This is a genomic window from Candidatus Margulisiibacteriota bacterium, assembly GCA_041661965.1.
GTDB lineage: Bacteria > Margulisbacteria > WOR-1 > O2-12-FULL-45-9 > XYB2-FULL-48-7 > XYB2-FULL-45-9.
On sequence record JBAZTH010000002.1, the window covers coordinates 515,997 to 573,667 of the forward strand.

Genomic DNA, 57,671 nt, shown 5'->3' on the forward strand with positions numbered 1-57,671 from the left:
AAGAAGGGTCAGGGCTGGCTGGGAGGCTTCGATCTCCGGTTCAATGGCTAATTCTTTGTAGGCGACGAACAGTCCGCCGACCTTGACGAAGGGGAGGCAGTATTCGGCCAGGGTATTTAGCTCGGCCACGGCCCGGGCGATCGCCAGATCAAAGCGCTCGCGGCGGCCGGCCGTTATTTCTTCCGCCCGCCCCCAGACCACTTCGACCCCCTTGAGCCCGAGGCGGGCGACCAGCTGTTCCATAAACTCAACTTTTTTCTTGGTCGCCTCAACTAAGGTTAACCGAATATCGGGGCGGACGATCTTGAGCGGTATCCCGGGGAAACCGGCGCCGGCGCCGATATCAATGACCGATTCGTGTTTCAGATCGAGGGAATTAAGGAGGAGGAGCGAGTCGTCGAAATGCTTTTTTCGTATTTCCTCGGGCTCGATTATTGCAGTCAGGTTGAACTTATTGTTCCACTTGATCAATTCATTCAGGTAAATATTAAATTTACCGTCATTTGTCATTTGCTCATTTGACATTGGTCATTTCGCGAAGCGGCTAGAACGCTTGGCCGATTGAGAAATGCATGATCCCTTCGCTGAAAGTGCGGCCGCCGGGTACGCCGTAATCCAGTCGGATCGGGCCGAGCGGCGTGTTGATCCTTATTCCCGGGCCCCAGCCGGAAAGGAAGTCGTTGGTGTTGGGGGGGTCGTTGCTCCAGGCATTTCCCCAGTCGTAGAAGAAGACCCCCTGGAACATTTCGGAGAAGTTCAGCCGGTACTCGCCGTTCAAAATGATCTTTAACGTCCCTTTATGGGCTTCGGAAGGATAATAACCGCGAATGGTGTTGGCGCCGCCGGCCCAGTAAAGTTCGCCGATCGGCACGTCGCCTGTTCCGACGCCGAAGCCGGTGTGGAAAGCGGCGACCTGGTTTTCAAAGATCGAATAATAATGGTTGAGATCGAGACTGATCTTGGAGAAGGTCGTGTTGTTTCCGGTTTGCTTGAACCCTTCTTTGAGTTCCAAGGTGTAGTAGCGTCCCTCTTTCGGATTAAGCCAAAAATCTCTGGTGTCGAAGGCGAGAGTGACCGCCAGCGTGTTGGAAATATAGGCCTCAAAGGTCGAGCCGCCGTAGGGATCGACGTTTTCCCGGCCGAGGGTGAAGGCGATATTGTAGTTCCCGGAGAGCGGTTTGCCGAATGAAACGTCCGCTCCGTTATACTGGGCTTGCTGGTCGGCCTGGAAGACGTCGCGGCCGACGGTCAGCCAGCGCCGAAAAGTGAAGGATGTTTTGTCGCCAAGTTTTTCCGGCCAGAACCAGGGGTTGGTGTATTTGAACTGATAGGAGGAGAGTTGCTGGCCGAGCTGTCCGCGGATCAAAAGGCCCTGGGCGGTCCCCATCAGATTGTTGATCGAAAGGTCGACAAAACCGAAGCCCCCTTCGCGCTCACCCCAGCCGCCGCCGAAGTTGATCGTGCTGGTCCGGGTCTCTTTGACCTTTAACCGGAGAATGATGTTGTCCTTGGCGGTCCCTGGCTCGAAGTTCGGGGTCAATTCCGAGAAAAAGCCAAGGTTGAAAACATTGCGCAGATCTTTCTTGAGCTGGTCTTCGTTCAGCACCGCGCCCGGCCTGGTCTTGAATTCACGGAGAATAACGTAATCTTTGGTGGTGTCGTTCCCTTCCAGGACGATCGATTCCATCCGCCCTTCGATGATCTTAAAAGTCAGGGTCCCGGTCTCCTTGTTGGTGTCGACGTCGGCGATCCGCGAGAGCATGTAGCCCCCTTTTTTGTAGAGAGTATTGATTGCCTCGATATCGTCCTGGAGCTTTTTGAAGTTCAAGAGGTTGCCCGGCTTGGTTTGGACCAGCGCCTGAAGCTCGGCCGAGGAATAAACCGAGTTGCCGTCGAAAACAACGGCGTTGATCTGCGGGTTTTCCACGACGTTGAAAATGATTTTAGTGCCGCCGGCTTTGGCTTCGAACGAGGAAGAGACGTCGGCGAAATAACCGAGCGCGTAGATCGCTTTCAGGTCGTTCCGGACTTTGTCGTCGGTCAGCGTGCTGCCGGCGCGGCTGAAGATCACGTCGATAATATCTTTTTCCGGGATGGCCTTGTTGCCCCGGACCTCAATGGCGGAGATCAGCGGGACCAGTTCCACGGCGGCCAGGACGCCGCCGCAGTGCAGGATCATTAAGCCCAAAATAATACCGGTGAAAACATTTTTCATTGAAAACCTCTTTACCAAAAATAGAATCCAGCTTTTAGGGTGATCTTCTGATATCCGGTGGCCGGTTCGTTCAGGTTCAACGGCTCCCGATAATATATTATAGCCCAAATAGGATTGATTTTGAAGGTTAATTGATAGTTGAAGGAATTTTGCGCCGCGCCGGAGATCGTCGGCTCTTTGATTTGAGCGTAACGGACGTCGATAAAAAGGCGGTCGAAAAAGCCTTTGACGAAGCCGACGCTCCAGGCCGGCGTCCCTTCCTGCTGCAGGCCGACCGGGTCTTTGACTCCCATTGCCTCCCTGACCTTGGGCCCAAGATTATATTCCAAAGTTAGGCTTTCCAATCCGAGTTTTTGTTCGACTTCCCGTTCCACTCCCCGGAAGAGAATGGTTTGGATCCGGCTGCTGACGAAGTCGGCCACGACCACGTTGGTTTCGACGGCGTCCTGCCCCTTTTCGCCGCCCGTTTTAACGCCGGTCAGGCCTCTGATAAAATCGGGCAGGAGTAAGACCCTTAGATCCGATTCCGAATAATTGGCCGGGACCATCTCCGACGGGGTCTTGCTCTTGTCCTCGACAAAACCGGATAAATTTACCTTGAGTCCGCGGGTCTTGTCTTGAGAGCCGATCAACCCGTTGAGCTTGGCGACAATGGCGACCTTTTTCTTTTTCGGGGCGCCGTCGGCGCCGATTTCCTGGTCTTCGACGTTGACCAGGGAAGTGATAGCGATCTGGGGCAAAAAGCCTTCCGTTCCTTTTCCCCCGGTGAAGATGGCGAGGTTTTCCTCGGACTGCTCGGAATAAGGGAAATATTTTTGCTGTTGGTCGGGAGTGAGAAGTCTAAATTCGCGGCTCAAGAGATTGATCGTTCCCCGTTTGACCTGAACTCGTCCGAGGAGGGTCGGCGCCCGCATATCGCCGGTTATCTTGAGCCCGCGGCTTTCGATTTCCAGGTTCATGAAGATATTGCTTAAGTCGAGCGTCCCGATATCGCCCATGACGGCGTAAACGTTTTTGTTCAAGTTGACTTCCAGATCGAATTGAAAGGGAACTTGCTTAGAATTACCGCCTGATTTTGACAAAGTAACGACCGAGTTGTCGATATTGATCTTGCCGCTTAAGGTCGGGCCGGCGCTTAGGTCGAAAGCGAGCGGCCCATGGAGGGTGAGCCGGTCGATTTGAAGGGAGCCGATGTAAAGGTTGGGGAAAGCGGCGAAGATTGAGGTCGGGCTGATCGTCAGATTTAGGCCGACCCTGGGCTGGTCGCCGAGCGCTTGGGCCAGATCGACGTAGCCGGCCGCTCCGAGCGGGTTTAGATAATTCCTGGTCCGCTCGCCGGTCCAAAGGGCGGTCAGCGCTTCGAGACTGACCAGACTGTCGATTATTAGTGCTTGGCCGTTCAGGCTTTTCAGACTGGAGGCCAGGGAATTAAGCCTAACTTCCGCGTCTTCCAGGAAGATCGTGCCGTTGAGCCTCGGCTGGTTTAAAGAGCCGTTCGCCCGCAGCGTCAAACCGGCCTTCCCTTGGACCCAGGTAACCTGGTCGTTAAAAAGATTGATGATCCCGAACCCGTCGCCGTTTAAGTCGGCCCGCAGATTGATTTTAGTCGGCGCGCCGAAAAGCACTTCGCCCTCGACGGTGGAAAGGTCTTTATCGGTTTGCAATTGCAAGCGGCCGATGGTCAGCCGGCCGGCATTATAATTAATCACGGCCGTCCAGGAATCAAAGCGGGCGCCGGCGGCGCTGTTATCCTTCCCCCCGGCGGACAAGGCGACGATCGGCGCGTTAAGCGAGCCGCCGATCGTTGAATCAAGAATAAAAGAGCCCTTGAAATTTTTGCCGGGAAAGACGACGCTTAAAATATCGAGCGGCATTTCCCGGGCTTTGACCTCCAGGCCGAGTTTGCCGGCCAGGCTGAATTCGCCCGCGGCATTGAGGCTCCCCCGTTCTTTGGCCATGATCGCCTTGTCGACCGCCACCCGTCCGTTATTAAGCGAGGCGGAAAGGAACAAGGAATCGAAAAGAAAGCCGCTGAACCCTCCTTTTTTAACCTGGACTTGTAAGTTGCCGGAGGGATTGCCCGCCTTCCCTTGGACCGAAAGCCGTCCGTCCGCTTCTCCGGTCAGGCTTTCGGTCGGAGTGATCGCCGCTTTTTTTTCGAATTCCCGGCGGATCGTTTCCCAGCCGCGCAAAAAATTCGGTTTTGTCGGATCGGCGCTGTACCAGATCGTTTTCCCTTGTTGGTGTTTTTGCGCGCTGTAAGCGAGGCCGGTCAACGAAAATATTTGCGGCGCCGCTTTTTTCTTGGCGGTGATTCCCCAGCGGTAAGCTTCGCTTCTGATCCCTTCGATCAGTTTGTAGACCGTCGCGACCTCGGCTTTCTCGGTTTCCAGGTCGAAGTCGAGATCGGATTCGCTTGGCTGGTTAAAATTAAGATTGGCGCTTCCCTTGAGCGCTAGAGCGGTCCGGCCGCGGCGGAAAATGATCGGCGCCAGGGTTTGCAGCTTATTTTGACTGAAGTACAAGCTCCCTTCGATCCGATCAAGGAACAGATCGTTGTACTCCAGCTGGTCGGCCCAAAAAGTCGCGGCGACATTCGGTTTATCGGGGTGTCCCTCCAGCTTTACGGTCGTGCCGAGCTCTCCTTCCAGCCGGCCGTAGCGATAAGTAAACTCGCGCCAAAGCCCAAGATCGGTGACTCCGGCGATCGTTGCTTTGAGGTTTTTGCCGGGGACGAGCTCAATATTCAGATTAAGACGAAGCTTGGGCCCTTCCAGCCGGCCGTCGGCAAGATAAAAAGCGCGATTGCGCCAGGCGAGACCGGCTGTTCCCCGGCTGACCGGCGCCCGCGCGATCTTTCCGTCAGTCAGGGCCAGGCGGCCGTTGAAATTGAGGGCCTGCAAACTGTCGATCGAGGTGATCTTGGTCTCCGGCGGCAGATAGCCGAAAACCTCAAAGCTGGCGGTAAAACGGCCGACCGGATTTTTCAGCTCTTCCGGCAGGAAGTAATTAAGCAGGCGGTAATCATCCAGGTTTGAGCCGTTGGTCCAGACGGCGAGGTTTGTTTCCGTCCCGATCCCGGTCTGTCCGGCGATATTGAGCCGGGAGTCGCCTTTTTGCAGAACGGCATTTTCAACCTTGATCTTACCGTGATCGATTTCGATCAACCCTTCCGCCAGGTCAAAGCGCTGGTCCCCGATCCGCCCGCCGCTTAATCTGGCTTCTCCGACGGCGGTCATATTGCGCAGGGGGGAAGCGAGGAACGCCGGCGTCAGCTTCCAGCCGATCCGACCTTTGAAATGATTGAGGTTCGCTTTCATCGGGCCGAAAATTCCCCGGCCGGAAAGCTGAAGTCCGTCAGCTTCGGCCTGAAGATCGAAAAGCAGTTCTTTGACCCGGCCGCTGGCGGTAAAAGACGCCTGCTCGCCTTCGCCGGCTAATCGGTCGAGAATAAAGTCCCCATCCTTGATCTGGACGTCGGCTTTTAGCGACTCCATCGGCTGGCCGAAAACCGAGCCCCTGTTTAATTTGACGGCCAAATTTCCTTTAAGCCGTGGAAAGGGACCGGTCAGCTCCAATTGTCCGGACGCTAATCCTTCAATCCCCGGTGTTTTTTGGGAGAGGGCCGAAAGATCGAGCGCGTTGATGGCGAGTTTTAGATCGAGCCCGGGTTCGCCGTTTAAAATAATGATCACCGAACCGCTGACTTGTCCCCGGTAGTAAAGGGCGTTTTGCAGGTCGGCCCGGAAAACTTTATCGGCCAAGGCGATGGCGGCGGAGCCGGAAAACGGCTGTTGGTAGGCGCGGCCGTTAGGCACGGTAAGCGAGCCGGTGAGGAGCGGGGCGGCGACCGTGCCGGAAAGAAAGAGCCTGGCGTTAAATCTTCCTTTGAGCTCTTTTAGTTCAGGGAAGAGGCCGGTCAGGCTTTCAAGTTTGCCGTCTTTAACGGTAACGGTCAGATCCAATTTTTGCCTGGAAAAATCAGTGAAGCGCCCGCTGACCGTCGCCGGCAGGCCGTTCAGGCGCCCGCTGATCCCCTGGAAGGCGAGGCTTTCGTCGGCCAGAAAAAGTTTTCCGTTAACGCCGGTCAGCTCGTAGTTGTTGAATTTGGCCGAAGAATTATAAAAGAAAGCTTTACCGCTTAGAGAGGCGGCCCACCCTTTTGTTTTAGGCGGCGTGATCCGCAGAGCCAGGTCGACTTGTCCCCCCTGGGGGGCTAAACCAGGGAGGGGGACCGTGTAGCTCCCCCATTTTAAAAGCGGCAGTTTTTGCGCGTCGACGTTCAGTTCATAATAACCGTTCTTTGAGTTGACGTAGCCAACCGCCTTGACCGTTTCCGGAACATTGGCGCCGACGGAAAAAGAGATCCGCGCTTTGTTGCCCAGATCGATTTTGCCGTTGACGCCGCGGGCGACGGTTTGGAATTCTTCCGGGTTCCTATTAAAACCGAGCTGGTCGTGATAATCGACTTCGCAGTTATCGAGGACGATCTGGCCGTTGAAAGGCGGTGGCGGGGCGGAATTTTTAGCTTTCGGCAGAAGCGCGTCGATGTTCCAGCGCCCGGCCCGGTTGCGGGAGAGAGAGAGTTTGCCGTTGCTGACGCTGATTTTGATCAAGGAAGGGATAATGTCACCTTTGGAGATGGCGTACTGGACCGGGTTAAAAGTTAAAACGACCTTTTCGACCTCGCCGATATCTTCGATCGTGACCTTTTTCAGGACGATCTGGCCGACGACGATCCCGCCGGCCTCCTTGATCGTGACTTTCTTCTTGAAAAGGTCGGAGAAGCTTTGTTCCGCCTGACTGCGGATGGACATGTCGAGCGAGTTTTTCCAGTCTTGGAGCGAGAACCCGTACAGCGGGCCGCAAAACAGGGCGAAGATGATTAAAATAAGTAAGTATTTGCGCATAGTTGCTGGTTGTGCCTTTGCGGTGGGAGCGCCTCAAAGACGCTTATAAAATATAGCTTATCGTCAATAAAAAAGCAAGGCAGGCTTTCGTGGGCAGCCCTCACCCAAGTTGTTTCCGTGACCGCGACTGAACGTCGCGGTTATCTCCGTTGCCGTTTGGAGATTATCCGGCAATACGGAAACCTGCGGCAGTATCGCCGCGGTTTCCGGGTTTTATTTTTGAATTGGAAGCCGAGACGATATTGTCTCAGGCTTCCAATTCATACTAGTTGCAACCTAGTCCCTCTCCCTCTGGGACCTGCCTACCGGCAGGCAGGGAGAGCTGCAAAGTAAAACTTAGCGGGGTCCTCATACTTGGGTGAGGGTGATAGAGATATAAAAAAGCAAGGCGACCTTTCGGCCGCCTTGCTTAAGTGAACTTAGGAACGACAGGGACTAATCAACCATCGCGGCTACGACCCCGCTGTCCAGGTTGATCGTGTAGGTCCCGCTCCCGCCGCTGGTGAAAGCGAGGGTCGCGCTGCTGGTCCCGTCATAGGTGATCGTCCCGGCATAGGCTACTCCGCCGCTGACATTAAAGGAGAAATCAACCGTTCCCGAAGGATAACCGGAGGCGTTAAGCGTTAGGCTGTTGTAGGTCATACTGATGTTGAAACTTTCTCCGCCATAAGCGCCGCTGTATTTTAACAATCCGTCAATTGTTGGCGAGGCGCTCCCGATCCCTTCGAATTTCAGCGGCTTGTCGGTGCTTTCGCCCAATTGGTAAGTGATTGTCACGGCGCCGGAAGTCGTGGTCAAGGTGGTGTCAAAAGTGGTATAGGTCCAGAGCTTGCTGATATTGTCATGGTCGGCGGCATCAAGTTCGGCCGCGGTCGTAATTTCACTGCCGGTCGATTTCCAGATCCTGAACTTATAATTATAAGTGTAAGTATAGGATGACGAAGTCCAGGTATTGGTCGAAGTCCACCAATTGTCACTGCCATAAGCCGGAGCGGTCGGGGCGGCCATTCTGACCCTGGCGCCGTTTGCCGCCATGGCGTAGGGGGCGACATCCAAAATGCTGTTGTCAATGGCTAAACCGGTGGAAGCCAAAGCGCCGATGCTGCTTGCGGCATAGGAAGTCGGGACGCTGGTAGTCGGGCTGCTGGTTGAACTGCACCCCGCCATTAACATCGCGCCGAGACCGAGAACCAGAGCCAAACTTAACAATTTCTTCATACCTTTTCCCCCTTATTTAGTCTTAATCTAAGAATATCAGAACGCGAAACCGGTGTCAAAGACTGCGGAATTGTTTTTGCTGTCTTTGCCGTCCATGATCATGGCGAGGTTGAGATTGCCAAAGAAATTAAAGCCGGCGCCGATGGTAGTCATAGAAATATTACCGTTATTCCCGGTGACATAGCCGGCGCGGAGAGCGACGACAGTTAGCGGATACTCAATCCCAAGATGGGTGACCGAATAAGAGGCGCCGGAACCGGAAACAGAGTCGATATCGGCCGCGATTTTCAACCCGATCCCGGGGATGGTGGTCGAAGCGCCGATGACGATCGTGGTCGGCGAAGTGGCGCTGGCATCGGTTTCAACGTCGGCCGAGTTGCTGGTCGTGCCGGTGATCGGGTCATAAGTGGTGGTGTTTGATTTGGTCTTGCCGCTAAGCGATTCCCCGATATCTTTGATCACGATCGCGGCGGAAAAAGGGATCGCGAAAGTGTCGATCTTGGCTTTGGCGCCGAGATCGAAACCCATCCCCGAAAGACTGGTGATGGAATTGGCGGCGCTGTTGGCCGCGGCGTTACTGCCCGCTAAGACCGAACCGACGTATTTAACGTTCAAGCCAAGGTCGAGGGCCGCGACCGGCAGAACCGGGGTTGATAAACCATAGCCGATGGTTAAAATTCCTTCGTAGGCTAAACGGGCGCTGGCCGCTCCGTTAAAGCCGGGGACCTTAACCAGCGAAAGGTTCCCCAGCGGCAGGATGGTTACCCCGATCTTGGCGATATTCAACCCGATCAAACCGTTGACCCCGCCATTGATGTTAATGGTATTATTAATATTGTCGGCAATGAATTTGGCCGGATCGGAGGCGTTGCCGGCCACTTTCAGAATATCGGCCAGACCGTCGGTCGCGGCCCCCGCGCCGAGTTTCAGTTCCACCCGGCCGGATTTGACGATCCCGGCTGGATTGTAATAAGCGGAGGTGATGTCATCAACGATCGCGGAGGCGGCTCCTCCCATTCCGGCATACCTGGCGCCAACCCCGTAAGGCAGGAGACCGGACTGGATAGCAAAAGAACTGGAAACAAAGAGTCCCAGGAGCGAAAAGGCCACGATAATTCTTTTCATTATTATTACCTCCCCTTTAAGGTGGGGTAATAATAGAACGCACCCCCGGCTTTGTCAACCCGGCCAGTTGAAATCTTACATAATACATGCTAAAATACATATATTAATGGCCAAAAAAGCGCGGCACAAACGTGGCTTACTGGTAGTCATTTCCGGCCCATCGGGGGTTGGAAAATCAACTGTGGTGCGTCGGCTGATGAAAACCAATCCGGATCTTGCTTTGTCGGTTTCAATGACGACCAGACTGGCCAGACCGGGCGAAGTAAGCGGAGAGCACTATTACTTTGTGACCCAGGAAGAGTTTGACAGGCGGGTCAAAGAAGGCGATCTGCTGGAGTGGGCCAAAGTTCACGGCAGTTATTACGGGACCCCGAGGTCCTATGTTGAAAAGGAATTGAGCAAAGGGGGCGTGGTCGTCCTGGAAGTTGATGTCCAGGGGGCGGCCTCGATCAAGCAGGCGGTCGAAAAGGCGATGAAAGCGGCGGTCGTTTTCATTTTCCTGATCCCCCCCTCGGTCGATATTCTGGCTTTTCGGCTCAAAAAGCGGAAAACGGAAGACGAAGCGGTCATGAACTATCGATTGCGGGCGGCGATTGCCGAACTGCAGGTCATGGAAAAATACGATTATATAGTGGTAAATGATAAGGTCGAATCGGCCGCGGACAAGATCCGGGCCATTATTAATGTTGAAAAAGAAAGGACGTTGCTAAATTGACAGAACTATCAGTTGATAATTTATTGACCAAGGCCAAGAACAAATTTTTGCTGGTGAATGCCGCCTCGGCCAGAGCTAAACAAGTGGCCGACGGGTCACTCCCGTACATCGACAACTTCGATCCGACCAATCCGGTGATCACTTCCTTGCGGGAGATTGCCGCCGATAAGTTCCGGATCAAGGTTGCCAGCGCCGACAGCAAAAAGCCGCAGGAAATTTTAGTGGCCGATGATGATGAGTCGGCGCCTTCCCAGCTCGAGCGGTTAGCTAAGGGGGCCAAAGAGAAACCCGAAAAACCGAAGAAGAAGAAGAAATAACGGCGGAAATTATGCTACAAGGCAAGACAATCATTCTCGGGGTTACCGGTTGTATTGCCGCTTACAAAGCCGCGACGATTGTTTCCCGCTTAAAAGACCTGGGGGCTGATATCTGGGTCGTCATGACCAAAGAAGGGGCCCAGCTAGTTGGTCCGCTGACCTTCCGTACTTTATCCGGCAACCCGGTGGTTCTCGACCTTTACTCCCAAGAAATTGCCAACACGCCTGTTCCACACATCGCTCTTTCCCAAAAGGCTGACCTAATTGTCATTGCTCCGGCGACCGCCAACGTGATCGGCAAGCTCGCCGGTGGTTTGGCCGACGATGCCTTATCGACCATGGCCCTTTCGACCACCGCTAAAAAACTGCTTGCCCCGGCGATGAACTGCGAAATGTGGCGTAATCCGGCGGTCGTCGCCAACGTGGAAAAGGCCCGCCTCTTTGGCTGGGAAACGATCGGCCCGGTCGAAGGGAAACTGGCTTGCGGTGATAACGGTATTGGAAGAATGAGCGAACCGGAAGAAATTGTTGCCAGGATAGTCGAGTTGCTGGTCCCGCGCCAGGACCTTAAAGGGAAAAAGTTTTTAATAACCGCCGGGGGGACAAGGGAACCGCTTGACCCGGTCCGTTATTTGTCCAACCGCTCATCGGGGAAGATGGGTTACGCTCTGGCCGAAGCGGCCAGGCGGCGCGGCGCGACGGTTACCTTGATCTCCGCGAATGTTAACTTGCCTGTTCCTTTGGATCTTAGGCCGATCAAAGTTGAAACCGCCAAGGATTTGCTGGCCGCGGTCCTCGAACACCTAAACGAGGCCGACGCGGTGATCATGGCCGCGGCGGTCGCCGACTTTAAGGTTAAGAACCAAAAAGCAAAGATCAAAAAAGAGACTGGGCTGACCTTAGAACTTGAAGAAAACCCTGATATTCTGAAGGCCGTCGCCCGGCAAAAGGGGAACAAAAAGGTGGTCGGCTTCGCCCTGGAGACAGAGGACTTGATCGGGAACGCCAAAAAGAAGCTGGCCGAAAAAAACCTGGACCTGATCGTTGCCAATGGACCGGAAAATTTCGACAATGACCTGGCCAAGGTCGTCTTAATTGGGAAAAGTGGAGAAGCGCTAGCCCTGCCATCCGCCGCCAAATTGATCGTTGCCGATCAGATTCTAGACGCCGTTTTTTAGCAGTTGCTCGAAGGCGGCTACCAGCGGCCGATCGTACCGAAAACCATCTCTTTCTCTTTCCTTTATAAAAGTCAAAGCCTGTTTAGTCGTGTAATGTTCCGTCCGATATTTGCGGGGCTCGGTTATCGCGTCGAAATAATCGACCAGGGAAAGGATTTGGCCTTCGACCGTGATATTCGCGAAAGAAAAACCTTCGGGCGTATTACCGTCAAAGATATGGTTGAAACCGATGATCTTGGCCGCTTCCCGGGAAGCCGTGAACTGGGTCAGCAGATAATAGCCGAAGATAAGGTGTCCGCGCCTGATCAGGTCGCTTTCGTTCGGGTCAAGCGAACCGGCTCTGTCGAGGTTGGCGGCAGGAACGATGATCTTGCCGACATCGTGCAGATAACCGGCTTGAAAGAGGCGGGTTCGGCTGTTGGCCGGCAAGCCGATCGCCGCGCCCAGCCACCGGCAGAGTTTGGCGACCCGTAGTTCATGTTGAGCGGTCGCTGAATGGTGTCCGGCGATGCTGGCGTGTAAAACTTTCAATAATATTTCCCGTTCCTGGACGGGAAGGTGTTGTTCAAGCTCGATCAGCGAAGCGGCGCTGTTCCTGGCGCTGGCCGCGAATTCGGCGTCGGTTGCCTGGCAAAGGCGGTAACCGAACTCGGCGGGTATTTTGGCCAGATCCAGACCAAGCCTTCGAAGCACTTCATTCCGGGCGGGGATTTCCCCGTGGATCCGGTATTGCCGGGCAAGTTGTTGCAGCGGAGCCCGATCAAAATGGGCGATAAAGACATATCTTGGTAAGATTTTATCTGTTCTCATTCTTTTCTATCGTTCGCTTTAGCGAGGGATTTCAGCTATAATTTTTGCATGTACGCGGAAGTGATTCTCTCCAAGGCGGCGGAACGGATCGACAAGATCTACCATTACGCCATTCCAGAAAACCTAAAGCAGACAATTAAGATTGGCCAACCGGTTGTTTTCCCTTTTGGCAAGCGTCGGGAGATTGGCTATGTTGTCGGCTTTGTTGAAAAAGCGGACGTCCCCCAGGTTAAGGAGATCGCGGAAATCATTACCGAAAAACCGCTGTTTAACGAAAACCAGGTTAAATTGGCCAATTGGATATCTGAATACTATTGCTCCTTCCGGCTCTCCGCCCTGCGACTGGTGATGCCCCCCGGGAAAAAGGACGTTAAAAGTTTAAAGACGAAGCCAAGGAGTCAGAAAGCCGAGGCTAAGGCAGAGGGCGCAACTTCCGGTCCAGAGTTGACTGCCGACCAAGCCAAAGCGGTTGTCGCGATTACCGCTTCGTTAGCGGCCGGCGATGGCGCTCATTTCCTTTTATTCGGGGTGACCGGGTCGGGGAAGACCGAAGTTTACATGAAGAGCGTGGAACAAGCACTTGCCCAGGGTAAAAGTTCGATCGTGATGGTCCCGGAAATTGCCCTGACTCCGCAATTGGTCCAGCGTTTTAAGGCCAGGTTTGGGGATGGGATCGCCCTGGTCCATAGCGATCTGACCGGCGCGAAAAGACGGCAGGAATGGGACCGGATCGCCAGCGGTGAGGCGAAGATCATTCTTGGGGCGCGTTCGGCGCTCTTCGCGCCGGCAACCGATCTTGGCTTGATAGTGATCGATGAAGAATATGAACGCTCCTATAAACAGGACAATGCCCCCCGCTATCACGTCCGGGAAACGGCCGCTTACTTGGCTTCATTGACAAAGGCGACGATCGTTCTTGGTTCGGCGACGCCAGCGGTTGAAACTTATTACGAAGCGGAGCAGGGAAACCTGCGGATCTTGGCGCTTCCCGACCGGATCGATGCCCGGCCGCTCCCCCCGGTCGAGATCATTGATATGCGCCGGGAGCGGGGGGGCTTGCTGTCGAAGAAATTACGTGATGAGCTTCGCCTAACTTTAGAGCGGGGCGAGCAAGCGATCCTTTTTATCAACCGGCGCGGTTATTTTACCTATGTTCAGTGCCGGGATTGCGGTTTCGCGCTCCAGTGCCCGCACTGTTCGATTTCGCTGACCTACCACAGCAGTGATCAGCTGCTTCGTTGCAACCGTTGCGGGTATTCGGTCGCGCCGCCAAAGGGTTGTCCGCAATGCAACAGTTCGAGCCTTGGCTATTTCGGGACCGGGACCCAGCGGATCGAAAACGAAGTGGCGGAGGTTTTTCCCGCCGCCCGGATCCTCCGCTATGACCGGGACTCGGTCAGCAAGCGGGGTTCGCACGAGGCGTTCTTCTCGGTCTTTGCCGAAGGGAAAGCCGATGTGCTGATCGGGACGCAGATGGTCGCCAAAGGGTTGGATGTCGCCAAGGTCACGCTGGTCGGCGTGGTTTCGGCCGATACCGCTATTAACTTGCCTGATTTTAGGTCGGCCGAATATACCTTTCAGCTTCTGACCCAGGTTGCTGGGCGGGCCGGTCGTCATAAGTTACCGGGTAAAGTGATTGTCCAGACCCATGCTCCGGACCATTACGCGATCCTGGCGGCCGCCAAACAGGACTACGAATTATTTTATCGCCAGGAGATCGTTCATCGTCAGGAACTTGGCTACCCTCCGTTCTCTCGACTGATCAGCCTGCTTTTTACCGGAGTGGAGGCGGCGCGGACTTTAAAAGCGGCGGAAGAGGTCGGCCGGATGATCCTGGCGGTCAAAAAGGCTGGGGTCTTAGGCCCGGCCCCGGCGGTGATCAGTAAGCTGCATGGCGAGTGGCGCTATCGTTTGCTCATCAAAGGGGAGTTGGAAGAAAGCCGGTCGATTATTAAAAAAGTATTAAATAATTTTAAGCCGGAAGGGGTTTCGCTGACGATTGACATTGATCCGATGAATTTACTCTAAGAACGGTTTTCTTCTTATATAATGTAATATATAATATGAATATGAAGCTGAAAATTGTTAAATTCCCAAGCCCGGTCCTGCGGAAAAAGGCCAAAGCGGTCAAAAAAGTCACCCCGGAAATAGTCCGGTTAATCGATGAGATGATCGAGACAATGCATGCCGCTCCCGGGGTCGGATTAGCCGCCCCCCAAGTCGGCAAATCATTGCAGGTGATCGTTGTCGATATCGGCGCCGGACCAATCGCGTTCGTTAATCCCAAGGTCATAAAACGGAGCGGCTGTCAGGTCTACGTTGAAGGCTGTCTTTCGCTTCCCGGGGTTGAGGCTCCGGTCGAACGGTCGAATCATGTTCTGGTGAAAGGGTTGTCGCGCGACGGCCAGCCGCTTTCGGTCGATGCCGCCGGCTTTCTGGCGACCGTTTTTCAGCACGAGATCGACCATCTCGACGGCAAGGTTTTGATCGACCGGGTAAGCGATCCCAGTCTGATAAAATTCGTGACCAAGAAAGAGCCTAAGGAAGAACTACTATGAAGCTGGTCTACTTTGGTACCCCTGAACCAGCTGCCGATGTCTTGGCTGGATTGCTAAAAGCTGGCTTGACTCCTGCTCTGGTCGTTACCCAGCCCGATCGGCCGAAAGGCCGAGGACAAATAGTCGGGCATTCGCCGGTTAAAGAGATCGCGCTTGATCATAACTTACCGTTGGAACAACCGGAGCGGGTAAGAAACAACCCGGTTTTTAAGGCGCTATTGGAATCAATCAAGCCGGATCTTTGTATCGTTGTCGCTTATGGTCAGATCCTGCCGGCCGACATCTTGGCTATTCCCAGGCTAGGTTTTATTAATCTCCATGCCTCTCTCTTGCCAAAGTACCGGGGGGCCGCTCCGGTCCAATGGGCGTTGATCAATGGGGAGAAAGAAAGCGGTGTAACTGTAATTAGGCTAACCGAAGAGCTGGATGCCGGTCCGATCCTGGCGCGACAGGCGGTGCTTATCACGCCGGAGGACAATGCCGAAACCTACCTGCGTAAAGCTTTTGTCGCCGGGCAGGAGCTACTGCTTAATTTATTGCCGAAGCTGGAAGCCGGGGAAGTCCGGTCGATCGAACAGAATGAGGCCGAAGTGACCTATGCGCCGACCCTGAAAAAGGAAAGCGGCGCCATTGATTGGCGAAAATCAGCCGTCGAGATCGCTAATCTGGTGCGGGGAACCCTTCCATGGCCGGTTGCCCACACCATATATAGGGGTAGGCAATTGAAGTTGTTTAATGTTCAGACCGTTGACCTGCCGGAAATCGCTCCCCACCGGACAGTCGGTGAAATAGTCGCTATAATTAAGGGAGAAGGACTGGTTATTGCCACCGGACTTGGGCATCTCTTGATCAAAGAAGTACAGCTAGATGGCGGCAAACGCATGTCCTGCGCCAGTTTCCTCGCTGGCCACGACGTAGAAATCGGCGAAACCCTTCCCAATTAAGGGGAAAATCGACTATTGACACCCCCACAGGTAGCGTGATAAAGTTCGCAGCACCCTAAATCTATGACCCATTGAACTAAGGCTAAGTAGGGTGACAAGGAGTCGAGGGATGAAATGCCCATTTTGCGATAGCCTAGAAGACAAGGTCCTGGAATCCAGGGAAGTTGACGACGCCGTAACGATTCGGAGGCGCCGGGAATGCCTTTCCTGCCGGGGGCGGTTTACCTCTTACGAACGGATCGAGGAGCGGCCAGTTTTGGTCATTAAGCGAGATGGCCGCCGCGAGCAATTCAGCCGTCAGAAAGTTATGACCGGGATCCTTCGGGCTTGTGAAAAACGTCCGGTTTCTTTGGCTACAATTGAAACGATCGTTGATGAAGTGGAAAAAGCTTTACATCGAGAGGCAGGGAGGGAGGTAATGAGCTCCAAGATCGGGGAAATGGTGATGGAAAAAATGCACCAGATCGACAAAGTCGCTTATATTAGGTTCGCGTCGGTTTATCGCAAGTTTGAACATGTTTCCGAATTCCAAAGAGAAGTCGAAGAATTAACGGGGAGGTACTTAGATGTCCACTGATTTGATGGCAGAAAAAATGGGAAAGGTGAATGATTCGACCGATCTGGCGTTGTTCGTGAGAACCTCGGAAGAGGATATCGTTGGCTGGGACCGGGCGAAGATCGTCGCGGCTCTTGTCCGCGAAACCGGGATCGACCAAAACGTCGCTGAAATGATCGGTAAAGAAGTTGAGGTCCAGATCAAAAATTTGAATTTGAAAAATGTCACCTCGCCGCTTATCCGCGAGCTGGTTGACGTGAAACTGTTGGAGTTCGGGCTCGAAGACGCCCGCCGGAAACACACCCGGCTTGGGTCGCCGCTTTACGATGTCAAAAACATAATCTTCAATCCGAACAAGGAGAACGCCAACGTTCCCCACGGACCGGAAGCGACCAATCTGACCCTGGCGGAAAACATCAAGAAGGAATTCGCCCTCCTTTCGGTCTTCTCGGCCGATATCGCCGATGCCCACATGCGCGGCGACCTTCATTTGCACGACCTTGGCTTCATTGACCGGCCGTATTGCAGCGGCCAGTCGGTCGAATACGTGAAAAAGTTCGGGCTGGACCTGCCGAACGCCCTTTCGATCGCCAAACCGGCCAAACACGCCGAAGTTCTCCTGGCCCAAATGGTAAAATTCTCGGCCGCCCTCCAGGGCGTTTTTGCCGGCGCCATCGGCTGGGACGCGGTCAACCTCTTTTTCGCCCCCTTCCTGGTTGGGATGTCCGACGCCGAAGTGCGGCAGATCGCCCAGATGATGATCTACGAATACAGCCAGCAGGCGGTCGCTCGCGGCGGCCAGGCGATCTTCTCCGATATCAATCTTTATTGGGAAGTGCCGAAACATTTTGAAAAGGTGCCGGCGATGGGCCCGGGCGGGGAATATACCGGCAAAGTCTACGGCGATTATATTAAAGAAGCCCAGCGCTTTGTTTGGGCCCTGTTCGACGTTTACAAAGAAGGGGACGGTTCCGGCCGGCCGTTCTTCTTTCCCAAACCGCTCGTTCACATGACCGAGAAATTCTTTGTGACCGAAGGGCACGAAAAGTTCCTGCGGCACATTTCCGACGTCGCGACCACCATGGGGAACACCTATTTCGTTTTCGACCGCGGCGAGACCGCCAAGATCTCGGAATGCTGCCGGCTTTCCTTCAAGCTCGAGCAGTCCGATCTTGACGATGCCAAAGAGCCGTGGCGGATGCGCTATTCGGCCCTGCAGAACGTGACGGTCAACCTGCCGCGCTTAGCTTTCAAGGCGGGCGGTTCCGATGAAAAACTCTTTGAATTGATCGATCAGCATTTGGAGCTCGCGGCCAAAGCCCATGTTCAGAAGAAGTCCTTTATTACCGAGATCCTGGAAGCCGGTCAGCGCGGCCCGCTTTCCATGCTGGCGATGAACCGGGACGGCCAGCCCTATCTGCGGATGTTCCGCGTCAGCTACCTGATGGGGATCCTGGGGCTTAACGAAGTGGTCCAGGCCCACAAAGGCCAGCAAATGCACGAGTCGCAGGACGCGGTCAAATTCGGGTTGAAGGTTATTTCTCACATGAAGATCAAATGCGAAGAGATGACCAAAAAGTACGGGATGCATTTTGTCCTGGAGCAGACCCCGGCCGAATCGACCGCTTACCGCTTTGCCAAACTCGACCTCGAGCATTTTCCGGAAGCGGCCGCCCGGGTCGTCAAAGGGAAGATCGGGACGAGCGAGATCTACTATACCAACTCGACCTATTTCAACGTTTCGATCCCGATGAGCTCGATCGACCGGGTCAAGCAGGAAGGGCTGTTCCATCCGCTGATCGACGCGGGTGCCTTGACCCACGTCTGGCTCGGAGAGAGCAAACCGTCGCCGGAATCGATCGCTAATTTCGTGACCAAAACCTTCCACAACACCCAGAACGCCCAGGTCGCGTTCTCGCCGGAATTCACCTCCTGCAACCAGTGCGGCAAGATCACCCGCGGCTTGCGCGACAAATGCCCTTATTGCCAGTCCGAGAATATCGAGGGGATCACCCGGATCACCGGTTATTTCTCCCGCGTTTCCGGTTGGAACAAAGGGAAGCTCGCCGAACTAAAAGAGAGGTATCGCAATGGAAACGTTAACAGCTAAAGCGCCGCTTGAGCAGCGCCAGGAAGAAGCGACCGATCTTTCGGTCTTCGTTCGGACCTCGACCGACGACATCGTTGCCTGGGACCGGGACCGGATCATCGACGCCCTGATCAGGGAAACGGAACTGAAGCCGGAAGTCGCGCTGATCATCGCCATTGAAGTGGAAAAGCAGATCAAGGCGATGGCGGTCAAGACGATTACCGCTCCCCTGATCCGCGAACTGGTCGACGTCAAACTTTTGGAATACGGGCTGGAAGAGGCGCGGCGTAAACATACCCGCCTTGGGGTCCCGGTTTATGACGTTAGGAAGATCATTTTCCATAAGAACAAGGAGAACGCCAATACCCCGCACTCTCCGGAAGCGACCAACCTGACCCTGGCGGAGAACATTAAGAAAGAATTCGCCCTGCTCAATGTTTTTTCCCTGCCGGTCGCCGATGCCCACATGCGCGGCGATATCCATTTGCACGACCTTGGCTTTGCCGACCGCCCGTACTGCAGCGGCCAGTCGATCGAATTCGTGAAGAAATTCGGTCTCGACCTGCCGGACGCCCGGGGGATGGAGAAGCCGGCTTTTGAACCGGAAGAACTGATCTCGCAGATCGTGAAGTTTTCCATCGCGCTCCACGGCTATTTTGCCGGCGCCATCGGCTGGGACGCGGTCAATATTTTCATCGCCCCCTTCATCGTCGGTTATAACAAAGACCAGATTCGCAAGCTTGCCCGTCAGCTGATCCTGGAATTTTCGACCGCGGCGGTGGCGCGCGGCGGCCAGGGATTATTTTCCGACCTGAACGTTTACTGGGAGATCCCCAAACATTTTGAAACCGTCCAGGCGATGGGGCCGGGCGGCCAATACACCGGCAAGACTTACGGCGACTACCAGGCCGAAGCCCAGGCTTTTGCCACGGCGATGTTCGAGGTCTACCTGGAAGGGGATGGGGCGGGCCGTCCGTTCTTCTTTCCCAAGCCGCTGGTCCACATGACCGAAAAGTTCTTTGCCACTCCGGGTCACGAGACTTTCCTGGAGCTGATCTCCCAGGTCGCGGCCGAAAAAGGGACGACCTATTTCGTTTTTGACCGGGGGGAGACCGCCAAGATCTCGGAATGCTGCCGCCTTTCGTTCAAGCTTGATTATTCCGATCTGCAGGACGCCAAAGAGCCGTGGCGGATGCGCTATTCGGCGATCCAAAACGTGACCGTCAATCTCCCGCGGATCGCCTACCTGGCGAACCGGGACGAGAAAAAGTTGTTTGAAGAGATCGACAAGAAACTGGAGCTCGTCGCCCAGGCCCACCGGGAAAAACGGCGCTTTATCGAAGCGTTGCTCAAGGAAGGGGCCAATGGCCCGCTTTCGCTGCTGGCGATGAAACGGGACGGCGAAGCTTATCTGCGCCTGCGCCGGGTCACCCAACTGGTCGGGATCCTGGGGCTTAACGAGCTGGTCCAGTTCCACACCGGCAAAGAACTGCATCAGGACCCCCAGGCGGTCCGTTTTGGTTTGAAGGTCATTTCCTACATGAGATTCAAGTGCCAGCAGTTGTCGGAAAAGTACGACCTGCACTTTGTCCTGGAACAGACCCCGGCCGAATCGACCGCTTACCGCTTTGCCCGGCTCGACCTCCAGCAATTCCCGACCCAGTCGACGACCGTCATTAAGGGAAACTATGAAGGGTCGGAGATATATTATACGAACTCGACCTACATCAATGTCGCTCACAAGATGAGCCCGATCGACCGGGTCAAGCAGGAAGGGCTTTTCCATCCGTTGATCGACGCGGGAGCCTTGACCCATATCTGGCTGGGTGAATCGCGGCCCGACGCCAAGTCGATTGCCAGCTTCGTCATTAAGACCTTCAAGAACACCGATAACGCCCAGATCGCTTTCTCGCCGGAATTCACCGCTTGCGATGACTGCGGCAAAGTGACGAGAGGGCTGGTCGATCGCTGCCCGCACTGCAGCTCGGCTAATATCGAAGGGATCACTAGGATCACCGGTTATTTCTCCCGGGTCCCCGGCTGGAACAAAGGGAAAATGGGAGAGTTAAAAGACCGCTACCGTTCTGCCGATCTGTGATTAGTGTATAATTAGAAAACAACAGGAACCTGCGAATAAACTTCGCGGTTCCTGTTGAAGATTAGTTGAGTGCATAACCGCGGCGTTTAGCCGCGGGTGTTAATTTAGAAAGGGGATAGAAAGATGGAAAAGCAATTGGAAGTAAAAGTATTCGGGAAACCGGGCTGTGAGTTTTGCAAGACGACGGTGAAGAAGTTTGAGACCTTTTTCGGCCGCTGGAATATTAACGACAGCCAGGTAAAACTATCATTTTTTGACATGGAAACGGTGGATGGTTTGGCGGAAGGGGCTTTTTACAGCGTGACCAAAATCCCGGCGACCGTGATCGAACATCAGGCCGATATCGTTAAACGCTGGGACGGCAAAGTTCCGCTGTCGGAAGAGTTCAAGGAAATATTTGTCACCGAAACGGTGGTTAGTCCTAAAGAAATCAATTAACCGCGCAATTAATTGCGCGGTTAATAATAAGGCCTAAAAAGGAAACCTGCGGCCTGCCTACCGGTAGGCAGGCAATATCGCCGCGGTTTCCTTTTTTGTTGATTATAATTTTGGCCTGATAACGATCGCGTTGCTGACTGGTGAGGAATAGCCGTTGACCGGTCGGTTAACGATCTTACCGTCGATCCACATGGTGGTCGAACTGCCGCCGTCCAGGTTCATCGCTTCGATCGCGCCGAGGTTGATCATTAATTCCGCCAGCTCTTCCAGGGTCATGCCGATACTGCTCTTTTCGTTCCGGTTTTTCTTTTGCCGTGGCAGGCCGTCGACGGTCACGAGCAGTATCTTGTTGTCTTTGGTGATCCCGACGGCGGTCCGGGCCGCCCGGCTTTTGGCGATGTCGGCCTTAAAATTTTCCTCATTTTTTGAAACATAGACCTGATTGTTCTTGACCAGCCGGGGGCCGCCGGAGATCATGTGCAGGATCGTGCTGGGCGAGCTGATGTAAGGAATGACCCTGATATGGAGATCGACCGGATCGCCGATCTTAAATTTTTCGGTGATAACCTGGCTGACCGTTCCGGTCGTTGAGAGGACGTACCCGTCTTGCGGGATGGTCGAGTTGGCCAGCCCGATGCCGGCGACTTTGGAATTAACGACCGATAATTCCACGCCGCCGCGTCCGGCCCCGGTTTTTTCTCCCCAGGCCGGGGTGTACATGATAACGGAATTATCCTTGATCCCCTGATTGACCCCGGTAATATCGAAGCGTTCGTTGGCCGGGGAATTGAAATAACATTCGATCATGATATTGTCGATGTAGGCGTTGCCGTCGTCGGAGATGATCAGCGCCGTCCGGTCGTAGATGGGGGTCGAGACCAGTTCTTTGTCGACAAGAAGGGTCCCCAGTGGCTTGCCGTTGTAAGCGAAATAGGTCCCGTTGATCGCGGCGACCGCTCCCTGTTCCTCGGCAATACTGCCGACCGTGGCGCGGAAGAAGTGCTGGTCCCCCTTGTCGTTGTCTTTTTCGTCCCAGGGGGTGACCGCGCCGGCGAACGATTCCAGAACGTTCGGTTTGTGCTTGCGGGCCAGAGCGGGAGAGATCTCGGCCTTGGTGGGATCGATCTTCAGGACCTGGGCGATGACCCGTCCATTCTGGGTCCCTTTGTTGACCGTCAGCGATTCAACGCCGTCGATGATGGTGCCGCCGGAAGTCAGATTGGTGAATTCCCGGTCGAAATCGACGATCAGGCGGTAGGGTTCGGTCAAGGCGAAAATATTGTAGGGGATCGGTTCGCCCAAAGGAATGCTGATCTTCAGGCCGTTCTCTTCTTTTTCGACCTCAAAAAAGCGGATAATGACGTCGTTGACTTCAACGTAGCTTGGAATGTCGCGGCTCGCTTCGGCGTTTGGAAAATGGAGGACGATCTTTTCCTTGCTTTCTTCCGGCGCGTAACTGAAGATCGAGTTGAAGTCAAAGACCGCTCTGATCCTGTCCGGGTAGTAACCCAGCCGGATCTTTTCCAGGCGTTCGGCTTGCGCGAGGGAGAGGGCGGCGCAAGCGACGAAAGCAATTATAAAAGATAAAATTCTCTTCATTGCTTATTTTTTTACTCGGATAGTATTATAACACAATTAAAGGGAACGCAAGAAGCCGAGCACTTCATTGGTGACCCATTCCGGAGTGGAAGCGCCGGCGGTTACGCCGATCTTGACTTTGTTTTTCAGCCACTCTTTGTTCATTTCCTGAAGGGTCTCGATCTGGTGGGTTTCCGTGCCGGTTTGAGCGCAAAGCTCCGTCAGCCGGGTGGTGTTGGCGCTCATCTTGTCGCCGATGACCAGCATTAGCTCGACTTGTTTGGCCAGCTGGGCGGCGGCATTTTGCCGTTGCGAGGTCGCGCCGCAGATCGTATTGTGGACTTCAACCGCGGCCTGCCTTTGTTTTAATTCCGCGGTCAGGCGTTGGAAGCGTTCTTCCGCCTGGGTCGTTTGGGCGAGCACTCCCAGGCAGGTTTCTTTGTCGATCGAAAGTTTTTCCAGATCGGAAAGATTTTGGATCACGATCCCGTGTCCCCGGCTCCAACCGAGCAGTCCCTTGACTTCCGCGTGCCCCCGGTCGCCGACGATGATTACCTGACAGCCTCTCCTCCCCAGGTCAAAGGCGATTTTTTGGGCTTTTTTGACCCAAGGGCAGGTCGTGTCGACGATCTTCAAGGAGAGCTTTTCCGCTTCGGCGTAGATCTCCGGCGAAACTCCATGGGCTGAAATAAGAAGGGTTCCGGACGTTCCCGGCGGGATCTCGCTTAGCGCGGAGACGCTGATAACGCCTTGCGCTTTAAGCCGGTCGACGACCTGTTTGTTGTGGACCAGGTTGCCGAGCATGAAAAGGGGCTTATTCCCGGCCTCTTGCAGGGCTATTTTAAAGGCGCGTTCCACCCCGATGCAGAAGCCGGCGTGTTTGGCGACGAGGACCTTCATTTTAGAATCTTGGCGTTTCTTAGCCGTTCGATCGCCGCTTCGATCCGTTCTTTCGGCAAGGTGACGGCAAAGCGGACGTACCCTTCGCCGGAAGTCCCGTACCCGCTGCCGGGGACGACCAGGATGCCGCATTTTTCCAGGAGTTTTTCGGTGAACGAGGAAGAAGTTTCGCCTTTGGGGACCGGGACCCAGGCGTAGAAGGTCGCTTTCAGGTCGGCCATCTGCCAGCCGAGCGAATTGAGCCCTTTGACCAGGGCGATTGCCCGTTCTTCAAAGATCGCGTTGTTGTCGGCGACGCATTTTTGGTCGGCCGATAATGCCTCGATCGCGGCGAATTGGATCGCCTTAAAAGCGCCGCTGTCAATGTTGGACTTGATCGTTGCCAGAGATTGGACCGCCTCGGGGTTGCCGACCGCCATCCCAATCCGCCAGCCGGTCATGTTGTAGGTTTTGGATAACGAATGGAACTCGATCGTTACATCCTTGGCTCCCGGAACTTCCAGGACGCTGTTAGGCTTGAACCCGTAACCCATCTCGGAGTAGGCGAGATCGGAGACTAATAGGAGCTTGTGCAGTTTAGCAAAGGCGACTGCTTTAGCAAAGAAAGTTAGGTCCGCCACGGCGCCGGTCGGATTGTTGGGATAATTGATATAAAGGAGCTTGGCTTTTTTTAGGATCGGGGCGGGGATCGCTTCAAGGTCCGGCAAAAAACCATTGGCCGCAGTCAGCGGCAGATCATAAGCTTCCCCGCCGGCTAGCGTTGTGGCGATCTTATAAACCGGATAAGCCGGGTCGGGAACCAGGGCGATGTCGCCCGGATCGATATAAGCGAAAGAGAGGTGGGCGATCCCTTCTTTGGAGCCGATCAGACTGCAGACCTCGCTAACCGGGTCTAATTGGACGCCGAACCGCTTGTTGTACCAGTCGGCGACCGCCCGGCGAAAAGTTAGTTCTCCCTTTGTGGAAGGATAATTCCCCGCTTCTTTGGTTTCCAGGACTTCGTGCATCTTCTTAAAGATATGCGGGGGGGTCGGTAGGTCCGGGTCGCCGATCCCGAAGTCGATGACGTCGACTCCCGACTTGATCAGTTCGGCCTTTTTCTCTTCGATCTTAACAAAGAGATAGGGCGGGATCTTCTCGAGCCTTTTTGCTTTATTCATGTTCGTATTTTCCTTCAAAGACGGTTTCGGCCGGGCCGCGCATTAAAACATGTCCGTCCTCGCCCAATTCGATATCGAGGTTGCCGCCGGGGAGCCGGACCAGGGCGCGCCGTCCGGTCTTGCCGGCCAGGTTGGCGGCGACCAGTGCCGCGCAGGCGCCGGTTCCGCAGGCGAGCGTTTCGCCCGCTCCGCGTTCCCAGACCAGGACCTCGAGCTCTTTGTCACTTATAACTTTAACAAATTCAACGTTGGTCCGGTTGGGGAAGTGAGGATCATTTTCAATCTCCGGTCCGATCGATCCAAGATCGATCTCTTCCAGGTCATCAACAAAAATTACCGCGTGCGGGTTCCCCATCGAAACTTCAGTTATCTCGAAAATGTCATTTTTAATTTTTAATTTTTCATTTTTAATTTCTTTCGGTTCTCCCATATCGACTTCCACGCCGCTGATCCGGCCGTTCTCTTTAATGATCGCCGGCAGAAGGGTGCCGGCGGCGGTTTCCACGGAGATGACTTCTTCGGTCAACTGGTCGGTTTCGTAAGCGTAGCGGGCGAGACAGCGGATTCCATTGCCGCACATCTCCGCCTCCGAACCGTCGGAATTAATGACCTGCATCCGGTAATGGGCCTTGGTCGACGGCCAAAGCAGCAGCAGCCCGTCGGCGCCGACGCCGAAATGACGGTCGCACAGATCGATCGCCAGTTGTTTGAGGTCGAGGCCGTCAAGTTTAACTTTTCGGGCGTCGATCAGGATAAAATCGTTTCCCAGGCCCTGCATTTTAGTAAAGTTAATAGTAAGCGGCATAGGTTCTTTCACTCTCCCAGACGATGATTTTATTAATGTTCTTAAAACGTTTCTTCAGCATTTCAAAAAGATATTTCGCCAGATTTTCCGAGGTTGGGTTGATCTTATCGAACGGGGCTGTTTCGTTGATGTATTTATGGTCGAACTGGTCCAGCGCGGCCGCCAGGCCTTTTTTGATCACTTTGAAATCTTCCAAGAGGCCGAGCTTGTTTAGTTTGGTCCCGCCTAAAAAGAGCTGGATCCGCCAGGTGTGGCCATGGAGGTTTTCGCAGGGGCCTTCGTAACCCCGGAGGGCGTGGGCGGCGTCAAAAGTGTCTTCGACCATTAGTTCAAACATGCCTATATTTTACACTATTTCAGAGGTAAATTCACCATGATCGCTTTGGCGATGGTTTTTCCCAGCAGCTTGGTCCCCAGTTCCTGAAACGGGCGAGGCTGACCGGTAGTTAGGTAAGTGTAATTTGGTTGATCGGCCGTTTGTTTGATCGTCTTGAACTTCTTAAGCAGGGCTTTGGCTTCCGCGACCGCTTCGCCGGCCGGATCGATCAGGGTAATTTCCGGGCCGGCCACTTCCCGGATCACTTTGGCCAGATGGGGATAATGGGTGCAACCGAGGATCAAAGTATCGATCTTTTGGGTAAGCACTGGAGTTAGGCATTCCTTGACGGCCCGGCGGACTTCTTCCCCCTCCAGGTGTCCTCCCTCGATCAGCGGGACGAAGAGCGGGCAAGCCTGGGAGGTCACTATGATGTCGCTGTTGATCGAGCGCAGCGTTTTCTCATAAGCGCCGGAATTGACCGTTCCGGCGGTCGCGATCACGCCGATTCGTCCTCGCCTGGTCGCGGAGAGAGCGGCGCGGGCTCCCGGCTCAATTAGGCTGACCAAATATACCGGGAATTCATCTTTAACGACCGGGTAAGCGATCGAAGAAGAAGTGCCGCAAGCCATAATGATCAGTTTTGCTCCCCGTTTGATCAAAAAAGGAATGATTTCCCGGTTAAAGGCCAGGATCTCTTCCGGCGGGCGGTTGCCGTAAGGGACGCGCGCGGTGTCGGCAAAATAAATGACATCCTCATGCGGCAATTGGCGCATGAGCTCTTTTAGAACGGTCAGGCCGCCGACCCCGGAATCAAACACGCCGATTGGAGAGGAAGGGGTGACCTTTCCTTCTTCCGCGGAGCTTGGTTTTCCAAGGATCCTTTCAGTGGCGACCCGGCTAACGTGGGCTATTTCGGAAATAAAGCTCGACCCCTTTCTTAATTGATTTTGCGATCCGCTCTTCAAATTCAGCGGAACGGGCCAGATCGGCCTCCTCATTATTGGAGAGGAAGGCCGGTTCCAGCAGGACCGCCGGCATTGTCGCGTGTTTGACGGTGAAAAAACGGACCCGGCGCAAGCCCCGGTCTTTGCGGCCAACGCCCCTGATTAACGATTCATGCATGATCTCGGCGAAGCGGCGGCTGACCGGATTGTAGTAATAGGTCTCGGTCCCGGCAATTTCACGGCTGTAAGTAGAATTATAGTGAATTGAAATGAAAATGTCAGCCCTTGTTTTGTTGGCGAAATTAGTCACGTCGCTAAGGCTGGAGCGCCGATCTTCATTGCGCGTCATATAAACGGTCGCGCCGGCTTCGCGCAAGAGAGCCGCGACCCGTCTGGCCGTGGCAAGCGTTAAATATTTTTCTTGGATCCCATTGCAGGCGGTCGCCCCCGGGTCGTCACCGCCGTGTCCGGGATCAATAATTATCGACTTGCCACGTAATAATCCATGAACATCTGATTTAGGCTTAATCGCGGCTATTTTAGGCGATAATTTGACCGGCTTGAGCGGCGCGAATTTTGGCTTAGTATTTTTTGCTTCCCAAGCGTATTGGTCTTTATATGAGCTGGCGGAGCGGGCGTAAAGTTCGACCACCGTTTTATTCCGGCCAAAGACATTAACAATGTCATAGTCAACGTCATGCTTTAAGTTGATTATCAGCCGGGTGGTTGTGGCGTTTTTTTGGATAACGGAAAGGCTTTTTATATGTTTTAATTTTCCTTTTATCAGTTCAAAATTAGGCGATTTTTTTGTTTCCGGAAAATCAATATAAAGGGTCCTTTCCAGCAATAAGCCTTTAGCCTCGGTCCAGCCGCTGGTGCAAACGTCAAGATATTCAATCCCCCGGTCGCGACCGGCTTCAATTTGAGTTAGAGCGGCTGGGTCGGCAAAAACCGGTGAAAACAATAATATTGAAACCAGCGGCAATACGAGGGGGTTACCCATGTTTTTTCGCTAGGGCGAGCAAGGTTTCGCTGGTGTTGAGCGTCGGGTCGTCCAAGACTTTTTCCAGTAAATAATCAAGCAGTTCCCCGATCTTCGGTCCCGGCTCAAGATTAAGAGCCGTCATCAGGTCGTTGCCGTTGATCTTGAGGTCCTTAATGTGCAGGGCGTTTTCCGCGGCGATTATTTTTTCGATCCGCTCGCCAAGCTCGGTTAAATAGTCGGTCCCAATGGTCGCTTTCATTGCTTTGGCGTCGGAACGGCGAAGCTCGAAGATCGAGGCGACGTTCTCCGTCCCGCCGATCCGGCGGATAAAGCGGCGGACCGCGGCGTCGCTCCAGTCCGGGCGGTAATCGAACATGTGGTTGGCGATCAGCGACGTTACCTTCTCGATCTCGGCGTTACCGAAACGGAGCCGCCGCATCAGCTCGGCCGCCATAACAGCTCCGACCCGGTCATGATTATAATATGTTAAGCCTTCTTGGCAGGCGGGCTTGCCGATATCATGCAGCAAGGCGGCCAGACGGAGGACCAGGTTATCGGCCGGGGCGGCGTCGCAGGCGCGCAGGCTGTGCCAATAAACGTCGTAATTATGATATTCGGCCGGTTGTTCCACGCCGTAACAGGTCTCGATTTCCGGTAGCAGGATCGTCAGCAAACCCGTTTGCCGCATTAGTTCCAGGCCGATCGACGGCGTCGCGGTTTTGAGCAGTTTAACCAGTTCGTCGTGAAAACGTTCCGGCGCGACCTTTCTGACGGTTTCGAGGGCCATGGGAATCGCGGCCAGAACGTCCGGAGCGACGGTAAAATTAAGCTTGGCGGCCAGGCGGCAGGCTCGGATCGGCCGCAAACCGTCTTCGCCGAATCGGTCAAGCGGGTTGCCGACGGTTTTAATCGTTCGTTTTTTTAAGTCGGCTTGTCCGTCAAAAAGATCGATCAATTCTTTTGTTTCCGGGTCATAAGCAAGCGCGTTGACTGTAAAGTCCCGACGGGCTAGATCGTCTTTCAATTCAGAGGAAAAAGAGACGCTTTCCGGATGGCGGCCGTCGACGTAGCGGGAGTCGGAGCGGAAGGTGGTTACTTCGTACCGGCCTTCCGGCCGGAGGACCGTGACTGTGCCGAACTCTATTCCGGTCGGTACGACTTTTTCGAACAAAGCGCCGACTTCGTCGGGCCTGGCGGAGGTCGCGATGTCCCATTCATCGGGAGCCATCCCCAGCAGGGCGTCGCGGACGCACCCGCCGACCAGATAGGCCTGGAAACCGGCGGCTTTCAGGGTTGAGATTGTTTTTATCGCGCCGCTATCTATCTTGAACATGACCCGGTAAGTATAACATAAAAAAACGCTTGCATTTATTTTTGACATGTTATAAAATTCTCACACAATCGTGAAGAGCAAAATATTAATACTGCTGGTCTCGCTCTCCATTGTCTTGACCGGGACTTCCTGGGCGAACTGGGTTACGCAGGAAACCGGCACCACGCAAAACATCAACTCAATTTACTTTGCCAGCGACACTGTCGGTTACGCGGTCGGCAACGCCGGCGTCGCCTTAAAATCAGTTAACGGCGGCACGACCTGGTCAAATTTCGCCGGAATGAGCGCTTCTTCTTTTAATGATGTGTTTTTTCCGGCGGTAACGGAAGGTTATTTTTTAACGACCAGAGAAGCTTATCAAAGCAACGGGACGACCGTGACCGAGATCGGCTCGACCTTTGCCGTCGCGTCCGGGACCGATTTTTTGCGCGGCTCCGCTTACGGCGCGCGCCGTTCGATTGTTGGCTATAACGCTGGAACTTCTCCGGCGACCAGCTATCTGATGACAAGCGATGGGGCGGGCTGGACAACCACCGATATTACGAATTTAATCCTGGGGACCGGTTTTATCGTCAACGGAGTTTTTACGACCGGTGAAGGGGTTTCGATCGATACCTGGTTGTGGGGTGAAACTCTCACCGGTTCGCATTGCGCGATCAATTTTGACACCTCGACCGGCACCGTTCGGAGCGTTTCCTATTTCGCGGCGGTGTTAAACGACCTCTTCTTTTACGATCGCTTGGACGGCTTTATCGCTTTGGCCGACGGAACGGTTAGCAAGACGACGACCGGCGGGACCGGTTGGACGAATGTCGATCCGTTCTCTTCGGCCAGCGGTTCCTTGAACTCCGTTTATTTTATTACTAAGGATTTCGGCTGGATCGCCGGAGATGGCGGGGCTATTGCTTACACGACCAACGGCGGGACCAATTGGGGGATATACGATCTTTCTCCTTCGACCAATGTTCAGGATATTTTTGTCCGGCTTGTTTATCCGGGGGAATTGGCCGGGGTTTACGCTTACATGTGCGGCGACGGCGGAATGATCTATCGCTTACGCTCTCCCAGTATTACCGCGTTGAACCCCAGCACCCAATACCAAGGCTGGATCGGCACGATGGAAGTTACCGGTGTTGATTTTCTGCCGAGCGCTCCGGGGACGAACCCGCTGCAATCGGCTTTTATTAAACCGGGAGAGACCGCCTTTGATTTTAATGTCGATGTCCGTTCCACGACTTTTGAGAGCTCCAGCCGCATTATTCTTAATGTATTTATCGATCCCAGCTCCGAAACGGGCGCGAGGGATCTTTTGGTCGCTAATCCCGATTCGACCGCGACCCGTGAGCTTAACGCCCTGAACGTTGTGGCCAGAACGGCCGACGTCACGATATCCAGGGTTAACATTAACGGTAATATTTATCCGGAAGCTTTGTCTTCATCCCTGCCGGCGACGACGATAACGAGCAATCCGCTCATCGGCTTTGAGATAAACACCTCGGTTGGAAATCAATTGAGCCTGGCCAAGATCAAGTGCAAGGTCGTCGCCAGATATAATGACGGGACCGACACGGTGACCGTGATCGAAGATGTTTCCGCCGATAATATTACGATCGATTCGACCGTTTTTCCGCCGACCAGGGCGACGGTTTCCGGTTTCAGATTTAACGCTAATTTGCCCACCGACGGCCGAGCGGTAACGGTCTTCTTTTATGCCGAAGACGACAATGCTCACGTTGGCATTATTCGCTACGATCTTTACACGGAATCGAGCGGCGGTTCAACCGCGGTTGAAGAGACCAGGGCGATCACCACTCCGATCGAGATCGACGGCAGCGGCAATTTCTACGCCACCGTTTGGACCAGGAACGGGACCTTGCCGCCGAGGATCGAGTGGATAATTGTTAGCGGGGTTACCGGGCAGGTCCTTTATCGCAAGACTCACTCCCTTTTAAGGGTGTCCGGTATGGGGATAATGGATGTCAGTACCCGCGCCGACCGGGTGAGATTGACGGCAAGTGTTTCCGACTTGCGTCATGATAAAGGGGCGCAGATTGCCAAAGCTTATTTCTTTGACCCGGCGACCGGGAAAAAATTGACGACATCGTCGATGTTGTTGATCCCTGGTTCGATGCTTCAGCATCATGTCCCTTAAGGATTGGTAGTTCAATGAAGAGAGTTTTAGCTCTAATAATGATTGTAATGTTCGCGGGGATCGCCCTGGCGCAATACGTTGCCCAGGACCCGACCCGTTATATTCCTAATGCCAGAGTGCTTGGGTTGGGGAAGGCTTATATTGGTTTATCTGATGACGCCGGCGCCATGTACTCCAATCCGGCCGGTATGGCGGGCCTGGAAGGCTGGCAGTTGTCTTCCATGTCCGGGAAATTTCTCGACGAATATACTTATCTCTCGGCTTCCGGCTTGTACGCGACCGATTACGGGGTGATCGGTTTCGGTTTTGCCGGGACTTCGATCGGCGGCGCTTTTGCCACGACCATTGAAGCGGCCTCCGATCCCGATGATCCGATTTACGTTGTCGATTCTTCCCAGCCGGTCATGGGGAACTACAACAACGCTTTGGTCATTTCCTACGCCAACGAGTTGAAGAAGATGGGTTATCTGCGCCTGGACAAAGTACCGTTCGCCGATAAGCTCTCGATCGGCGCCAGCGTCAAGCTATTCAAAGCCGCCCTTTTCGGCGACAGCATCGTCAACGGCGATGCCAGCGGCTATGAGCTTGATCTTGGTATCACCGCCAAGCCGCAGAAATGGCTGAAGATCGGGTTGACCGCTTCCAATATCTTGCCGTCCAGTATGGGGGGCAAATTAGTTTACGCTTCCGGCCACACTGAATCATATCCGGCGATCCTTTTTCTTGGTTCCAGTTTTAACCTGCTTGGTAAAGAGGACAGCCTTTATAGGATCGGCGAGCATCAATTGAAGCTTCTCGGTGATTTTGAACTGCACCCGACCATGACCGGTTACCCGGGCCTCCTTCACCTTGGGGCGGAGTGGCGGCCGCTGGAATATATCGGGTTGCGCGCCGGTATCGATCAGGATTCGGCTGGCGATGGGAACGGCGGGTTGACCACCGTTTCCGACATGGCCTACGGTGTCGGACTTTATTACGGCGGTTTCCGTTTTGATTATGCTTACCATACTTTTGCCGGCGCGCCTAACATTGATAATAGTTTCTTCTCGTTGTCATACTCCTTCCAGCCGGTGAAGATCGAACTGCCGAAGGAGGCTTTCAAACTCTATTCGCCGGCGGACAAGACGATTACCTTTGCCGGTCAGGTCCCGGTTTCGGGCGAGGTCGTCGATTATCGGGTCAAGAGCCTGCGGGCCAACGGGGTGCCGGTTAAATTTACGCTAAAGGGGGCTTTTGCCACGACGTACGATCTTTCGATCGGCAAGAACGCCATTTCGCTTGAATCGTGGTCGGAAAAGAATTTTATCTTCGGGAAACGGCCGCGGCTCCTCCGGCTCATTACCTTCCCGGATGTGCCGATTGGTTATTGGGTTGATAAACCGACCTCAATGCTGGCGATGGCCGGCGTGATCACCGGCTATCCGGATGGGACTTTCCGGCCGGAGGGGAACATTACCCGCGCCGAAATGTGCTCCCTGCTTATCAAAGCGCTGATCGGGGTCCCGACGCAAGATGCCTCGAAGGCGGCGTTCAAAGATGTTTCCGCCAAACATTGGGCGGCGCCGTTCATTGCCGCAGCGGCCAAGAAAGGGGTTGTCCTGGGCTACCCGGGGAACCTTTTCAAGCCGAACGGGAAGATTACCCGGGCTGAAGGGCTCTTGATGATCGCCCGCTTCGCCGGGATCCAGGAAGACGTTTACCTGAACCAGTTCCCCGATATTAAAGTCAATCACTGGGCGGCCCAGCGGATCTCCGGCGCCTATAATGCCGGCCTCCTGGAATACCTTAAAGGCCGGGGCTTTGAGCCGAACAAACAGCTGACCCGCGCTGAAACGGTGGAGATGCTCAATCGGACCAAAGTTGTGTTGGATCTTTTAAACAAAGATCTGCTCAACTGGGAGAGCTATTAAATGGTTGAAATAACTCTAAATCAAATAGCGGTCTTAATTGAAAAAGTCGGCGCCGATGTTAAAACGGTTGCCGAGGGGCAGAAGGTTTTCCGCTCCGAAATGGCGCAAATGAAACAGGAACTGAACGAGAAGATAGAAGCGAATAATTCTGCCCTAAAGTGGGTTGCCAAAGATTTGGGCGGTCGGATTGATGAAGTTAAGAAAGCCCTGGGCGAGGTTAAGGAAAAAGTCTGGAAGATTGAACGGACGCTGGACGCGCATGTCAAACTGCCGGTGCACGCGTGATTTTAAGTCGGGGTCGGGGCGAAAATGATTCAAGGAGGAAAAAAATGAAAAATATTCGAAGTGTCTTTATGAGGATCAATTACGTTTTGCTGGCGCTTTTGGCCTGCTTACTGATCGCTCCGGCGCAAGCGGAAATTCCCGAGTACATTAATATCCAAGGCGTTTTCTTGAAAGATGGGGCGCCTGTTGCGGCCGGCGATTATGCGTTGAGGGTTCGAATTTATGACGGTGCGACAGTCGGCAATCTTCTTTGGACCAGTCCGAATGCTTTAGTCGCCATAGACGACAAGGGATTTTTCAGTAAAAGAGTCGGCGGAAACAATTTAAATTCTCCAAATCAACCGCTTTCACAGTTAAGCTTTGATAAACCATATTACGTTGAAGTTTCAATTCTGAACGCAACGTACACCCAAACCCTCGCGACATTAACTCCGAGACAGCCTCTTTCGGCCGCTCCTTACGCGATAACGGCTAAAAATCACCACGGCGGTTATATTAATATGGAAACTGACGTTGTTAATTTGAGCGGGACATTAACTATTGTTGATAATTGGAATATCAGAACGGTTGAGGTTCCCAAAAAGAACATGCTGGCCGGTTGGATAATCTTGGACAACGTAGATGTCCTATGGGGGACCGGTTATAACGCGAAATCAAGCTGGTTTCAACTAAAGATCAACAACGACAACGTAAAAACAGATTCCATCGTTTTAATAACCCCGAAAACCGATGAAAAAGCGGTTTTAACGGAAGTTGGGAATGGTTATTTTAAGGTTAAAGTGACGAATAACAACGCCGTTATCTCTTACGTGATAGTTAATTCAGTAAACCCTGTTTCGGCGGTCCCGCCGCCGTTCAACCATGCTCCTCAAGCGGAAAATGTTTCGTTTTTAGTCGCGCCGAGCTCGTTTGTCGGCAAAAAAAATCAATGGGTCCAGATTGGCGAGCTTGACGGTTATGATTACGAAAATAATGCCAATGTCGATTATTATATGAATGACGGAACGACAGGGGATCAAGCAGGGACGACAGGATATAATTGGACGATGCGATTAACCGGGAAAAGTGTTGAGTACATGATCAAATCAACTTCATGGTATGACGCTATTACGAAGCTGCCTACAAACTCGGAAATGAATTTATTTGATGCGTCGGGGACGAGTCCGGACGAGCATCGTTGGTATTACTGTCAAGATAAAGGATTGAATGGGGAAGACGTAAAGAAAAGCCCTTCCGCTGATCTTTACGCTAGCGTGGGCAATAAGCCTTTGTATCCCCCCAGTGGTTGGGGGGAAGAAACCACGGGCCCTTGGCCTCCGATCCCTCCGCATGAACCAGATTGGGGTTTCAATGAAATGCTTAATTGGCAGCAAGAAGTTGTTAATCCTGTAATTGACGCTCTTGGAAACCCGTTAACTGAAGCCACTAATCCTTTACTGTCCGGAATAAATAATGCTTTTGCTTCTAAGACGACCCTTACACAATACGCTTTAAAAACCGAAGTCGCCGGGTTGGCGCTGGCCGACAACTCCGTTACTAGTCCGAAGTTGGCGGCCAATTCCGTCACTTCCGACAAAATCGTCGATGGGGCGATCTCTAATGCGGACATCGCGACCGGCGCCGGCATTAGCACAGGGAAAATCAGCGGCTTGGTTTCGGCGATCACCGGCAATGGACTAAAAAGCCTGGCTTATAAAGATGCAGTTTCCGATGCCGATATCTCCGGCCTAAGCGCCAGCAAAGTATCAGGTCAGTTTACCGACAGCCAGATTTCTGGTGTCAGCGCCAGCAAAGTATCAGGCCAGTTGGTCAGCAGTCAATTGGCTGATGGCGCGATCTCCGGCGCTAAGTTAGCCGCCGGAGCGATTGCCGGAGCAAGCGCGTTTAAGACGGTTGCTTCTGTTGCCGCCCTGCCGGCTTCGATCGGGAGCGGCGCGCTGGCCTTTGTTAACTCCGGAGTGTTGGGTGAAACCGGAATGTATATGGATATGCAGGGGGGGAGCTGGCATAAGATCAGCGCTTTCCGGGCGCCGCTGGGTGATATGGACGGAACTTTGCCGACATCTAAAATCTCCGGCTTAGGAACGCTGGCGACTAAGAACGCGGTTGATTACAATTCCGCGGATATTGCCAATAAGCCGGCTTTGGGTTCGCTCGCCTATAAGAGCTCGTTGATGGCGACCGATATCCCCGCCCTTGACGCCTCCAAGATCACCAGCGGGACTCTGTCGACGACTGCGATCCCCAACCTTGACGCTTCCAAGATCACGACCGGGACGATAAGCCTGTCGAAAGTGACTTTCTCCAATTCAACCGAGAACCTTTCGAATTGGATGGAATATCAAGCGGCCAGATCAATATTATTTATGGGAATGACCCTTAATTTTCCGGCCATGTTGAAGTTTAAACAAGGGTCGACTTTTAACGGCAATGTTTATCCGGCGGTTACTTCGACTGATGATACAACCGGTTATTATCTGGGAACGTCGAGCTTGAAATGGCGCAGGGTTTACGCCTGGAAGTATTACGGGACGAACACGGCCATTACAGCCGGCGACCTTAACGAAAAGCACAATGTTTCCGGCGCGGCCGAAGACGGCGACGTCATGATGATTGCCGGAAGCGACCAAATGGCGGTTTGTAATGTCGCCAATTCGACCAAGGTTGCCGGGGTTTACCGAGGAACTGAAGGCGGGTTGACGATGAACGAAGAGCTAAAAGACGGGAAGCCGATCGTCTATACCGGCCGTTATGACGTTAAGGTTGACGCGACCAGCGGCGCGATCGAGCCGGGAGACCTTTTGGTCAGCTCTGCCAATCCGGGCTACGCCATGAAGGCACCGGCCAATCCGCAGGCTGGAACGATCATCGGCAAAGCACTCAAAGGAATGACGGCGGGACAAAAAGGAAAACTTTTAGTCCTGGTGACTCTGCAGTAGAGGGGACTAGGTAATTAGGATATAGGCAATTAGGGTGATTAGGATGACCATAACGGATAAAGATGTTGAAAAGTTAAAAGAGGTCTTCGCGACCAAAGAAGATCTGGCCAGGCTTGAAGCGAAACAAGATGGTTTTCAATCAGAGGTCATAACCGCTTTAGATAAAGTTATGGATGAATTGGTCAAAGCGCGGGAAGACCGGACGCTGGCGATCGGTAAAGACCGGGAACAGGATCGGCGGTTGGATAGATTGGAAGCAAAAGTCGGTTAAGGAAATTGCTCTTGCAATAAAAATGCAAAAACGTATACAAAATATATTGGTCTTGGTTTTACTATCAACGGGCGCGTGGGCCAATCCGTTGACCGGAAATGGCTATACGTTGTATGACGTAATTAATTCCGGCGGACAGACCCTGCAGGGAGATGGTTATACTTTAATGGACTCCAAAGGGGATGGTTTGGCCCAGCCAATGAGCGGCAGCGGCTACACTCTTATCCCCGGCCTCTTTGGGTTGTTTGGCGGTGGGACCAAGATTGATACCGCTCCCTGGGGGACGGTCCCTCTTACCATTGCCAGAGACGGACAAAACATCAAGATCAGCTGGGACGCGGCCAAAGCGCCGGGGGCGCAAATCTACGTTTTGCCGGGGACCGGGGCGGTGAGCGGCAAATTCCAAAAGACCGATCCGACTGCCTGGAAAATATTTACTGACCCCGGATTTGACGATCAATTTTCAGCCTTGGGACCTGGTCAACTTCGGCATAATACGCAAGTTGGTGACGCCCAGGACGCCTGGCCTAATTATTCCGAAGCTTACTACATTGGCCTCCAAGCTGGGGTTACTCCAATGACTCCCTGTCAGGACCCCGACCCGCTGTATAACGGTAAGCCATGTTATCAGGTCGCTCCGGCGGTCGGGAAGGTGAATATGAGCGCCAAGAAAGGATTCAATTTGCTTTCTCTGGCCTTTAAATACAATACCGGCGAAGATTCATTGGAAAATGTTTTTGGCCAACAGCTGGTCATGAACGATAACCCCATGGTTGCCGATGAAGTTTATTATAAGAATAGCGCTAATTCCTGGGGGATGACAAACGCTTTCCAGAAGAGTGACGGCAAGTTTTATCTTTCCGCCGCCGTCACTGCGCCGGTCAGTTACACCATAAGTCGGGCCAATGGATATCTGGTCAATTTGAAGACAAAAGATATAGTTATAACCGCGGTCGGCGCCGTCAGCCAGGCCGATCAAGATCTGACCATGTCGACAGGCTTTAACGCGATCGGGATTGTTTACCCGGTAGGTAAAACGCTTGATAGCTTAGGTTTATTTAACGTCGCCAATACGACAGCGACGGTTAATCCCATGACTGCCGATGAGATCTATTACAAGAACGATCCAGCTTCGTGGGGAATGAAGAACGCGTTCCTCAAGACCGATGGGAAGTGGTATTTGTCGGCGAATCCCAGCGTTGCGGCCGACTTTAGTTTCGCGCTGCCGAACGGGTACTATTATTCGATAAAGGGCGTCGGTAAGACGATCAATTGGAAGAGGACCTATCAATAAATGAATGAGCAAGGGGGGAAAACAATGATAACCGGAAAATACAGGCTGGTGATATTTTTAGTCGGGGTCGTATTGGCCGGCAGTGCCTATGCCGATCTGCAAAACGTTGGAGTCACCGTGCCGAATTCGACCATGAAAAATTATGATACAACCGTTATCCCGGCAAGTTCCGGTTTTGTTCAGTTCATCAAAGGGTCGCCAAGCAACCCCCCGACCGCTAAGGCTAATACAACTACTCCGGCCTTTTCTGCGGGCGATACCTACGCAATATTTAAAGACCCGGCGAACCCGGCCCTGCTTGGGAAGGATATCAAGGGTACGGTTGGCGATTTTCCCGGCTATAGCGCGGGGGCCGGCGGCTTTGCTTTTAAGAATCAGTTGGATCATCCGGTCTCGACAAATTATTACTTAAGATATTGGACAGCGGACGGTAATTATTACGGCAACTCACCTGCGCAATCCTTCTGGACTTCAGGAAACCCGGTACCGAATGATCTGTCATTCTCCAGCTTTACTCTTTATCGGGCGGCCGCTCCCTACAAACCGGCGATCAATTCAATAAAACAGATCGAATCAACCCAGAAGGATCTTCATCCAGTAGGGGTTGAAGTAAAAGTTTCTCAGATCAGCTTTTCTTTTAGCGATGGGACAACCGGAGGGTTAGGCAATGTCCAGGTCAAAGGGGACGGTACCAGCAAGCCATATATCTTGCAGATCAATAAAGGTGACCCTAACTTTGGCACAAAGCCGCCTTACGGCATCGAATTAGATGGGACGTCATATACTTTAGACAAAACAAATGATCCGAATAAAGCCTTTTTCAGCGATACGACTGCGACTTATTATGCCAGAGCAGTTGCGGTAAATTACTTCGGAACTACGGCCGGTGACGCGGTTCCTTTTCAAGTCGTGGTTTTGGGCGGCCAAACAACCGGCGCAGCCGGAGAATTAATGATTTTAAATCTTGTTAAGACCGCTGACCTGGGGGTTAACCAGTTTGAGTTTACGCTTGATCCGACCAAGACGATTTTTTATACCCAGCAGGGCGAGACCCTGACCAGCACTGAAATGACCAACAAGACGGTCAAAGGATTGGTCGACGCGATCAATACTTTTTCCGGCGGGGCCGCTGTTAAATCGATCGGCTGGTGGAATAACAACGTGAACAATACCCAGAGGATGGAAGGGTACACGATCGCCGGCGGCGTCTGGACCGGGTCAACGGGGACGGCCGGGAACGGGACGGAAACCTTGAAAAACATCGTTTATCAAGTAAGTGTTTCGCCGAGCGTTGTTAACTTTAAGATGACTAGGGAAACCGGGAAATAATTTAGGAGAGCAGTGAAGAAACTTAGCTTAATACTGATATTGTTGACGATCGCGGCGGCGATACCTGTCTTTGCCGTTGAACCGCCGCCGGTCTTCAATGCCATGTACTGGTTGAGAGGAACCTTGACGATGCATTCCACCACCCCCGCCGCATCGCAGCTGTTGACCAACAGGACCGTCGTATTTTACAAGGTTTTGCCGGGTGCGTATGTTTCCGCCGTGCCTTATAACGTCGTCGGTGACCTGGTCAAAGGTTCCGCTTCGTATATGCTCAACATGTATAACCACGCCGCTTTGCCAATCGATCCGACGGCGACCTATTATGCCGCGGTCGCGAAAGACCCTATTGATAAGTACGGCGCCAACCCCAAAGAGGTCAAAATAACCGGCAACGGCTTTGAAGTTGTTGACTTTACCCTTGAATACGATCAGGGACCGGTCCTCCCCCTCCCCGGCGCGGTCCAATTGTTTATTGCCCGGTCAGGCAACGATATTAAATTGACCTGGAACGATGATGAGTTAACGGCCGACCAAAAACCGCCAAAGATCTTTGGGCTAAATAAAGCAGCCGGTGGCGGAGCCTTCGATAACGCGAAAACAGATTGGGTAGATATAACTTCAAGTTTGGTAAAAAATGTAAATGGCAAAGATTACTTGCACACTCAACAGGTCGGCGGCGGAGCGACCGAATATTATTACAAGGCAATGTGGAAAGACAAGGTCAAAGATGACGTTTATAACGGCGCTTCAATCCTGGAATCAGCCTGGGCGGTCGGCAAGTTCAACGTTGACTTAGCTGCCGGCTGGAACCTAGTTGCGGAACCGACTATTTTCCAGGGTGGGAGCGATGTTTCCCAAGTCATAGGCAATCAATTAACCGCCAATAATCCGACCGGCGACGAAGTTTATACGGCGCAATTAGATAAAGCGATCTATTCCAACAATACTTGGAACAAAGCAATGGCAATTTCTCTTGGCGAAGGGTTCTATGTTAACCTAGTCGGGGCGGCTAAGAAAATGACTTTTGTCGGTGATGTGCCGACGCAAAAAGTGGCTTATACCGTGCCGAAAGGTTACCTGCGGATCGGCAACAGTTCCTGCGTGACCCGCGTCATTGGCAAAGCCGGCTTTACCAACGCCTTTGGCGGCGATGCCAATAATTCCGGCGACGAAATCTATAACAATAATCTTTTGAAGATGACCAGGCAAGGAAACGCCTGGCTGGGAACGACGGTTTTTGATTTTAACGCCGCCGGCGGATTCTGGTATAACCGATCGATGGGAGCCAGCAACGCGTTGCAGTGGGATTTTGATCCCTTGTTGAAGTAAAATAGGAGGTTATTTAAAATGAAAAAGGGGAAACAAAAATTTAGGGCAGGAGTAATATTGCTCGCAATAACGCTGACCGCCGGACTTGCTTTTGCGGCCGATAACGGTGTTACTTTTACGACCTGGACCGACGTTGCTAACCCCGGCTACAGCGTGACCGATAAAGCTGGAACAGCTCTTGCGGTGGGGAGTTTGGTGCAATTGGTTTCCGGCGCGGTCACGGCGCCCGACAAAAATAATCTGGGGTTTTTGGCCACCGGCAACTCATTATTGACGGCCGACAACACCACCGTCGGCAAAGACAATGAAAATCTAGGGATAACGCAGGCCGGCGAATTTGATTACTATTACAAGGTCCCTTCCGGCAGTTATTTTGTCAGGGTTTGGAACACCGCCACGCCGGCGCAAGGGGCGTTTTACAACAGCCAGCCCATTGCGGTTCCCGCGCCGCCCAATCCACCGGCCAAACTGAATGTTCAATTGAGCACGACTTATCAGGCTGATGTGCCGTTCGTTCCGTTGATCACGCAGTTTGACAGCACTGTTACCTTGAAGGTTCAAACCAATTCTACTGCCGGGACGGTCAAGGTCTACTCGGTTCAGCCGGCGCCGAAGCCGGCGGAAGGTGTTCGCGAGATCACCAAGCAAACCTGGGAATACACGGAAAAGAATACCCCTAACACCCAGACCAAACCCGGTGACTTGGCGAGCAAAACGTTGGACTTGCCGGATGGTTCATTAACGCCGGGTAAAATCTACACTTTTCGGGTGATGCACGGAAACAGCTTCGGCGATAAATGGAGCGATCCTTATGATTATGCTTATTCCGGGATCCAGGGTGGCGCGCAAACTTATCCTTTGACCTTTGAAGTGGTGACCAATAGCTCCGGCTTCAATTTCTTTGCCATGCCGATGCCCCCCAATTCTTCAACCGGGAACTGGTCCGCGACCACTGTTGACGGTGTAGGCTTGGGGACGATCGCGACCGCTTATGACCTGATCAAAATAGTGAATAATGTCGCGGGTAACAATACCGGGAAAATGTTCATCTCAACTTTCGGCAAGTGGGATCGGACCGGCCAACTTGACGCCGGCGTGTTGATTCCGGCTAACGATCCGGACGGCGCGGCTAAGGCGGCCCTGCAGGCTCTTAAGTTGGAGGCCGGCGTTGGTTATCAGGTTTATCTGGGTAAAGATCCGGCGACCAATTTGTGGCCGGCGAATAGTAAGACGACGATCATTATTAAGAATTAGGGTTGAAGAGGAGTTAAATTGTTTAAAAAGTTAATACTAGCTGTAATTGGAGTGGCAATAATCGCCGGCGTCGGCTTCGCGGCCGACCCCCAGGCGCCGACCATGCCATTCTACTGGGTTAACGGGGTTGTAAATAATCCCGGTAAGCTTGGCGGGCGCGACTTGTACGTCTATGCCCAGAATTACGGAACTGGTTATCTCCGGGTTCCGGTTGATGCCGTGACCGGGGCCTTCCGGTTCAATGTTTATGAGCTCAAGTATTACCATAATAATGACAACTGGCTGGAAGTCGGCGGCAAGCCGGTCTTCATTATGTCGGTCGTTAGAAAATGGGGCGGTGCCGATCCCCTGAACTACGGGACCTCCGAAATATCGTCGGTCAATTGGGACAAAGGATATATTGACGTTGAATTAGAGCTGGTATTAAATGGCGGGCCGAATGATTTCAGCGGCGGGCAGATTGCTGGGTTTGTCTCTGATGAAGCGACCAAGAAAATGATAGGCGGAGCTAACCTGGCCGAAACTCCGGTTGGCGCGAAGGCCGCGACCGCGAACGACGGCACTTACATGTTCAGCGAAACATTCGACACGAGTTCAGTTCATAATGTGGCCGCTTCGGCGACCGGTTATGATACCGGGACGGTCACTGGTTTGACGGTTAAGCCGACCAAGGTCTCCTGGGCGAACTTTGCTTTGAAGAGCGGGGGCATTGTTGATACCGGACTATATATCAAGCGTGACGGCGATAATGTGAATGATTCCGTGACGATTAGCTGGGATCCTCTTAAACTTGCTAACCCGACAATTTGGATGCTGACTGGTGCTGGAGCTGGTGTCTACACCGATGTTCAAACCAATTGGCAGAAGGTTTATGAAGGCGGCGCGGTAATGGCCGCGTTTGCTAGTGAGTTTACCGCTGGAGCTAATTCTATTGTTCACCTGAAGCAGGTTGGCGCTGGTTATGCTGAAGTTTATTATAAAGCTGTGGCCGCAGGCGGCGTCTTTACGACTTCGCCGGCGGTGGGTAAAGTTAATGTGGCCGTTGCCGGCAGTAAAAAATGGACTTTATTTAACTCTCCGTTCCTGGCTTTGCCGGGCGATCCCAACCTGGTCCTGGGCAAGCAAGGGCAATATACGCCTGGGTCAGAGCCGGCGACTTCCGTTCGAATCTTCAGCTTCGAAAATAGTGGCTGGAACCGGGTTAGTTACTATGATGGAACTACTTGGGCGGCGGTCCCCGGCGCGAACGCGGCGATTAGCGACCCTCAACAGGGATTGTATCTACTGACTAAATCAACTGATACCGACAAAGTCTTCGCTATCGTCGGCAATGTTAAGCCGCTTAACTCGGCGAGCGCGTATTCAATTACGCAAAATTGGAATGTTGTTGGTTTTCCGTATCCAAGACAAATGGATATTAATACGATCGGCCTGACCGTTGGGACCAAGAGTGATAATTGGGAGCAGGCCGACCGGATCTATGGCCGGCTGAACAATGGCTTCAATACTTGTTCATACTTGTCAACGAGCGGCTCCTGGATGCCGCAGCCTGGCGTGACCGGTGTTGATGTGATTAATGCGACGCCGTTATATTATCGTTCCAAAACGGCCGCTCCGCTTAACTGGAATCTAACGCCTTCAGTTCAGGGTTATAATTAAAAGGAGTGAATAAGATGAAAAGAAAAAAAATATTTAGTTGGGTGGTGGCGATCTTAATGCTTGGGCTGTTTTGCGTTCCGGCCGAAGCTCGACTTTTCTCGATCGTGACTAACACCGTTAATCTTGTTCCGGGGACTCCCGCTAATGGTGGAACGGCTCTTTTTTCCGATTCTTCTACTCCTTTTACCGAAACGCGCGCGCTTACAACCGGTAAAATTACTCCGTCCGGTCCTTTTACTGTTGCCAATGACGCTAATGCCGGATCGGCGACCTTGAAGCTGACGGCTAGTGATGCCAGCGCTCCGGGTGGCGCCAAGGACCGAACGATCAGTTTATCGGCTGGTTACACCGCGATGGGGGAACCGGTTGATATTCCGGTTAACACTTGGTTGCAAACCATCATCGACACCCCGCCGCCGCCGACGGGCTTAGCCCAGCAAATTGGTTTTACTTTGGCGATCAAGCCGATTGTTACCGCCACGCTTGAAATTAAAGCGGAAGCCCCCTTTACCGGCAATTATGCGCCGAGTTATTATGGAGCGACCGGTTATCATTATCAGGTCACATTAGCCGGAAACCCCGTGATCCTTACTGAAGGGGATCTTGCCGGCGCCCCAGGGAAAGTCACTTTTCAGCTTAATCCGGAAAAATTAGTCGCCGGTCAAAACTACAGTCTTAAAGCTTATGCCTACAATGCTCAAACAACGGAGAAGGGGGGCACCTTCGCCGCGCGATGGTCGGCGGAAGTTCTCTTTTCAACGGTTACGGCTGTTGGCGGCGGGCCAATCACGATTATTTACAATTTAAACAAGCCGATTGGCAAAACAGGGGTCAATACGATTTCAATTCCGTTTGATTTTGCCAGCGGCGTAACCGATGGCAACGCCTTAGCCATTACGACGGTTAGCAGCCTGATCAAAGGGATAAATACGACCTATGGGGCTGACGCGGTGACCGTGTTTGGCTGGTACGATGAAACGACCCAGACCCATGTTGGTTTGACCGGTATCGTTTATAATGCCGGGAATATTGACGCCGCGACCAAGTTTACCGGGGCCGCCAATTTAGCCGCGATTACCGATGCTTCGCTGGTTAAGGGGCGATCCTATCAGGTTACGGTCAATGTCGATGGGACTAAACAGTATAATTTGACGGGGACGGCAAAATAAGGAATTAGGAATGACAAAGTTGGCTAAGAATATACTGCTCTCTCTGCTGTTGGCGGCTCTCCTGCCGCTGGCGGTCTTCGCCGCCCAGGAGCCGGCGCCGTATCCGGTTGGCTTTTGGGTTAATGGCACACTGCAGAAGGACGTCAATTCGTTGCCGCCGACTTTAGACGGCTTCAAGGTCTATTTCTATAAGTCACCCAGCGCCGGGTTTATTCCGAGCGTTGCCTATGCCGTTGCCAGTTCCGATGCCAGTGGAAACTTTTCGCTTAACGCCCTGGAAGACCTGGGGCTCCTGCCGCTCTCCGCGACAAATTACTATTTTGGCGTTGCCAAGAAAGAGTTCACGGTCGGGGGAGTAAAGCGGAGTTGGGGGATTAACGAGAAAGACTTAACTATAACCGCGACAGATATTAATAACGGTTACTTGAATTTGACCGCTCTCTTTACCTCGCTGGTTGAAGGCCAGGGACTTAACCCAACCGGCGAGACTTCCGGGTTGACGATTATCAGAGCGGGCGATACGCCGGGTTCCAACATAACTGTAACTTGGGACCCGACTAAATTTGGCGGCACTAACCCTAAGATCTATGTTATGACCGGCAATGGAACTGGTCAATACAGCAAAGATTATATGCCGAAGGTCTGGTATGAGGTTTTTGATGGCAATGCTTTAGTTGGCGGGTACCCGCCGCATTTCGGCACTTTTACGGTTGATACGGTGACTTATACGCTAACTCACAACGGGCAGGTCGCGAAAGTCGATTCCAGCAGCAGCGCCGAAGTTTATTACAAAGGCTATGGCGGCAATGTCACTGGCGGCGTGCCCGATGATCTAACAGTCTTTACTAACGCTCCGGCGGTTGGCAAAGCTAACGTTTTACTTTTAGATGAATACAACGCGATCTGTTATCCATTCCGGACGGTTGATTACAGTTTAACGAATATAATCGGCAACCAGATGGCGACCGGTGATCAGATCCATTATTGGGATTACCCGACCCAGGGGTATAAACTATTGACCAAGACCACCGGCTGGCCGACCCATACCTTCCAGACGATTGAAGGGATCTTTGCCTACCTTGTTAAGGGCGGCACTCCCAGAGCGGAGTACCTGACGTTGGTTGGGAACGCCGGTGGTTTCGCGACTGGAACGGCCGTTAACTTTGGTGATCAATATAACTTAACCGGTTATCCTTATCCATTACGAAAGACCGCGCCTGACGCCGGGATCATCCCGACTGAAGGCGATCAGCTTCACCAGTGGGATTCTGCCGGACAGACCTTTGCCCTGACTACCTTTGTCAGCGGCAACTGGAACAATCTGTCGGTTGCGACTTTCAATTTGGCTAACGGTAAGTTCTATTACGTCCCTGTCGGTAACGCGAAAACACCATGGGTGCTAAAATTCTAAGGAGGATGATGGATATGAGTAAAACTAGAAAAAGGTTGGTGATGATGTTCGGCCTTGCGCTGATTCTCTCAAGTCAGGCATTTGGCGCTGGTATTATCATGAAAATACCTTTCAACGGTTTAGACGCCTGGAGCGGCACTCTTAATCCTAATTATAACGGCGCTAATGTTGATGCCGCTAACGTCGAATTCTTTGCCGGCAGCATTCCCGCTCCGAACTCAACGACCGGCCGAATCACGCCGAATTACACGACTTTCGGCACGACGCATCAATACGATAAAATGGACCAGAACGGCGGCGCGGTTTATATTCGAAGCTGGGACGGCGCTCCCAGAACGCAAGGAAGCAAATACGGCAAGTCAGCCGGCATGGCGGCCGCTTCCGGCGCCCAACCGGCTAATCAGTACAATGTAGTGAAGTTTAAGACCGATTATCTGGCCGATAAGCCGGTTAACGCTCCGGTTATTACCGGTGGGTCGGAATCAAATCAACGGGTCGGCTATACGTCCAGTGTGATCCTGAAGCTTTCCATTGCTTTTACATACAGCGAAGGGAGCCCGAAGATAGAAGCGACCGGCTATGATGTTAAGTATTGGGTTGACCCGGAAACCGAACCGTCTGATACCGATGTCAATCGGGTCGCGAGTGTTTCCAGCGGCAGTTTCAGCTTGCCGGATGTGGATCCAAAAACTACGAAGGCCTTTGATGCCGGAACGTATCATTTTAAAGTCAAAGCCAAAAACTGGTATGGCGCCGGTCCCTGGAGCGCGACCAAAGATTGGACGACCTTGGCCGGCGGCATTGGCCTTGGCGGCGGCGGATCCGTTACCTACGCTCTGAAGGCGGGGATCAACGGGATCGGACTCCCGGTTGGCGGGACGGTTAATGTTTCAGTCAACGGCGGAGCGGTGACGGCGGCCGATACCTTGCAGAAACTCGTGACCGCGATCGGCGGCGTGACCGCGATCTCGGTTTGGGACGCGACCGGCCAGAAGTTAGGCGGAGCGACCTTTGACGGTTCGGGCAACGTAACCTTCCAGACCCCGGGCTTTGACCTGAACAGCGCGCCGGTGGCGGGAAGCGCCCTTTACATCTCGGTCGGAGCGGATGCGAGCGTGACGATCAGCAAGTAGAATAAATATGAAGAGAACAGCTTTAATAATCGGAATCTTGGCCTTTGCTTCAACCGCGTTCGCGCAGGTGGCGACGCCGAGCGCCCAGTTGAAGTTCATGACCCCTGGTTACTGGGCGGTCGGCAACTGTACTGACACCAAGACCGGGGCGGGGGCCGATGTTAAAGCCGACGGCCGGACCGTTTATTTCTTCGAGAACGAGACCGAATTGAACGCCGGTAATTATGTGACGACCCTGATCGTCGGCAATAAATACATGGCCAACGCTTTGTCGATCTGGCCGGCGGTCTTAACGGTCGGCAAAACTTATAAGGTCGCGACCGATAAGGGGCCGGACAACTACGGCGCCAATCCGACCGATATCAAGATCTCTGGCTTAGGCTGGGATCAGGCTGACCTAACATTGGTCTTGGGCGGGGGGATCAGCCCGCCGAGCGGCGGGATCGATATGGGAATGAAACTCTGGTTCGGCAACAGGCTTTATCAGCCGGCGTTGGTCGACAAGGGCGATTCATTTGTCGTCCCGGCCAATCCGACGATCAAAGTCGACCTTTCGGTCAATGAGCCTCATACTTTGTCTGATAACGTCAGCGATTACACCATCGTTCTCGATCCTGAATCGTCCAGTCCGAAATCGTACCAAATGGAAGCGTCGCACGTGATAAACAAGACCCTGGCCGCGGCCACGGAATCGATCAGATCGTTAAGCCTTAAATATACCGTTGCCGAGCCATTAAGTGATGGAAAGCATGTCTTTGTTGTTTCCGGTAAGACCGCCGCATCGGGCGGGATGCAAATGGCGATGTCCCGCTACGCGACCGTTGAAGTTATGGGCGGGCCGCTGCGACTGGTTGGCACGCCGCTGACTTATCCCAGTCCGTTCAGCATCCCGAGAAATAAGATCGTTACTATTCAATACGGCTTGTCGGCCGATGCCAATATCGAGATCTACCTGATTGGGGTTGACGGGACCAGGATCAAACACCTGATCATGGCCGCTGGTACAGAAGGGGGCTCTGCCGGGGTAAACAAAGTTACCTGGGATGGTCAGGCCGATCAAGGCTACCTGGCGGGGAACGCGATCTATGTTGGGACGATCATTGCCAAGGATGAAGGCCGGTTGCTTGGCCGGTTCAAGTTGACGATCGTTAACTAAGAAAGCAGCTTAACGCGTTGAGCTTAAAGCTTTAAGCTTATCGCTTGTTTTATGTTATAATAACCCAATGTCACTTGAAAATATCGGCCAAAAAGCCAGAAATGCCTCGCGAAAATTAGCCGTTACTCCGGCCAAAATAAAGAATTACGCCCTCGAGAAAATGGGGGAAGCGCTAGTAAAAAACGCTGAATATATCCTCCAGGCTAATTCTATCGACCTCGAAGCCGGCGAAAAGAAGGACCTTTCCCGTTCACTTCTCGACCGTTTGGCCTTAGATGGAAAACGGATCAAAGGGATGGCCGACGGTTTAAACATTGTCAGAGGGCTCCCAGACCCGGTAGGCGAGGTTATCAGTGAGTGGAAGCGTCCCAATGGCCTTAAGATCCGGAAAGTCCGCGTACCGCTTGGCGTGATTGGCATTATCTATGAAGCCAGGCCCAACGTGACCGTTGATTCCGCCGCCCTCTGCCTGAAAGCGGGGAACGCGGTGATCCTGCGCGGCGGTTCCGACGCGATCAAATCCAATATCGAACTGACCCGGTTGATTGCCTCTGCCGCTTATTCAGCCGGCATCCCGGAAGGGGCGATTCAGCTGATCGAAGATACCAGCCGGGAGTCGGCGGAAGAGCTGATGCGGGCTCGCGAATATGTTGATGTCCTGATCCCGCGCGGCGGTAAAAACCTGATCCGAACGGTCGTGCAAAAATCGACCGTTCCGGTCATTGAGACCGGCGAAGGGAACTGCCACGCTTACGTTGAAAAAACCGCCGATCTGAAGATGGCGCTGGAGATCGTTTTCAACGCCAAAGTTTCCCGGCCCTCGGTCTGCAACGCGATCGAGACACTGTTGGTCGACGAGGCGATCGCCGAACAGTTTTTGCCGTTGGTCAAAAGCCGCTTGGACGCGGCTCACGTTGAACTGCGCGGCTGCGCCAAAGCGCGCCGGATACTGCCGGAGATCAAACCGGCGACCGAAGAAGACTGGGGGACCGAATACCTGGCTTTGATTTTAGCCATCAAGGTGGTTTCCGGGGTCGACGAGGCGATCGCTCATATCAACAAATACGGGACCAGACATTCCGAAACGATAGTCGCCAAAGACCAGGAAGCGATGAAAAAGTTCGGAGCCGAAGTTGACGCGGCGGCGGTTTATACCAACGCCTCGACCCGGTTTACCGACGGCTTTGAGTTCGGTTTCGGCGCCGAGATCGGGATCTCCACCCAGAAGCTCCACGCCCGCGGGCCGATGGGATTGCAGGAGCTGACCTCTTACAAGTACGTGATCGAGGGACATGGACAGGTGAGAATATAATAACCCTCACCCCGGCGCTTCGCGCCACCCCTCTCCCAGAGGGAGAGGGGAAGTCAAAAAGAGGAAAAGCTTGCCCTCGCCCTTTGGGAGAGGGCCGGGAAAGAATAGGTTATCGCAAGTGATAAAGCGGGTGAGGGCAAAAGTGACAAGGATCGGCATTATGGGCGGGACCTTCAACCCGATCCATCGCGGGCATTTGGCCTTGGCGGCGGCCGCCCAAAAAGAGTTCGCGCTCGATCGGATTATCTTTATCCCTTCCGGCAATCCGCCCCATAAGAAGCCGGGAGAGGTCCTGGATAAAGAGATCCGTTATAAAATGGTCCGGGCGGCGATCAAAGGGGTGCCTAACTATTACGCGTCCCGGATTGAGCTCGACCGGCCGGGTTATTCTTACGCGGTCGATACGTTTTTGGCCTTAAAGAAAAAGTTCGGGCCCCAGGCCAAGCTTTTTTATATTATGGGCCTGGATTCGATCAATGAAGTCCTCTCCTGGCGGAAGCCATTGGAGCTTTTTAAGCTGTGCGAATTCATTGTCGGGACGAGGCCGGGGAGCCGGATCCGGACTTTCCGCCGGCTGGTCAAGTTCCCGCCCCTCCAGAAAGAGGTCGACAAGATCAAGCTGTTGGAGCTGAAAGAAGCGATCTCGGCCTCGGAGATCCGCCGCCGGGTCCGGGCCGGTAAATCGATCTCAAGTTTAGTGCCGAAAGTGGTTGAAAATATGATTAATAAAGAAGGGTTATATGACAATTCCAAACGCCAATAAGCTTGTTCTCCCTAATGGGGTCCGGGTCCTGACCGAAGAGATTCCTTCGATGCGTTCGGTCGCCATGGGGATCATGGTCGGGGCCGGCTCCGGCAATGAATTGGACAAGGAAGCCGGGATCTCCCATTTTATCGAGCACATGATGTTCAAAGGGACTCCGAAACGGAGCGCTTTTCAGATCGCCCACGCCCTCGATTCGGTCGGCGGGAAGATGAACGCCTACACCAGCAAGGAAGTGACGATGTATTACGCCGTGGTGCTTGATAAACATATTGAAACCGCGGTTGATGTCCTGGGTGATATGTTTTTAAACTCATTGTACGATACCAAAGAGATGGAAACGGAGAAGGGGGTCGTCCTGGAAGAGATCAAAATGTACGAAGACACCCCGGATGAGCTGATCCACGATCTTTTTGCCGAAAAAATCCTGCATGGGCATCCCTTAGGCAAGCCGACGATCGGCTTCAACGAGACGGTCGGGGCGATCACCCGGGACGATATCCTCAATTACCAGAAACGGCTGTATAGTCCGAACAACGTGATCGTTTCACTGGCCGGCGCGATTCCCAAAAACACCACTGATCTGCTTAAACCGTACTTTGAAAAGCTGAAGGGGACAGACGTGGTCCACCAAATGCCCCGCCCGGAAATTAAAGGGGTGATCAGCCTTAAACAAAAGAAGACCGAACAAGCCCATCTTTGCCTGGGAGTTAAAGGCCCGTCCCATCGCGATAAAGATAGGTATGCCTATTCAGTGATGGACAACGTTTTGGGCGGGACGATGAGCTCCCGCCTCTTCCAGGAGGTCAGGGAAAAGCGGGGTTTGGCCTACGCGATCTATTCGACCGGTTCCCCCTTCCGGGATTTCGGCCTTTCTTACGTTTACGCCGGGACCGGCAAAGAGACCCTGGGTTACGTGATCGAGCTGATCCTCGAACAATTTATCAATTTGAAGAAAGAAGGGATTACCAAAGAAGAGTTGTCCCGCGCTAAAGAGTACATGAAAGGCTCAATGGTCCTCGGTTTGGAGTCTTCTTCAGCCAGGATGAGCTGGATCGCTCGCTCCGAGCTTTATCATGACCGGATCCAAACGGTTGACGAAGTCTTTGCCGCCATCGACAAGGTTACCCATGACGATATCATCCGGCTGGCCAACCTCTATTTCCGTGATGAGTATCTCTCGCTCGCCGTCATCGGCGATCTGGAAGAGCTCCCTTACAAGGAACTGCACTGCTAATTATCGCCAGCAGTTATTTTCTCGGATAATTGGTTGCAATTGCTTCAGCCTCACCGAGTCGAACCTGCGGACCGATAACAGATTTCACTATCTCTGCTGGTTTACCGAAGAACTGATCTCGAGGATAATTAGAACTGATAGCCTCAACATCACCGAGCCGGACTTGAGGGCCAAGGATTGATTGTCTTAAGGCCTCTCCCCTCATATAGTTAGTCGCGATTTCCCCAAGATTTCCAAGACGAGCTTGTGGGCCAATCACAGAGCGGTGCAGTAATGGTTGCTGAAGTTGTTGCCTGTGCAGTAGATACGTTGATATTTCCGTCCGCATTCTGTTGGCCATTAATCTAAATAGTCCCATTTTACTTGCCTCCTCCTAAATGTTTAGTTTTCTTGGACTGTGAAACTCTTGGTTTTCTCTTGCCACCTCCTGACTGGAGATATTTTAATGGGCCTTGTTAGATTATTATCGTCACTTTTTGGCAAATATTTCAGAATTAGTTGTGTTATAATCTTCCCATGCTTAAAGGACAAATCAAGCGGTTGCCGCATAGCGACGGACTGCCGCTGCCGAAATATATGAGCGACCATGCCGCCGGGATGGATCTATATGCCGCGGTTACGGTGGACTTGACGATTGCGCCGGGGGAATGGAAGCTGGTCCCGACTGGCTTGGCAATGGCTCTCCCTGAAGGGTACGAAGCGCAGGTCCGCCCCCGGTCCGGTTTAGCTCTTAAACAAGGGGTTTCCGTACTGAATACGCCGGGGACCGTTGATGCCGACTACCGGGGCGAGGTGGGAGTGATCCTGATGAACCACAGTAGGCAAGATTTAATCATTAAGCGGGGCGATCGGATCGCCCAGATGATAATCAATAAGTTCGAGCGGATCGTTTTTGAAGAAGTCGAGGAACTGTCGGCCACCGAACGCGGGGCCGGCGGGTTCGGACATACGGGGCTGCGTCCTGAGTCCCACGAAGGAGTAAGCCATGGAAAAAATTAAAGTTATCGTTAATGGCGCGAAAGGAAAGATGGGCCAGGAGACGGTGAAAGCGGTCCAGAACGAGGCGGACTTCGATTTGGTCGCCCAGACCGATGTTGGTGACGATCTGGCTAAAGTGATTAAGCAAAGCGGGGCGGAAGTGGTGGTTGATTTCACCCATCCGGCCGCGGTCATGGAAAATATTCGTCAGATCTTAAAGAGCGGGGCGCACGCCGTCATTGGTACGACCGGTTTAACCGACGAGAACCAGAAGGAAGTAAAAGGATTGTGCGACGTTCATAAAGTCAATTGTCTGATCGCTCCAAATTTTGCTATCGGGGCAGTCCTGATGATGATGTTCGCCAAGGAAGCGATCAAATACATGCCGAAAGCCGAGATCATTGAATTTCACCATGAACAGAAGGTCGACAAGCCGTCCGGTACGGCGATCAAGACCGGTCACATTATGGGTAAAGATGTTCCGATCCACTCGGTCCGTCTGCCGGGGTTGGTCGCGCATCAGGAAGTGATCTTCGGCGGGCTGGGGCAGACCCTGACCATCCGCCACGACTCGATCTCCCGGGATTCTTTCATGCCTGGCGTGGTCATGGCGGTCCGGAAGATCAAAGGGCTCAAGGGCTTGGTCTACGGCCTGGAAAACCTGTTGTGAGAGAATGAAAAATGACCTAATGAAAAATGAATGAAGAAGAAATATTTGAATTATATTCCTGATCGAGACCTTCATTTTTCATTAAGTCATTTTACATTTTTAATTTATCTATGAATTATTATAAAGTAGTCGCGGAAAACCGGAAAGCCCGTTTTGATTATATAATTCTTGAAGTGTATAAAGCCGGTTTAGTTTTGACCGGAAATGAGGTAAAATCCGTCCGGTTGGGGCGAGTTGACCTCCAGGACAGTTTCGGCCGGGTTGAAAACGGGGCGATTTTGTTATATGGTATCCACATCAACCCGTACGGCCAGGGGCAGATCAACAAGATCGATCCCCGGCGGCCGCGCCTGGTCTTGCTGAATAAGCGGGAACTGGTGAAATTGACCGGAAAAGTGGCCGAAAAAGGATTGACCCTGGTCCCGCTCAAGATCTATTTCGACGGCAACTGGGCGAAAGTCGATTTGGGGCTGGCCAAGGCGAAAAAGAAGTACGAAAAGCGTGAATCACTTAGACGTCGAACAACTGAAAGAGAAATTGAAAAAGCTTTTAGAGGAAAAAATCGTGATTAACAAGGCACAGGCCCGTTCTTACACCGTTTCCGACCTTTACAAAGAAGCGGCCAAAATGGTGCAGGATGAATTCAAAGGGATAAAAAGCCGGCCGCTGACCCCGGCCGAACAAGCGAAGTCGGATGAGCTGGCAAAAATGATCTCCAAAATGGCCTTGAAGGAGATGAACCTGATATGATCGAAATCCCGGGACAAAAACCTTTTGCTCCGCCGATCGCCCCGAAGGAAGTTAAAGGGGTAGAGAAAGAATCAAACGAGGGGCTGGTCCAGAAGTCAGGGACCCAGGCAAAGACGCCGATCCCGCAAAGCATTGGACGGGGACCGGAACTTGACGCCCAGGCGATTGCCACCCGCTTAGCCGTTTTGGCGACGGAAGCCAAAGAAAAAGAACTGAAGTTCGAGGATATCATCGACCGGGCGATCGCCGAAACCGGCATGACCAACGCCCAGGGAGCGATGGAAGAGATCAACCGCCGCGTCCAGCAGGAGATCGAGGACGAGATTGCCAAGATCAAAGAGAACAAGGACCTGATGGAAGAAGCGGATAGCTGGCAGGAATTTGCCGAAACTCTCGCCCGGATGAACCAACAACAAGTTGAATCGTTCCTGGGACTGCTCCAGGAAACGATCAGGACAAGAAGCTTTTAATAAATGTCAAATGATTGTTAAATTCTGATTTTTCCTTCCTTCATTTGTCATTTGTTCATTGGCAATTGGCCATTACCCGCCGTAGGCGGGTCGTGGGGCTGTAAGGGTTTTGACGGGGAGTTGTGGTTGCGCGAGTTGCGAGCCGAGGAAGTCATCTCACCTCGTTAAACAAGGTGACAAATTTTAAACGCAGTTGGTAAAACACCTGCAGAGGCGTTTGGTACTCTCGAGAACTTGATGGCTAACATCAAGGGCTTCGTTGAGTTTCCAGCCCTCGTTCCCGCTTAATAAAATAAGCGGGCCGTCTTCCGGATTCGCCGATAGGTTCGGGTCAAGACGTTATTTTGTCGGCTACCCGCCGGTCCCGCCGGTTGGCCAAGCGGGGAAAATTTTAAGCGGCTAGCTTAAGAAATCCCTCGTTTCAGGTTAAATCTTAAGCGAAAATTTAATTGAAGCTACGCTCGTAGCGGCTCTCGCAATTGCCTTTCCGGACAGGGGTTCGACTCCCCTCAGCTCCACCATTTTCCGGCTAAAAAGGAAACCAGCGGCAATATCGCCGCGGTTTCCAAGTTTTATTTAACCGCGCAATTAATTGCGCGGTTAAATTGGAAGCCGAGTGATATTGCGTTGAGCATAGGAGCGGATTTTGTTATGAATAAAGAAATAATTATTTCAGGGACCATCGGCTTAATTTTAGGTGTTCTGATCGCGCCAATATTTACCCCTATGATGCCGTGGGGCGGGCGGATGATGACGCACGGAAGCACGATGGGCGATAAGGAATTTATCGAACAAATGATCCCGCATCATCAAGCGGCGGTTATGATGGCGCGGAAGCTTTTGCGCTCAACCGACAAGCCGGAGATGAAACAGCTTGCCGAAAATATTATCGCCGCGCAAACAAAAGAAATAAATCAGATGCGCAAATGGTCCCGCGCCTGGTACGGGAACTAATCCAGGGATTGCCCTTGACCCTTGTCCTCTTCCACTTTATAATACCCTACATGCGGCTTTCATCTTTTCAAAAGGGTCTGCTTGTCGCCTTCGCCGGTATTTTCGTGCTGTTGTCGCTCCTTTACATTAATGGGATCTTTCTCGGCGACGCCTTTTCCAAAGAAGAAGCCCAGCACGCCGTTTACGGCCTCTGGCTTTATAAAGATATTCAAGCCCTTGATCTTGGCGCTTTTTGGCATGATACCCAGCGGCAAATGTTCTGGCCGTTCCTTCATTCCTGGCTTCTTTCTTTGTCCTTCTTTTTCTTCGGGGTTAGTTTCGCTTCCGCCCGGTTCTTGAGCTATGTGATCTTTTTGCTGACCCTTTTACTGATGTATCAATCGTCGGTCAAGTTGAGCGGCAAGTCCGGCTGGAAGATCGGTTTGCTGTCGATTTATCTGGCCCTTTTCTCGCCGATGATGATCAGCTACGCGACGAAAAATACCCTGGAAGGCTTGGGGGCGTTGATCTTTCTGGCCGGCTATTATTTATACGATTTCAGCGAATGCCGGAGGCTGATCTTTGATTACGTTCTCTTGGGTTTGTTGGTCGGTTTGTCGATCTACACCAATTATCTCTACGCCTATTTTATGATCCCGGCCTTTCTGGTCGTTTCCCTGGCCAAACTGGGGCCGATCTGCGTGGAAATTGTCGAACTCGACAAAAAAGGGGAGAAGTCGGCCTACCACTTTTTCTGGTGGGCCTATCGCAAGCTCATCTTCTTGACGGTTTTGTTTGTTTTTGTCGGCGCCTGGTTCTTTACGTCGGCTTTTTCCCGAAAATTCCTCCTGTTCCTCCAGGCGATCTTCCGCTATTCCGGCGGCGAGGTGGTTGACGGGGTCCTGCCGGCTTTGATGTATTATCCGCGGACGATCATTGAGAACTTTTCTTTTTCTCCCTGGCTGGGCCTTTTGATCGTGATCTCTCTTTTCCTTCCCTTTACCGCCTTCCATTACTGGAAGACCAATAAGCTCTACACCTTTATCTGGACGGTCCTGATCCTGGCGACCCTGACCGTCCCGACCAAAGCGCCTCAATTCATCTACATCATCGCGCCGTTCCTGTTCATAGTGGCCGCTTCCGCCGTTTATTACTTCATCGAAAAATTCGACTTAAAAGGGCGGCGGATCCTGTTGGTCCTGTCCATTCCGGCCCTGATCTCTCTTCCGGCCCTGTTTGGGCTGTATTTTCCCGCCCGCCCGGCCGAAAACATGATCGGGGTGCTGAACTATTATCGCCAGGGGGTTTTGCCGCGGCATTCGGTGGCGATCTCGGTCAACCTCCAGCATTTAAATTCCGAAGTCATGAATTTCTATTTCTGGGACTGGAACGCCCCGGTCCTGGCCGATCCGGCGATCCAGGATGAACAGCTTTTCCGCTCCGCCCGCCACTTTTTTGCCGTTGAACTGGACGAAAACAGCCCGGTCCAGCTGGATGTTCTGGACGATTCCATTTTCCGCTGGAACTCGTTCCTGAACGATAAGCTCCAGGCCGGGGAGATCAGCGAGCTTTCCATGCGCCGCTTTAACTCCCTGGGCCTGACCGCTAAGATCTACGAAAAGAAACAGAATCAACCGCCGACTTTAGAAAGATAAGCTCCTAAATATCGCCATCTTAATATCGACGAAAAATCGCCACTTTACAAGAAAAATTGGTTGCATTATAAGTCGATTAAATAGATAATAATCAAAATGATTGTTTGAAAATGTGGAGGGTAAAATGTCGCGAAAAATAACAATTAGTTCGGTTTTATTATTAGTTTTAAGTGTCGTATCTTTTGCATCTGAAGAATACCCAAAACTCGCGATCAGCGGATACAAATCATATTTTACGGCTTCTTTTAATGTTGCTCCTGATAGGGCTTATTTTTCAGCTCTTGATAACAGCGATTTTATCCCAATGGTTTCAAACGGTGGGCCATGGCAGGAACAACTTAGCCTGCGGGTCAATAGCAGATTGAATGATGATTGGCGAGTTAATTACGGTCTGATGCAACTTCCGGTGACCTTACC

General features: G+C 52.8%; 50 protein-coding genes and 1 other RNA gene (2 of these 51 cut by a window edge). 36 read left to right on the plus strand and 15 right to left on the minus strand.

Going from position 1 to position 57,671, the window contains the following annotated elements; all coding sequences use genetic code 11:
- The 5 genes from rsmG to WC772_05510 all read right to left on the minus strand — a co-directional run.
- On the minus strand, positions 1-525 hold the 5' portion of the coding sequence (rsmG, locus tag WC772_05490; GenBank protein ID MFA6170206.1) for a 16S rRNA (guanine(527)-N(7))-methyltransferase RsmG. The gene continues 123 nt to the left of window position 1, outside the view; the window shows 525 of its 648 coding nt (coding positions 1-525); the start codon lies at positions 523-525; its stop codon lies off the left edge, out of view.
- Positions 526-544: 19 nt separating this feature from the next.
- Positions 545-2,215 (minus strand): BamA/TamA family outer membrane protein, encoded by a 1,671-nt coding sequence (locus tag WC772_05495; protein ID MFA6170207.1) that lies wholly within the window; start codon positions 2,213-2,215, stop codon positions 545-547.
- 11 nt (positions 2,216-2,226) lie between these two features.
- Positions 2,227-7,125: a DUF748 domain-containing protein gene (locus tag WC772_05500; GenBank protein ID MFA6170208.1), complete on the minus strand. Its 4,899-nt coding sequence runs from the start codon at positions 7,123-7,125 to the stop codon at positions 2,227-2,229.
- A gap of 435 nt (positions 7,126-7,560) precedes the next feature.
- Positions 7,561-8,343 carry a hypothetical protein gene (locus WC772_05505; protein MFA6170209.1) on the minus strand — a complete coding sequence of 261 codons (783 nt, stop codon included), beginning with the start codon at positions 8,341-8,343 and terminating at the stop codon, positions 7,561-7,563.
- A 36-nt stretch (positions 8,344-8,379) separates the two neighbouring features.
- Positions 8,380-9,468: a hypothetical protein gene (locus WC772_05510; protein MFA6170210.1), complete on the minus strand. Its 1,089-nt coding sequence runs from the start codon at positions 9,466-9,468 to the stop codon at positions 8,380-8,382.
- A gap of 106 nt (positions 9,469-9,574) precedes the next feature.
- Here WC772_05510 and gmk point away from each other — a divergent pair, with 106 nt between their 5' ends.
- From gmk to coaBC, 3 genes are read left to right on the plus strand one after another with little or no spacing between them, the layout of a single operon-like run.
- Positions 9,575-10,183, plus strand: coding sequence for a guanylate kinase (gene gmk / locus WC772_05515; GenBank protein MFA6170211.1), 609 nt, complete (start codon positions 9,575-9,577; stop codon positions 10,181-10,183).
- Positions 10,180-10,500 (plus strand): DNA-directed RNA polymerase subunit omega, encoded by a 321-nt coding sequence (gene rpoZ, locus WC772_05520; protein ID MFA6170212.1) that lies wholly within the window; start codon positions 10,180-10,182, stop codon positions 10,498-10,500. The genes gmk and rpoZ overlap by 4 nt, the downstream gene beginning before the upstream one ends.
- 11 nt (positions 10,501-10,511) lie before the next feature.
- Positions 10,512-11,678 (plus strand): bifunctional phosphopantothenoylcysteine decarboxylase/phosphopantothenate--cysteine ligase CoaBC, encoded by a 1,167-nt coding sequence (coaBC, locus tag WC772_05525; GenBank protein MFA6170213.1) that lies wholly within the window; start codon positions 10,512-10,514, stop codon positions 11,676-11,678.
- Here coaBC and WC772_05530 read toward each other — a convergent pair.
- Positions 11,661-12,488: an HD domain-containing phosphohydrolase gene (locus WC772_05530; GenBank protein ID MFA6170214.1), complete on the minus strand. Its 828-nt coding sequence runs from the start codon at positions 12,486-12,488 to the stop codon at positions 11,661-11,663. The genes coaBC and WC772_05530 overlap by 18 nt on opposite strands.
- Before the next feature lie 48 nt (positions 12,489-12,536).
- Between WC772_05530 and priA the strand changes: the two genes are divergently transcribed.
- From priA to WC772_05565, 7 genes are all read left to right on the plus strand, one after another.
- On the plus strand, positions 12,537-14,516 hold the full coding sequence (gene priA, locus WC772_05535) for a primosomal protein N' (protein ID MFA6170215.1): 1,980 nt from the start codon (positions 12,537-12,539) through the stop codon (positions 14,514-14,516).
- Between the two features lie 41 nt (positions 14,517-14,557).
- On the plus strand, positions 14,558-15,046 hold the full coding sequence (def, locus tag WC772_05540) for a peptide deformylase (GenBank protein ID MFA6170216.1): 489 nt from the start codon (positions 14,558-14,560) through the stop codon (positions 15,044-15,046).
- Entirely contained in the window at positions 15,043-15,990 is a 948-nt protein-coding gene (fmt, locus tag WC772_05545) for a methionyl-tRNA formyltransferase (GenBank protein ID MFA6170217.1), read from the plus strand. The genes def and fmt overlap by 4 nt, the downstream gene beginning before the upstream one ends.
- A gap of 109 nt (positions 15,991-16,099) precedes the next feature.
- The gene (gene nrdR, locus WC772_05550) at positions 16,100-16,567 is read left to right on the plus strand and encodes a transcriptional regulator NrdR (GenBank protein MFA6170218.1); all 468 of its coding nucleotides are present in this window, start codon (positions 16,100-16,102) and stop codon (positions 16,565-16,567) included.
- Positions 16,557-18,656: an anaerobic ribonucleoside-triphosphate reductase gene (gene nrdD / locus WC772_05555; protein ID MFA6170219.1), complete on the plus strand. Its 2,100-nt coding sequence runs from the start codon at positions 16,557-16,559 to the stop codon at positions 18,654-18,656. Before nrdR ends, nrdD (WC772_05555) begins: the two co-directional genes overlap by 11 nt.
- Entirely contained in the window at positions 18,637-20,733 is a 2,097-nt protein-coding gene (gene nrdD / locus WC772_05560; protein ID MFA6170220.1) for an anaerobic ribonucleoside-triphosphate reductase, read from the plus strand. The genes nrdD (WC772_05555) and nrdD (WC772_05560) overlap by 20 nt, the downstream gene beginning before the upstream one ends.
- Before the next feature lie 123 nt (positions 20,734-20,856).
- Positions 20,857-21,171 (plus strand): thioredoxin family protein, encoded by a 315-nt coding sequence (locus WC772_05565; protein MFA6170221.1) that lies wholly within the window; start codon positions 20,857-20,859, stop codon positions 21,169-21,171.
- Positions 21,172-21,273: 102 nt separating this feature from the next.
- Here WC772_05565 and WC772_05570 read toward each other — a convergent pair whose 3' ends face one another.
- The 8 genes from WC772_05570 to WC772_05605 are packed head-to-tail and all read right to left on the minus strand — an operon-like array spanning position 21,274 to position 29,243.
- Positions 21,274-22,770 (minus strand): phosphodiester glycosidase family protein, encoded by a 1,497-nt coding sequence (locus tag WC772_05570; protein MFA6170222.1) that lies wholly within the window; start codon positions 22,768-22,770, stop codon positions 21,274-21,276.
- A 36-nt stretch (positions 22,771-22,806) separates the two neighbouring features.
- Positions 22,807-23,649, minus strand: coding sequence for a 4-hydroxy-3-methylbut-2-enyl diphosphate reductase (locus WC772_05575; GenBank protein MFA6170223.1), 843 nt, complete (start codon positions 23,647-23,649; stop codon positions 22,807-22,809).
- The gene (locus tag WC772_05580) at positions 23,646-24,809 is read right to left on the minus strand and encodes an LL-diaminopimelate aminotransferase (protein MFA6170224.1); all 1,164 of its coding nucleotides are present in this window, start codon (positions 24,807-24,809) and stop codon (positions 23,646-23,648) included. The genes WC772_05575 and WC772_05580 overlap by 4 nt, the downstream gene beginning before the upstream one ends.
- Entirely contained in the window at positions 24,802-25,614 is an 813-nt protein-coding gene (dapF, locus tag WC772_05585) for a diaminopimelate epimerase (GenBank protein MFA6170225.1), read from the minus strand. The genes WC772_05580 and dapF overlap by 8 nt, the downstream gene beginning before the upstream one ends.
- Positions 25,598-25,951, minus strand: coding sequence for a 6-carboxytetrahydropterin synthase QueD (gene queD, locus WC772_05590; protein MFA6170226.1), 354 nt, complete (start codon positions 25,949-25,951; stop codon positions 25,598-25,600). Before queD ends, dapF begins: the two co-directional genes overlap by 17 nt.
- A gap of 14 nt (positions 25,952-25,965) precedes the next feature.
- Positions 25,966-26,898, minus strand: a complete 933-nt coding sequence (murI, locus tag WC772_05595; protein ID MFA6170227.1) for a glutamate racemase — start codon at positions 26,896-26,898, stop codon at positions 25,966-25,968.
- Positions 26,831-27,880, minus strand: coding sequence for an N-acetylmuramoyl-L-alanine amidase (locus WC772_05600; protein ID MFA6170228.1), 1,050 nt, complete (start codon positions 27,878-27,880; stop codon positions 26,831-26,833). The genes murI and WC772_05600 overlap by 68 nt, the downstream gene beginning before the upstream one ends.
- Positions 27,873-29,243, minus strand: a complete 1,371-nt coding sequence (locus WC772_05605; GenBank protein MFA6170229.1) for a CCA tRNA nucleotidyltransferase — start codon at positions 29,241-29,243, stop codon at positions 27,873-27,875. Before WC772_05605 ends, WC772_05600 begins: the two co-directional genes overlap by 8 nt.
- A gap of 22 nt (positions 29,244-29,265) precedes the next feature.
- On the opposite strand from WC772_05605, the gene WC772_05610 reads away from it, so the two are divergent.
- From WC772_05610 to WC772_05690, 17 genes are all read left to right on the plus strand, one after another.
- A complete protein-coding gene (locus WC772_05610; GenBank protein ID MFA6170230.1) occupies positions 29,266-31,347 on the plus strand; it encodes a hypothetical protein in 2,082 nt (693 codons plus the stop codon).
- Positions 31,348-31,361: 14 nt separating this feature from the next.
- Positions 31,362-33,257 (plus strand): S-layer homology domain-containing protein, encoded by a 1,896-nt coding sequence (locus tag WC772_05615; protein ID MFA6170231.1) that lies wholly within the window; start codon positions 31,362-31,364, stop codon positions 33,255-33,257.
- Positions 33,258-33,542 (plus strand): hypothetical protein, encoded by a 285-nt coding sequence (locus WC772_05620; GenBank protein ID MFA6170232.1) that lies wholly within the window; start codon positions 33,258-33,260, stop codon positions 33,540-33,542.
- 44 nt (positions 33,543-33,586) lie between these two features.
- Entirely contained in the window at positions 33,587-36,481 is a 2,895-nt protein-coding gene (locus WC772_05625) for a hypothetical protein (GenBank protein MFA6170233.1), read from the plus strand.
- Between the two features lie 43 nt (positions 36,482-36,524).
- Positions 36,525-36,752, plus strand: coding sequence for a hypothetical protein (locus WC772_05630; GenBank protein MFA6170234.1), 228 nt, complete (start codon positions 36,525-36,527; stop codon positions 36,750-36,752).
- 109 nt (positions 36,753-36,861) lie between these two features.
- Positions 36,862-38,046, plus strand: coding sequence for a hypothetical protein (locus WC772_05635; GenBank protein MFA6170235.1), 1,185 nt, complete (start codon positions 36,862-36,864; stop codon positions 38,044-38,046).
- 24 nt (positions 38,047-38,070) lie between these two features.
- On the plus strand, positions 38,071-39,375 hold the full coding sequence (locus WC772_05640; GenBank protein ID MFA6170236.1) for a hypothetical protein: 1,305 nt from the start codon (positions 38,071-38,073) through the stop codon (positions 39,373-39,375).
- A 12-nt stretch (positions 39,376-39,387) separates the two neighbouring features.
- Positions 39,388-40,704 (plus strand): hypothetical protein, encoded by a 1,317-nt coding sequence (locus WC772_05645; protein MFA6170237.1) that lies wholly within the window; start codon positions 39,388-39,390, stop codon positions 40,702-40,704.
- An 18-nt stretch (positions 40,705-40,722) separates the two neighbouring features.
- On the plus strand, positions 40,723-41,958 hold the full coding sequence (locus WC772_05650; GenBank protein MFA6170238.1) for a hypothetical protein: 1,236 nt from the start codon (positions 40,723-40,725) through the stop codon (positions 41,956-41,958).
- Between the two features lie 18 nt (positions 41,959-41,976).
- Complete coding sequence (locus WC772_05655) at positions 41,977-43,617, plus strand: carboxypeptidase-like regulatory domain-containing protein (protein ID MFA6170239.1); 1,641 nt, start codon at positions 41,977-41,979, stop codon at positions 43,615-43,617.
- 14 nt (positions 43,618-43,631) lie between these two features.
- A complete protein-coding gene (locus WC772_05660) occupies positions 43,632-44,786 on the plus strand; it encodes a hypothetical protein (GenBank protein MFA6170240.1) in 1,155 nt (384 codons plus the stop codon).
- 10 nt (positions 44,787-44,796) lie between these two features.
- Positions 44,797-46,197 (plus strand): hypothetical protein, encoded by a 1,401-nt coding sequence (locus WC772_05665; GenBank protein ID MFA6170241.1) that lies wholly within the window; start codon positions 44,797-44,799, stop codon positions 46,195-46,197.
- A gap of 14 nt (positions 46,198-46,211) precedes the next feature.
- Positions 46,212-47,330, plus strand: a complete 1,119-nt coding sequence (locus tag WC772_05670; GenBank protein MFA6170242.1) for a fibronectin type III domain-containing protein — start codon at positions 46,212-46,214, stop codon at positions 47,328-47,330.
- 7 nt (positions 47,331-47,337) lie between these two features.
- The gene (locus WC772_05675) at positions 47,338-48,486 is read left to right on the plus strand and encodes a hypothetical protein (GenBank protein ID MFA6170243.1); all 1,149 of its coding nucleotides are present in this window, start codon (positions 47,338-47,340) and stop codon (positions 48,484-48,486) included.
- A 67-nt stretch (positions 48,487-48,553) separates the two neighbouring features.
- Positions 48,554-49,798, plus strand: coding sequence for a glutamate-5-semialdehyde dehydrogenase (locus tag WC772_05680; protein ID MFA6170244.1), 1,245 nt, complete (start codon positions 48,554-48,556; stop codon positions 49,796-49,798).
- Positions 49,799-49,940: 142 nt separating this feature from the next.
- The gene (nadD, locus tag WC772_05685; GenBank protein ID MFA6170245.1) at positions 49,941-50,561 is read left to right on the plus strand and encodes a nicotinate-nucleotide adenylyltransferase; all 621 of its coding nucleotides are present in this window, start codon (positions 49,941-49,943) and stop codon (positions 50,559-50,561) included.
- Entirely contained in the window at positions 50,539-51,798 is a 1,260-nt protein-coding gene (locus tag WC772_05690; protein MFA6170246.1) for a pitrilysin family protein, read from the plus strand. Before nadD ends, WC772_05690 begins: the two co-directional genes overlap by 23 nt.
- Before the next feature lie 13 nt (positions 51,799-51,811).
- On the opposite strand, the gene WC772_05695 is transcribed toward WC772_05690, so the two are convergent.
- Positions 51,812-52,156, minus strand: coding sequence for a hypothetical protein (locus WC772_05695; protein ID MFA6170247.1), 345 nt, complete (start codon positions 52,154-52,156; stop codon positions 51,812-51,814).
- A 158-nt stretch (positions 52,157-52,314) separates the two neighbouring features.
- Between WC772_05695 and dut the strand changes: the two genes are divergently transcribed.
- The 9 genes from dut to WC772_05740 all read left to right on the plus strand — a co-directional run.
- Positions 52,315-52,797 carry a dUTP diphosphatase gene (gene dut / locus WC772_05700; GenBank protein ID MFA6170248.1) on the plus strand — a complete coding sequence of 161 codons (483 nt, stop codon included), beginning with the start codon at positions 52,315-52,317 and terminating at the stop codon, positions 52,795-52,797.
- On the plus strand, positions 52,784-53,446 hold the full coding sequence (gene dapB, locus WC772_05705; protein ID MFA6170249.1) for a 4-hydroxy-tetrahydrodipicolinate reductase: 663 nt from the start codon (positions 52,784-52,786) through the stop codon (positions 53,444-53,446). The genes dut and dapB overlap by 14 nt, the downstream gene beginning before the upstream one ends.
- A gap of 110 nt (positions 53,447-53,556) precedes the next feature.
- Positions 53,557-54,018 carry an SsrA-binding protein SmpB gene (gene smpB / locus WC772_05710; protein ID MFA6170250.1) on the plus strand — a complete coding sequence of 154 codons (462 nt, stop codon included), beginning with the start codon at positions 53,557-53,559 and terminating at the stop codon, positions 54,016-54,018.
- Complete coding sequence (locus tag WC772_05715) at positions 54,011-54,196, plus strand: hypothetical protein (GenBank protein ID MFA6170251.1); 186 nt, start codon at positions 54,011-54,013, stop codon at positions 54,194-54,196. Before smpB ends, WC772_05715 begins: the two co-directional genes overlap by 8 nt.
- Positions 54,193-54,666, plus strand: coding sequence for a hypothetical protein (locus WC772_05720; GenBank protein MFA6170252.1), 474 nt, complete (start codon positions 54,193-54,195; stop codon positions 54,664-54,666). The genes WC772_05715 and WC772_05720 overlap by 4 nt, the downstream gene beginning before the upstream one ends.
- Before the next feature lie 94 nt (positions 54,667-54,760).
- Positions 54,761-55,187: a transfer-messenger RNA gene (gene ssrA, locus WC772_05725) on the plus strand.
- A gap of 130 nt (positions 55,188-55,317) precedes the next feature.
- Positions 55,318-55,620, plus strand: coding sequence for a DUF305 domain-containing protein (locus WC772_05730; GenBank protein ID MFA6170253.1), 303 nt, complete (start codon positions 55,318-55,320; stop codon positions 55,618-55,620).
- Between the two features lie 50 nt (positions 55,621-55,670).
- A complete protein-coding gene (locus WC772_05735) occupies positions 55,671-57,254 on the plus strand; it encodes a glycosyltransferase family 39 protein (protein MFA6170254.1) in 1,584 nt (527 codons plus the stop codon).
- A 124-nt stretch (positions 57,255-57,378) separates the two neighbouring features.
- Positions 57,379-57,671, plus strand: partial view of a hypothetical protein gene (locus WC772_05740; GenBank protein MFA6170255.1) — the 5' portion only. Its footprint extends 7 nt past the window's final position; 293 of the gene's 300 nt are visible here — the first part of the coding sequence; it begins with the start codon at positions 57,379-57,381; its stop codon lies off the right edge, out of view.

Excerpts from the sequence above, each read along its gene's own strand:
- WC772_05495 (MFA6170207.1), bottom strand. The coding sequence starts at position 2,215 with ATGAAAAATGTTTTCACCGGTATTATTTTGGGCTTAATGATCCTGCAC.
- WC772_05500 (MFA6170208.1), bottom strand. The coding sequence starts at position 7,125 with ATGCGCAAATACTTACTTATTTTAATCATCTTCGCCCTGTTTTGCGGC.
- WC772_05505 (MFA6170209.1), bottom strand. The coding sequence starts at position 8,343 with ATGAAGAAATTGTTAAGTTTGGCTCTGGTTCTCGGTCTCGGCGCGATG.
- WC772_05510 (MFA6170210.1), bottom strand. The coding sequence starts at position 9,468 with ATGAAAAGAATTATCGTGGCCTTTTCGCTCCTGGGACTCTTTGTTTCC.
- gmk (MFA6170211.1), top strand. The coding sequence starts at position 9,575 with ATGGCCAAAAAAGCGCGGCACAAACGTGGCTTACTGGTAGTCATTTCC.
- coaBC (MFA6170213.1), top strand. The coding sequence starts at position 10,512 with ATGCTACAAGGCAAGACAATCATTCTCGGGGTTACCGGTTGTATTGCC.
- WC772_05530 (MFA6170214.1), bottom strand. The coding sequence starts at position 12,488 with ATGAGAACAGATAAAATCTTACCAAGATATGTCTTTATCGCCCATTTT.
- priA (MFA6170215.1), top strand. The coding sequence starts at position 12,537 with ATGTACGCGGAAGTGATTCTCTCCAAGGCGGCGGAACGGATCGACAAG.
- def (MFA6170216.1), top strand. The coding sequence starts at position 14,558 with ATGAAGCTGAAAATTGTTAAATTCCCAAGCCCGGTCCTGCGGAAAAAG.
- fmt (MFA6170217.1), top strand. The coding sequence starts at position 15,043 with ATGAAGCTGGTCTACTTTGGTACCCCTGAACCAGCTGCCGATGTCTTG.
- nrdR (MFA6170218.1), top strand. The coding sequence starts at position 16,100 with ATGAAATGCCCATTTTGCGATAGCCTAGAAGACAAGGTCCTGGAATCC.
- nrdD (MFA6170219.1), top strand. The coding sequence starts at position 16,557 with ATGTCCACTGATTTGATGGCAGAAAAAATGGGAAAGGTGAATGATTCG.
- nrdD (MFA6170220.1), top strand. The coding sequence starts at position 18,637 with ATGGAAACGTTAACAGCTAAAGCGCCGCTTGAGCAGCGCCAGGAAGAA.
- WC772_05565 (MFA6170221.1), top strand. The coding sequence starts at position 20,857 with ATGGAAAAGCAATTGGAAGTAAAAGTATTCGGGAAACCGGGCTGTGAG.
- WC772_05570 (MFA6170222.1), bottom strand. The coding sequence starts at position 22,770 with ATGAAGAGAATTTTATCTTTTATAATTGCTTTCGTCGCTTGCGCCGCC.
- WC772_05575 (MFA6170223.1), bottom strand. The coding sequence starts at position 23,649 with ATGAAGGTCCTCGTCGCCAAACACGCCGGCTTCTGCATCGGGGTGGAA.
- WC772_05580 (MFA6170224.1), bottom strand. The coding sequence starts at position 24,809 with ATGAATAAAGCAAAAAGGCTCGAGAAGATCCCGCCCTATCTCTTTGTT.
- dapF (MFA6170225.1), bottom strand. The coding sequence starts at position 25,614 with ATGCCGCTTACTATTAACTTTACTAAAATGCAGGGCCTGGGAAACGAT.
- queD (MFA6170226.1), bottom strand. The coding sequence starts at position 25,951 with ATGTTTGAACTAATGGTCGAAGACACTTTTGACGCCGCCCACGCCCTC.
- WC772_05600 (MFA6170228.1), bottom strand. The coding sequence starts at position 27,880 with ATGGGTAACCCCCTCGTATTGCCGCTGGTTTCAATATTATTGTTTTCA.
- WC772_05605 (MFA6170229.1), bottom strand. The coding sequence starts at position 29,243 with ATGTCAAAAATAAATGCAAGCGTTTTTTTATGTTATACTTACCGGGTC.
- WC772_05615 (MFA6170231.1), top strand. The coding sequence starts at position 31,362 with ATGAAGAGAGTTTTAGCTCTAATAATGATTGTAATGTTCGCGGGGATC.
- WC772_05620 (MFA6170232.1), top strand. The coding sequence starts at position 33,258 with ATGGTTGAAATAACTCTAAATCAAATAGCGGTCTTAATTGAAAAAGTC.
- WC772_05625 (MFA6170233.1), top strand. The coding sequence starts at position 33,587 with ATGAAAAATATTCGAAGTGTCTTTATGAGGATCAATTACGTTTTGCTG.
- WC772_05630 (MFA6170234.1), top strand. The coding sequence starts at position 36,525 with ATGACCATAACGGATAAAGATGTTGAAAAGTTAAAAGAGGTCTTCGCG.
- WC772_05640 (MFA6170236.1), top strand. The coding sequence starts at position 38,071 with ATGATAACCGGAAAATACAGGCTGGTGATATTTTTAGTCGGGGTCGTA.
- WC772_05650 (MFA6170238.1), top strand. The coding sequence starts at position 40,723 with ATGAAAAAGGGGAAACAAAAATTTAGGGCAGGAGTAATATTGCTCGCA.
- WC772_05660 (MFA6170240.1), top strand. The coding sequence starts at position 43,632 with ATGAAAAGAAAAAAAATATTTAGTTGGGTGGTGGCGATCTTAATGCTT.
- WC772_05665 (MFA6170241.1), top strand. The coding sequence starts at position 44,797 with ATGACAAAGTTGGCTAAGAATATACTGCTCTCTCTGCTGTTGGCGGCT.
- WC772_05670 (MFA6170242.1), top strand. The coding sequence starts at position 46,212 with ATGAGTAAAACTAGAAAAAGGTTGGTGATGATGTTCGGCCTTGCGCTG.
- WC772_05675 (MFA6170243.1), top strand. The coding sequence starts at position 47,338 with ATGAAGAGAACAGCTTTAATAATCGGAATCTTGGCCTTTGCTTCAACC.
- WC772_05680 (MFA6170244.1), top strand. The coding sequence starts at position 48,554 with ATGTCACTTGAAAATATCGGCCAAAAAGCCAGAAATGCCTCGCGAAAA.
- WC772_05690 (MFA6170246.1), top strand. The coding sequence starts at position 50,539 with ATGACAATTCCAAACGCCAATAAGCTTGTTCTCCCTAATGGGGTCCGG.
- WC772_05695 (MFA6170247.1), bottom strand. The coding sequence starts at position 52,156 with ATGGGACTATTTAGATTAATGGCCAACAGAATGCGGACGGAAATATCA.
- dut (MFA6170248.1), top strand. The coding sequence starts at position 52,315 with ATGCTTAAAGGACAAATCAAGCGGTTGCCGCATAGCGACGGACTGCCG.
- dapB (MFA6170249.1), top strand. The coding sequence starts at position 52,784 with ATGGAAAAAATTAAAGTTATCGTTAATGGCGCGAAAGGAAAGATGGGC.
- smpB (MFA6170250.1), top strand. The coding sequence starts at position 53,557 with ATGAATTATTATAAAGTAGTCGCGGAAAACCGGAAAGCCCGTTTTGAT.
- WC772_05720 (MFA6170252.1), top strand. The coding sequence starts at position 54,193 with ATGATCGAAATCCCGGGACAAAAACCTTTTGCTCCGCCGATCGCCCCG.
- WC772_05730 (MFA6170253.1), top strand. The coding sequence starts at position 55,318 with ATGAATAAAGAAATAATTATTTCAGGGACCATCGGCTTAATTTTAGGT.
- WC772_05735 (MFA6170254.1), top strand. The coding sequence starts at position 55,671 with ATGCGGCTTTCATCTTTTCAAAAGGGTCTGCTTGTCGCCTTCGCCGGT.